General features: G+C 71.7%; 53 protein-coding genes, 4 tRNA genes, 1 pseudogene and 1 riboswitch (2 of these 59 running past the window's edge). Of the genes and pseudogenes, 39 read left to right on the plus strand and 19 right to left on the minus strand.

The window, feature by feature from the left end:
* A protein-coding gene (fahA, locus tag AY578_RS19270) for a fumarylacetoacetase (RefSeq protein WP_028960045.1) crosses the window boundary here: on the minus strand, positions 1 to 283 show its 5' end (the start). It extends 932 nt beyond the left edge of the window; the window shows 283 of its 1,215 coding nt (coding positions 1–283); it begins with the start codon at positions 281 to 283; the stop codon falls past the left edge of the window.
* Between the two features lie 263 nt (positions 284 to 546).
* Between fahA and AY578_RS19275 the strand changes: the two genes are divergently transcribed.
* Positions 547 to 1,419, plus strand: a complete 873-nt coding sequence (locus tag AY578_RS19275) for an HAD family hydrolase (protein ID WP_028960046.1) — start codon at positions 547 to 549, stop codon at positions 1,417 to 1,419.
* Here the strand turns inward: AY578_RS19275 and AY578_RS19280 are convergent.
* Positions 1,383 to 1,853: a transglycosylase SLT domain-containing protein gene (locus tag AY578_RS19280; protein ID WP_019524499.1), complete on the minus strand. Its 471-nt coding sequence runs from the start codon at positions 1,851 to 1,853 to the stop codon at positions 1,383 to 1,385. The two genes, AY578_RS19275 and AY578_RS19280, sit on opposite strands and share 37 nt — an antisense overlap.
* Before the next feature lie 3 nt (positions 1,854 to 1,856).
* Positions 1,857 to 1,985, minus strand: a riboswitch (cyclic di-AMP (ydaO/yuaA leader).
* A gap of 568 nt (positions 1,986 to 2,553) precedes the next feature.
* Here AY578_RS19280 and AY578_RS19285 point away from each other — a divergent pair.
* The 4 genes from AY578_RS19285 to AY578_RS19300 all read left to right on the plus strand — a co-directional run bounded on the left by AY578_RS19285 (position 2,554) and on the right by AY578_RS19300 (position 7,064).
* Positions 2,554 to 3,564: a polyprenyl synthetase family protein gene (locus tag AY578_RS19285; protein WP_019524500.1), complete on the plus strand. Its 1,011-nt coding sequence runs from the start codon at positions 2,554 to 2,556 to the stop codon at positions 3,562 to 3,564.
* Between the two features lie 326 nt (positions 3,565 to 3,890).
* Positions 3,891 to 5,117 carry a LolA family protein gene (locus AY578_RS19290; protein ID WP_136238155.1) on the plus strand — a complete coding sequence of 409 codons (1,227 nt, stop codon included), beginning with the start codon at positions 3,891 to 3,893 and terminating at the stop codon, positions 5,115 to 5,117.
* 41 nt (positions 5,118 to 5,158) lie between these two features.
* The gene (locus AY578_RS19295; protein ID WP_234008069.1) at positions 5,159 to 6,193 is read left to right on the plus strand and encodes an ABC transporter ATP-binding protein; all 1,035 of its coding nucleotides are present in this window, start codon (positions 5,159 to 5,161) and stop codon (positions 6,191 to 6,193) included.
* Positions 6,180 to 7,064, plus strand: a complete 885-nt coding sequence (locus AY578_RS19300) for an ABC transporter permease (protein ID WP_258903172.1) — start codon at positions 6,180 to 6,182, stop codon at positions 7,062 to 7,064. The genes AY578_RS19295 and AY578_RS19300 overlap by 14 nt, the downstream gene beginning before the upstream one ends.
* A gap of 77 nt (positions 7,065 to 7,141) precedes the next feature.
* Here the strand turns inward: AY578_RS19300 and AY578_RS19305 are convergent, their stop codons facing one another.
* A complete protein-coding gene (locus AY578_RS19305; RefSeq protein ID WP_136238157.1) occupies positions 7,142 to 8,311 on the minus strand; it encodes an amidase family protein in 1,170 nt (389 codons plus the stop codon).
* On the minus strand, positions 8,308 to 8,814 hold the full coding sequence (locus AY578_RS19310) for a DUF6668 family protein (protein ID WP_136238158.1): 507 nt from the start codon (positions 8,812 to 8,814) through the stop codon (positions 8,308 to 8,310). Before AY578_RS19310 ends, AY578_RS19305 begins: the two co-directional genes overlap by 4 nt.
* A gap of 159 nt (positions 8,815 to 8,973) precedes the next feature.
* On the opposite strand from AY578_RS19310, the gene AY578_RS19315 reads away from it, so the two are divergent.
* Positions 8,974 to 10,356, plus strand: coding sequence for a tetratricopeptide repeat protein (locus tag AY578_RS19315; protein ID WP_258903173.1), 1,383 nt, complete (start codon positions 8,974 to 8,976; stop codon positions 10,354 to 10,356).
* Between the two features lie 13 nt (positions 10,357 to 10,369).
* On the opposite strand, the gene AY578_RS19320 is transcribed toward AY578_RS19315, so the two are convergent.
* The 3 genes from AY578_RS19320 to AY578_RS19330 form a co-directional block, all read right to left on the minus strand.
* Positions 10,370 to 10,843, minus strand: coding sequence for a VOC family protein (locus tag AY578_RS19320; protein WP_168713406.1), 474 nt, complete (start codon positions 10,841 to 10,843; stop codon positions 10,370 to 10,372).
* A gap of 102 nt (positions 10,844 to 10,945) precedes the next feature.
* The gene (gene rarD / locus AY578_RS19325) at positions 10,946 to 11,932 is read right to left on the minus strand and encodes an EamA family transporter RarD (protein ID WP_420341313.1); all 987 of its coding nucleotides are present in this window, start codon (positions 11,930 to 11,932) and stop codon (positions 10,946 to 10,948) included.
* Positions 11,933 to 12,098: 166 nt separating this feature from the next.
* A complete protein-coding gene (locus AY578_RS19330) occupies positions 12,099 to 12,953 on the minus strand; it encodes an SDR family oxidoreductase (protein WP_137209027.1) in 855 nt (284 codons plus the stop codon).
* 212 nt (positions 12,954 to 13,165) lie between these two features.
* Between AY578_RS19330 and AY578_RS19335 the strand changes: the two genes are divergently transcribed.
* Positions 13,166 to 14,389 carry an FG-GAP-like repeat-containing protein gene (locus AY578_RS19335; RefSeq protein ID WP_258903174.1) on the plus strand — a complete coding sequence of 408 codons (1,224 nt, stop codon included), beginning with the start codon at positions 13,166 to 13,168 and terminating at the stop codon, positions 14,387 to 14,389.
* Positions 14,390 to 14,465: 76 nt separating this feature from the next.
* On the opposite strand, the gene AY578_RS19340 is transcribed toward AY578_RS19335, so the two are convergent.
* The 5 genes from AY578_RS19340 to AY578_RS19360 form a co-directional block, all read right to left on the minus strand.
* Positions 14,466 to 15,524, minus strand: coding sequence for a 2-oxoacid:ferredoxin oxidoreductase subunit beta (locus AY578_RS19340; protein WP_019524511.1), 1,059 nt, complete (start codon positions 15,522 to 15,524; stop codon positions 14,466 to 14,468).
* On the minus strand, positions 15,517 to 17,448 hold the full coding sequence (locus AY578_RS19345) for a 2-oxoacid:acceptor oxidoreductase subunit alpha (RefSeq protein WP_028960052.1): 1,932 nt from the start codon (positions 17,446 to 17,448) through the stop codon (positions 15,517 to 15,519). The genes AY578_RS19340 and AY578_RS19345 overlap by 8 nt, the downstream gene beginning before the upstream one ends.
* A 174-nt stretch (positions 17,449 to 17,622) precedes the next feature.
* On the minus strand, positions 17,623 to 18,282 hold the full coding sequence (locus AY578_RS19350; RefSeq protein WP_337590552.1) for a response regulator AbrC3: 660 nt from the start codon (positions 18,280 to 18,282) through the stop codon (positions 17,623 to 17,625).
* Between the two features lie 290 nt (positions 18,283 to 18,572).
* Positions 18,573 to 19,937 (minus strand): sensor histidine kinase AbrC2, encoded by a 1,365-nt coding sequence (locus AY578_RS19355; protein ID WP_258903175.1) that lies wholly within the window; start codon positions 19,935 to 19,937, stop codon positions 18,573 to 18,575.
* A gap of 110 nt (positions 19,938 to 20,047) precedes the next feature.
* A complete protein-coding gene (locus AY578_RS19360; protein ID WP_019525265.1) occupies positions 20,048 to 21,274 on the minus strand; it encodes a sensor histidine kinase AbrC1 in 1,227 nt (408 codons plus the stop codon).
* A 242-nt stretch (positions 21,275 to 21,516) separates the two neighbouring features.
* Here AY578_RS19360 and AY578_RS19365 point away from each other — a divergent pair, with 242 nt between their 5' ends.
* The 12 genes from AY578_RS19365 (at position 21,517) to AY578_RS19420 (ending at position 33,390) form a co-directional block, all read left to right on the plus strand.
* A complete protein-coding gene (locus AY578_RS19365; protein WP_019525264.1) occupies positions 21,517 to 21,909 on the plus strand; it encodes an NADH-quinone oxidoreductase subunit A in 393 nt (130 codons plus the stop codon).
* Positions 21,900 to 22,583: an NADH-quinone oxidoreductase subunit B gene (locus AY578_RS19370; protein WP_215188746.1), complete on the plus strand. Its 684-nt coding sequence runs from the start codon at positions 21,900 to 21,902 to the stop codon at positions 22,581 to 22,583. Before AY578_RS19365 ends, AY578_RS19370 begins: the two co-directional genes overlap by 10 nt.
* Positions 22,580 to 23,980, plus strand: a complete 1,401-nt coding sequence (locus tag AY578_RS19375) for an NADH-quinone oxidoreductase subunit C (protein WP_258903176.1) — start codon at positions 22,580 to 22,582, stop codon at positions 23,978 to 23,980. The genes AY578_RS19370 and AY578_RS19375 overlap by 4 nt, the downstream gene beginning before the upstream one ends.
* Positions 23,981 to 24,232: 252 nt before the next feature.
* Entirely contained in the window at positions 24,233 to 25,201 is a 969-nt protein-coding gene (locus tag AY578_RS19380) for a complex I subunit 1/NuoH family protein (RefSeq protein ID WP_028960056.1), read from the plus strand.
* Entirely contained in the window at positions 25,201 to 25,758 is a 558-nt protein-coding gene (locus tag AY578_RS19385) for a NuoI/complex I 23 kDa subunit family protein (protein WP_137209036.1), read from the plus strand. Before AY578_RS19380 ends, AY578_RS19385 begins: the two co-directional genes overlap by 1 nt.
* On the plus strand, positions 25,755 to 26,423 hold the full coding sequence (locus AY578_RS19390) for an NADH-quinone oxidoreductase subunit J family protein (protein WP_161108033.1): 669 nt from the start codon (positions 25,755 to 25,757) through the stop codon (positions 26,421 to 26,423). The genes AY578_RS19385 and AY578_RS19390 overlap by 4 nt, the downstream gene beginning before the upstream one ends.
* Positions 26,423 to 26,827, plus strand: a complete 405-nt coding sequence (gene nuoK, locus AY578_RS19395; protein ID WP_136238166.1) for an NADH-quinone oxidoreductase subunit NuoK — start codon at positions 26,423 to 26,425, stop codon at positions 26,825 to 26,827. The genes AY578_RS19390 and nuoK overlap by 1 nt, the downstream gene beginning before the upstream one ends.
* Complete coding sequence (locus AY578_RS19400) at positions 26,824 to 28,818, plus strand: NADH-quinone oxidoreductase subunit 5 family protein (protein ID WP_028960058.1); 1,995 nt, start codon at positions 26,824 to 26,826, stop codon at positions 28,816 to 28,818. Before nuoK ends, AY578_RS19400 begins: the two co-directional genes overlap by 4 nt.
* 6 nt (positions 28,819 to 28,824) lie before the next feature.
* Entirely contained in the window at positions 28,825 to 30,399 is a 1,575-nt protein-coding gene (locus AY578_RS19405) for a complex I subunit 4 family protein (protein WP_136238167.1), read from the plus strand.
* Positions 30,396 to 31,907, plus strand: coding sequence for an NADH-quinone oxidoreductase subunit N (locus AY578_RS19410; RefSeq protein WP_136238168.1), 1,512 nt, complete (start codon positions 30,396 to 30,398; stop codon positions 31,905 to 31,907). The genes AY578_RS19405 and AY578_RS19410 overlap by 4 nt, the downstream gene beginning before the upstream one ends.
* 230 nt (positions 31,908 to 32,137) lie before the next feature.
* Positions 32,138 to 32,998: a zinc metalloprotease HtpX gene (gene htpX, locus AY578_RS19415; RefSeq protein WP_019525254.1), complete on the plus strand. Its 861-nt coding sequence runs from the start codon at positions 32,138 to 32,140 to the stop codon at positions 32,996 to 32,998.
* On the plus strand, positions 32,995 to 33,390 hold the full coding sequence (locus AY578_RS19420; protein WP_019525253.1) for a YccF domain-containing protein: 396 nt from the start codon (positions 32,995 to 32,997) through the stop codon (positions 33,388 to 33,390). Before htpX ends, AY578_RS19420 begins: the two co-directional genes overlap by 4 nt.
* Before the next feature lie 149 nt (positions 33,391 to 33,539).
* Here the strand turns inward: AY578_RS19420 and AY578_RS19425 are convergent, their stop codons facing one another.
* Entirely contained in the window at positions 33,540 to 34,829 is a 1,290-nt protein-coding gene (locus AY578_RS19425) for an APC family permease (protein ID WP_136238169.1), read from the minus strand.
* Between the two features lie 92 nt (positions 34,830 to 34,921).
* Here AY578_RS19425 and AY578_RS19430 point away from each other — a divergent pair, with 92 nt between their 5' ends.
* Positions 34,922 to 35,188, plus strand: a complete 267-nt coding sequence (locus AY578_RS19430; protein ID WP_026243884.1) for a GlsB/YeaQ/YmgE family stress response membrane protein — start codon at positions 34,922 to 34,924, stop codon at positions 35,186 to 35,188.
* Between the two features lie 85 nt (positions 35,189 to 35,273).
* Here AY578_RS19430 and AY578_RS19435 read toward each other — a convergent pair whose 3' ends face one another.
* Positions 35,274 to 35,762 (minus strand): YajQ family cyclic di-GMP-binding protein, encoded by a 489-nt coding sequence (locus AY578_RS19435; protein WP_019525250.1) that lies wholly within the window; start codon positions 35,760 to 35,762, stop codon positions 35,274 to 35,276.
* 235 nt (positions 35,763 to 35,997) lie between these two features.
* Between AY578_RS19435 and AY578_RS19440 the strand changes: the two genes are divergently transcribed.
* Positions 35,998 to 36,079 (plus strand) — tRNA-Tyr (locus AY578_RS19440).
* A gap of 105 nt (positions 36,080 to 36,184) precedes the next feature.
* On the opposite strand, the gene AY578_RS19445 is transcribed toward AY578_RS19440, so the two are convergent.
* A complete protein-coding gene (locus AY578_RS19445; RefSeq protein WP_136238170.1) occupies positions 36,185 to 37,657 on the minus strand; it encodes a tetratricopeptide repeat protein in 1,473 nt (490 codons plus the stop codon).
* A gap of 204 nt (positions 37,658 to 37,861) precedes the next feature.
* Here AY578_RS19445 and AY578_RS19450 point away from each other — a divergent pair, with 204 nt between their 5' ends.
* On the plus strand, positions 37,862 to 38,074 hold the full coding sequence (locus AY578_RS19450) for a hypothetical protein (protein ID WP_078504592.1): 213 nt from the start codon (positions 37,862 to 37,864) through the stop codon (positions 38,072 to 38,074).
* Between the two features lie 34 nt (positions 38,075 to 38,108).
* Here the strand turns inward: AY578_RS19450 and AY578_RS19455 are convergent, their stop codons facing one another.
* Both AY578_RS19455 and AY578_RS19460 read right to left on the minus strand, forming a co-directional pair.
* Positions 38,109 to 38,765 (minus strand): NAD(P)H-binding protein, encoded by a 657-nt coding sequence (locus tag AY578_RS19455; RefSeq protein ID WP_028960062.1) that lies wholly within the window; start codon positions 38,763 to 38,765, stop codon positions 38,109 to 38,111.
* Between the two features lie 79 nt (positions 38,766 to 38,844).
* Positions 38,845 to 40,111, minus strand: a pseudogene (locus AY578_RS19460) (amidohydrolase family protein).
* Positions 40,112 to 40,320: 209 nt separating this feature from the next.
* Between AY578_RS19460 and AY578_RS19465 the strand changes: the two are divergent.
* From AY578_RS19465 to AY578_RS19495, 7 genes are all read left to right on the plus strand, one after another.
* Positions 40,321 to 40,393 (plus strand) — tRNA-Thr (locus AY578_RS19465).
* Positions 40,394 to 40,439: 46 nt separating this feature from the next.
* A tRNA-Met gene (locus tag AY578_RS19470) sits at positions 40,440 to 40,512 on the plus strand.
* A gap of 88 nt (positions 40,513 to 40,600) precedes the next feature.
* A complete protein-coding gene (gene rpmG / locus AY578_RS19475) occupies positions 40,601 to 40,765 on the plus strand; it encodes a 50S ribosomal protein L33 (RefSeq protein ID WP_003948671.1) in 165 nt (54 codons plus the stop codon).
* Between the two features lie 119 nt (positions 40,766 to 40,884).
* Positions 40,885 to 41,337: a MaoC family dehydratase N-terminal domain-containing protein gene (locus AY578_RS19480; RefSeq protein ID WP_028960064.1), complete on the plus strand. Its 453-nt coding sequence runs from the start codon at positions 40,885 to 40,887 to the stop codon at positions 41,335 to 41,337.
* An 8-nt stretch (positions 41,338 to 41,345) separates the two neighbouring features.
* A complete protein-coding gene (locus AY578_RS19485) occupies positions 41,346 to 41,774 on the plus strand; it encodes a MaoC family dehydratase (protein WP_028960065.1) in 429 nt (142 codons plus the stop codon).
* A 59-nt stretch (positions 41,775 to 41,833) separates the two neighbouring features.
* Complete coding sequence (locus AY578_RS19490) at positions 41,834 to 42,889, plus strand: UDP-N-acetylmuramate dehydrogenase (RefSeq protein ID WP_019525228.1); 1,056 nt, start codon at positions 41,834 to 41,836, stop codon at positions 42,887 to 42,889.
* Between the two features lie 62 nt (positions 42,890 to 42,951).
* Positions 42,952 to 43,659 (plus strand): hypothetical protein, encoded by a 708-nt coding sequence (locus AY578_RS19495; RefSeq protein ID WP_136238172.1) that lies wholly within the window; start codon positions 42,952 to 42,954, stop codon positions 43,657 to 43,659.
* Here AY578_RS19495 and AY578_RS19500 read toward each other — a convergent pair.
* Positions 43,604 to 44,644, minus strand: coding sequence for an adenosine deaminase (locus AY578_RS19500; RefSeq protein ID WP_019525226.1), 1,041 nt, complete (start codon positions 44,642 to 44,644; stop codon positions 43,604 to 43,606). The two genes, AY578_RS19495 and AY578_RS19500, sit on opposite strands and share 56 nt — an antisense overlap.
* Before the next feature lie 125 nt (positions 44,645 to 44,769).
* Positions 44,770 to 45,996, minus strand: a complete 1,227-nt coding sequence (locus tag AY578_RS19505) for a pyridoxal phosphate-dependent aminotransferase (RefSeq protein WP_019525225.1) — start codon at positions 45,994 to 45,996, stop codon at positions 44,770 to 44,772.
* 284 nt (positions 45,997 to 46,280) lie between these two features.
* Here AY578_RS19505 and AY578_RS19510 point away from each other — a divergent pair.
* The 10 genes from AY578_RS19510 to AY578_RS19555 form a co-directional block, all read left to right on the plus strand.
* Positions 46,281 to 46,353 (plus strand) — tRNA-Trp (locus AY578_RS19510).
* Positions 46,354 to 46,461: 108 nt separating this feature from the next.
* On the plus strand, positions 46,462 to 46,731 hold the full coding sequence (secE, locus tag AY578_RS19515; RefSeq protein WP_006130607.1) for a preprotein translocase subunit SecE: 270 nt from the start codon (positions 46,462 to 46,464) through the stop codon (positions 46,729 to 46,731).
* Positions 46,732 to 46,811: 80 nt separating this feature from the next.
* Complete coding sequence (nusG, locus tag AY578_RS19520; RefSeq protein WP_028960067.1) at positions 46,812 to 47,639, plus strand: transcription termination/antitermination protein NusG; 828 nt, start codon at positions 46,812 to 46,814, stop codon at positions 47,637 to 47,639.
* A gap of 177 nt (positions 47,640 to 47,816) precedes the next feature.
* The gene (gene rplK, locus AY578_RS19525) at positions 47,817 to 48,251 is read left to right on the plus strand and encodes a 50S ribosomal protein L11 (RefSeq protein ID WP_019525223.1); all 435 of its coding nucleotides are present in this window, start codon (positions 47,817 to 47,819) and stop codon (positions 48,249 to 48,251) included.
* Between the two features lie 83 nt (positions 48,252 to 48,334).
* The gene (gene rplA, locus AY578_RS19530) at positions 48,335 to 49,060 is read left to right on the plus strand and encodes a 50S ribosomal protein L1 (RefSeq protein WP_019525222.1); all 726 of its coding nucleotides are present in this window, start codon (positions 48,335 to 48,337) and stop codon (positions 49,058 to 49,060) included.
* 169 nt (positions 49,061 to 49,229) lie between these two features.
* Positions 49,230 to 50,171 carry an SCO4651 family lipoprotein gene (locus AY578_RS19535; protein WP_019525221.1) on the plus strand — a complete coding sequence of 314 codons (942 nt, stop codon included), beginning with the start codon at positions 49,230 to 49,232 and terminating at the stop codon, positions 50,169 to 50,171.
* Between the two features lie 341 nt (positions 50,172 to 50,512).
* Positions 50,513 to 51,043: a 50S ribosomal protein L10 gene (gene rplJ, locus AY578_RS19540; RefSeq protein WP_019525220.1), complete on the plus strand. Its 531-nt coding sequence runs from the start codon at positions 50,513 to 50,515 to the stop codon at positions 51,041 to 51,043.
* Between the two features lie 114 nt (positions 51,044 to 51,157).
* Entirely contained in the window at positions 51,158 to 51,547 is a 390-nt protein-coding gene (gene rplL, locus AY578_RS19545; protein WP_019525219.1) for a 50S ribosomal protein L7/L12, read from the plus strand.
* A gap of 581 nt (positions 51,548 to 52,128) precedes the next feature.
* Positions 52,129 to 55,614, plus strand: a complete 3,486-nt coding sequence (gene rpoB / locus AY578_RS19550; protein ID WP_019525218.1) for a DNA-directed RNA polymerase subunit beta — start codon at positions 52,129 to 52,131, stop codon at positions 55,612 to 55,614.
* Positions 55,615 to 55,709: 95 nt separating this feature from the next.
* Positions 55,710 to 55,935: the 5' end (the start) of a DNA-directed RNA polymerase subunit beta' gene (locus AY578_RS19555; protein WP_019525217.1), read on the plus strand. It continues 3,701 nt past the right edge of the window; the window shows 226 of its 3,927 coding nt (coding positions 1–226); the start codon lies at positions 55,710 to 55,712; its stop codon lies beyond the right edge, outside the window.

Here is a 55,935-nt window from a genome sequence, read left to right on the forward strand (position 1 = left end):
CGACGGTCTCCCGGTGCGCCGGGACCGTCACCCACGCGGTGAGCGCGCGGCGCACGTCCGACCAGGCCGTACGGCCCGCCGCCAGCAGCGGGTTGAGGGTGGGGCGGGCGAGCAGGGAGGCGTAGGGGGAGCCCAGGGCGTGTGCCGCCGCGCCGGCGTCGAGGACGTGGTCGCCCAGCCGGACGCCCACGGTGCGCTCCGCCGAACCGGGGAGCGAGAAGACGCCGTACGGCAGGTTGTGCGGGCCGAAGGGGTCGCCCTCGGGGACATCGAAGGGGGGCATCGGGTGCTGCCTCGCTTTCGTGTGCGCGGGTGGGCCACGTGTCCGTGGCCGATCACACGTTACGGGGTCGCGTCCCGGCGGTCTCCTGTTACAGGGGACGACTTCCTGAGGCCGGGTCCGGTGGAGCGCTCGGTGTTCCGGTCACACGGGGAAACAGCTCCCATCCGGTCGTGATCCGGCGGCAGAGGACAGCAAAACGCACCCAATGCGAGGGCATACGGGCGCGGTGAATCGGACGGTCCTCTTGTCCGTATTCTCTGATCATGGCCGCACCCACCGATTGTTCTCTCATCGCCACCGACCTGGACGGGACGCTGCTGCGCGGTGACGACACCCTCTCCGACCGCTCCCTCGCCGCCCTCGCCCGGGCCGCGCGGGCCGGTGCCCGGCACCTCGTGGTGACGGGCCGGCCGGCCCCCAGAGTGCGGCCGCTGCTCGACGACCTCGGCTGCACGGGGCTCGCGGTGTGCGGACAGGGCGCGCAGGTCTACGACGCCGCCGCGGGACGGATGCTGTGGTCGGTCCGGCTGGACCGGGAGCTGGCGGAGACCGCGCTCGGCAAGATCGAGGCGGAGGTGGGGGAGGTGTACGCCGCGGTCGACCAGGACGGGGTCGACGGGCTGACGCTGATCGAGCAGGGCTACCGGATGCCGCACCCGACGCTGCCGTCGGTGCGGGTGGAGCGGCGCGACGACCTGTGGGCGAAGCCGATCAGCAAGGTGCTGCTGCGCCACCCGGCGCTGTCGGACGACGCTCTGGCCGCGGCGGCCCGCTCCGTGGTCGGCTCGCTGGCCACGGTCACCATGTCGGGGCCGGGCACGGTGGAGCTCCAGCCGTGCGGGGTCACCAAGGCGACGGGTCTGGCGCTGGCCGCCGAGCACCTGGGGCTGCGCCCCGAGGACACGGTCGCCTTCGGGGACATGCCGAACGACGTCCCCATGTTCCGGTGGGCGGGCCACGGCGTCGCCATGGCCAACGCGCACCCTGAGCTCAAGGCGGTGGCCGACGAGGTCACCCTGTCGAACGAGGACGACGGCGTGGCCGTCGTCCTCGAGCGACTGTTCGGGCAGCCGGCCGGTGTCGGCCGTCAGAGGTCGGCTCAGTACGCGCCGAAGACGTTGTCGATCGAGCCGTAGCGGTCGGCGGCGTAGTTGCAGGCCGCGGCGATGTTGGCGACCGGGTCGAACGGGTCGAAGGCGGTGCCGGGCACGTGGTACGCCTGGAAGGTCGGGTCGATGACCTGCAGCAGGCCCTTCGACGGGGTGCCCTTCACGGCGTTGGAGTCCCACAGGTTGATGGCGGCCGGGTTGCCGGACGACTCCCGCATGATGTTGCGGTGGATGGAGTCGTAGGAGCCGGGGATGCCGTTCTGCGCCATGATGTCCATCGCCTCGCGGATCCAGCCGTCGAGGTTGTCCGGGTACGCGGTCGTGGAGGCGGCGGTCGTGGCCTGGGTCGAGGGGGCCGCGGAGGCGCTGGTGGCGCCGAACAGCGGCAGCGCGACCACGGCGACGCCGGTGCCGGCGACGGCGAGGGTGCGGACGAGGCGGGACGAAGCGAAAGCGGGCATGTCTGGGTTCCTCTCCTACGCCTGCGAGGTGAGCTGTCGGGTTCGGGCGGGAGAGTGCCCGGCCGTGCCCCTGCGGGCATGGCTTCACCCCGAGCCGTCCCGGCGCGGTGTCCGGTACGGCGGCTTACCTGGGTCCCCCGCTCCTGCCGTGCGTGAGTTGGTCGTCGGGTGTGATGCGGGTGGCGGCAGGACTAGGCGTCCACCCGGCAGGCCCGGAACGTATGCGAGAGCAGATGTCGGGAACAAGTGCGCCGATCACGCAACACCCCGTTTGATCTTGAGATGGGCGGTTTCGGCCGTTTGATCCTTTGCGATCGCCAAGCGTCAACTCCGTTGCGTGGAGCGGGAGGACGGGCGTGTGCGAGGGTGTCCGGGTGACCGTCGCGCGCGTGACTCACTTCACGGGACGGCGACGGCGGGCGCAATGGTGACCAAGAGGAATTCGCCCACCAATGGCGGCAAATCAGACTCCGGGGTGCGGCAGGATGGTTCGCGGGTCACTGTGTCCGGGAAGTCGAGGTATGTCCGTTGTTATCAGCCGATCAAAAACACTCCGCTTCTGATCCCGTATCGCCCTGCTTGTGACCCCGGGCCCTGGCGGTGATCGAAACCCGACCGGATACGCTGACTCGAGTGGTGGCAGCGACCTATCGACAAACCGTGTAACCGCCAGCAGACACCAGCAGACAGGAGACCCCTCGTGACCGTCGTCGGGCCGTTCGGGCTGAGCGTGCGGGACCAGGCTCTGGAAGCCGATGTCCAGGCCGGATTGACGGCTGTCGAGGAAGGGCTGCTCGAGGCCACCAAGAGCGAGGTGCCGTTCATCACGGAGGCCGCCCAGCACCTGGTGCGGGCCGGCGGGAAGCGGTTCCGCCCGCTGCTCGTCATGCTCGCCGCCCGGTTCGGCGACCCCTACGCGCCCGGCATCGTGCCGTCGGCCGTCGTGGTGGAGCTCACCCACCTGGCCACGCTGTACCACGACGACGTGATGGACGAGGCCGAGGTGCGCCGCGGGGTCGCGAGCGCGAACGCCCGCTGGGGCAACTCGGTCGCCGTGCTCACCGGTGACTTCCTCTTCGCCCGCGCCTCGCACATCCTGGCCGACCTCGGCCCGGAGGCCGTGCGGGTGCAGGCCGAGGCGTTCGAGCGGCTGGTCACCGGCCAGATCCTGGAGACCGCGGGCCCGCAGGACGGCCGCGACCCGGTCGACCACTACCTGGACGTGCTCGGGGGCAAGACCGGCTCCCTCGTCGCCGTCTCGTGCCGCTTCGGCGCGATGATGTCCGGCGCCGACGAGACCGTCGTCGACGTCCTCACCCAGTACGGCGAGCGGCTCGGCGTCGCCTTCCAGCTCGCCGACGACGTCCTCGACATCGCCTCCGACTCCCACGAGTCCGGCAAGACCCCCGGCACCGACCTGCGCGAGGGCATCGCCACCCTGCCCGTGCTGCGGCTGCGCGAGCGGGCCGCCCGGCTCGGCCTCGCCGAGGACCTCGCCCTGTGCGAGCTGCTCGACTCCGACCTCACCGACGACACCCGGCACGCCGAGGCGCTGCGCCTGCTGCGCGCCCACCCCGCACTCGGCCAGGCCCGCCGGGACACCGTGCGCTACGCCGAGGAGGCGCGCTCCGCGCTCGCCCCGCTGCCCGACGGCCCCGCCAAGTCGGCGCTGGTCGAGCTGTGCGACGCGGTGGTGCACCGGGCGGGCTGACCGGCTCCGGCCGCCCGTTCCGGTCGTCCTCCCCTGCCGTCCCCCGGCTGCCGTCCGGCCGTCCCCCGGCTGCCGCCCTGCCGTCCCCCGTACGCCTCCGGTACCCGGGTGACCCCTACGGGGCGGGTGAGGCGCCGTCGTCCCGTGTCATACCGCAGCAGTACGCGGAGTTGAGCCCGCGGTCTGACGATTCCGTCCCCCCGGTTTGGTCAGATGGACCACGACGGAGAACACCACTTCTCACCGGTTCGGGTGAGAATGGCGGCCCGGGCCGAACGGGTGCGAGAACACGGGACGGAAGCCGCCGCCGACCACGGAGGGCACACATGGCACCGAACGAGACCGACGACAGGACGACCGCGGGGGAGGCCGAGGAGCCGCGCGCCGGGCGCCGCAAGGCCGCGCGGTACGTGGTTCCCGTGACGGTGCTGGGCGTGGCGGCCGCGACGATCGGACTCGTCCCGGCGCTCGCCGACTCCGGCGACCCGGACCTGCCCGACATCACCGCCGCGCAGCTCGTCGAGAAGATCGCGCAGTCGGACGTGGAGCGCCTGTCCGGCACCGTGAAGATCACCACCGACCTGGGTCTGCCGAACCTCGGCGGGCTGGAGAGCGGCCTGCTGTCCGGCGCGGCGGGCGGCGAGGGCGGTTCCTCCGCCGACCCGTCCGGCCGGCTCACCGAGCTGGCGTCCGGCACGCACACCCTGCGCGTCGCCGCCGACGGCCCCGACCGCCAGAAGCTGTCCCTGCTGGAGAACGCCGCCGAGTACAGCCTCATCCACAATGGCAAGGACGTCTGGGGCTACGACAGCGCGTCCAACGAGGTCTACCACGCCACCGTCGACGAGGCGGACGCGAAGGAGCGGAGCCGGCAGCAGCCCCCGGCCACCCCGAAGGACTTCGCGGAGGAGGCGCTCAAGGCGGTCGACGACACCACGTCCGTGAAGGTCGACGGCACCGCCCAGGTGGCCGGCCGTGACGCCTACCGGCTGGTGGTCGAGCCCAAGCAGTCCGGATCCACCGTCGGCGCAGTCAGCATCGCCGTGGACAGCGAGACGGGCATGCCGCTGAAGTTCACGCTCACCCCGTCGAGCGGCGGCTCGGCCGTCGTGGACGTCGGCTTCACCAAGGTGAGCTTCGACCGCCCGGACGCTTCCACGTTCGACTTCACCCCGCCCAAGGGCGCCAAGGTCACCGAGGACACCGAACGGGGCCGCGGCCACGGCGACTTCGGCACGAAGCCGGAGCGCGGCCCGAAGTCCGAGGAGGACCTCGCCAAGGGCCTCGACGGACTGCGGATGCTCGGCGAGGGCTGGAACACCGTCGCCGCGTTCGACACCGGCGCCGGCGCCGGTCTGCCCACCGAGGAGGAGATCGGCGGCGACCTCGGCGGCTTCCTCGGCTCGCTCGGCGACCAGGTCAAGGGCGACTTCGGCAAGGGCACGGTGTTCAGCACCCGCCTGGTCAACGCCCTCGTCACGGAGGACGGCAAGGTCTACGTGGGTACGGTCACCAAGGACGCGCTGGTGAAGGCGGCCGAGGCGGGGAAGTAACTCCCCGAACCCACCGAGCCGCGAGGGGAACGGGGGAGCCGATGGACGGGACGTCCGCCACGGGGCAGACAGGCGGGACGTCCGCCACGGAGGTGACGCGCGGGACGTCCGCCACGGGGCAGACACGCGACGGACGGTCCGAGGGTGACGCGGTCGTCGTCACCCGGGGACTGACCAAGCGTTACCGCGGCGGACAGCTCGCCGTGGACGGCCTGCACCTGACCGTCCCGGCGGGCAGCGTCTTCGGCTTCCTCGGCCCCAACGGCTCCGGCAAGACCACCACCATCCGCATGCTGATGGGCCTGATCGAGCCGACCTCCGGGACGGCGCACGTACTGGGGCGCCCCATGCCTCGCTCCGCGCGCGCCGTCCTGCCGCACGTCGGCGCCCTCATCGAGGGCCCCGCCCTCTACGGCTTCCTCTCCGGCCGCGACAACCTCCTCCGGTACGACGCCGCGGACCCCACCGCCGACCCCCGTACCCGCACGGCCCGTGTCACCGCCGCCCTGGACCGGGTGGGTCTCACGGCCGCGTCCGGCAAGAAGGCGCGGGCGTACTCCCTCGGCATGAAGCAGCGCCTCGGTCTCGCCGCCGCCCTGCTGCGGCCCCGTCGGCTGCTGGTGCTGGACGAGCCGACCAACGGCCTCGACCCGCAGGGCATGCGGGAGATCCGCGCGCTCGTGCGCGAGCTCGCCACCGACGGCACGACCGTGTTCCTCTCCTCCCACCTCCTCGACGAGATCGAGCAGGTCTGCACCCACGTCGCCGTGATGGCGCGCGGCCGGCTGATCACCCAGGGGCCGGTCGCCGAGCTGGCCGCGGGCGCCCGGGGCCGCCTGGTGGTCACCACGCCCGACCCGGCGGACGCGGCCCGGGTGCTGAAGGAGCAGGGGCTCGCCGACGTCGTCGCGGACGGCGACCGGGTGAGCGCCGAGCCGCCCGCACGGGACCTCGCCGAGGTGAACGCGGCCCTGGTCACGGCCGGCGTGCGGGTACGCGGCTTCGCGGTCGAACGGGCGTCCCTGGAAGACGCGTTCGTGGCGCTGACGGGGGAGGGGTTCGATGTCGCGGGCTGAGACGGTGAGCGCGCCGGTCGCCGAAGCATCCGTACGGCCGTGTCCGCTGTGGACCCTCGGCCTCTTCCACGACGAACTGCGCACCACCTTCCGCCGCTGGCGCACGCTCGCCCTGCTGGGCGTGCTGGCCGCCGTGCCGGTGCTGGTCGGGATCGCCGTACGGATCGAGACCGGCGACGGCTCGGCCGGGGGCGGCGGGGGACCCGCGTTCGTCTCGCAGATCACCAGCAACGGCCTGTTCCTGGTCTTCACCGCGCTCGCCGCGCCCCTGCCGTTCTTCCTGCCCATGGCGGTCGGCGTGGTCGCGGGCGACGCCGTGGCCGGCGAGGCGGGCGCCGGCACCCTGCGCTACCTGCTGGTCGCCCCCGCGGGCCGCACCCGCCTGCTGCTCACCAAGTACGCGACGGTCATGGTGTTCTGCCTGGCCGCCACGCTGGTGGTGGCCGTCTCCGCGCTGGCGGCGGGCGCGCTGCTGTTCCCGCTGGGCGACCTGACCACCATCTCGGGCACCCGCATCACCTTCGGCGAGGGCCTGGTCCGCGCCCTGCTGATCGCCCTGGTCGTCGCCGCGTCCCTGCTCGGGGTGGCGGCGCTCGGCCTGTTCGTCTCGACCCTGACCAACAGCGGCATCGCGGCGATGGCCACCACGGTCGGGCTGCTCATCACGGTCCAGATCCTCGACCAGATCCCCCAACTGCACGCGCTGCACCCGTACCTGTTCTCCCACTACTGGCTGTCGTTCGCGGACCTCATGCGCGAGCCGGTCTACTGGGACGACCTGACGAAGAACCTGGGCCTCCAGGCCCTGTACGCGGCGGTCTTCGGCTCGGCGGCGTGGGCCAGGTTCACGACGAAGGACGTCACGGCGTAGACACCCAGGGGCGCGGGGAACTGCGCGACCAGGCCCCCACCGAGCCGCAGGCGAAGGTACCGCCGTACGCCGCACCCTCACGAAGCGGGCGCCGCAGGCGGCCGGAGGGCGTTGACGGCCCCGCGCCGTTCCGCCTCCTCCGCCACCGCGAGCAGCAGTTCCTCCCGGCCGCGAGCGGCGACGGCCTGCAGCCCCGCCGGGCACCCGTCGGCGCCGACACCGGCCGGCACGCTCGACGCCGGGTGGCCGCTCAGGTTGAACGCCCAGGTGAGCGCGGTGGAATAAGTGTCACCGGGGCCGTCGTGGCCGTGTGGTGCGGTGGGCGCCGTAGGGGTGAGCAGCAGGTCGACCCCACCGAAGAGGGCGTGGAGACGGGTGTCGTTGGCGGCTCGGACGCGGTGGGCGTCGGAGGGGTCCGCACCCGGGGTACGCAGGGCGAGCCAGGCCGGACCGGGGTCAAGGAGGAACCACGCGACCGATGGCCGCACAAGGCGCACCACCCCCGCCGAGACGAGCCGGTCGACCGCGTCCCGCGCGAGAGCGACAGGCTCCGGGTCGGGGGAGGCGTACCCCAGGTCGGGCGACCAGACCGCCGTGAGAGGGAAGCGAGGCGGTTCCGGGCGCGCGTCGCAGCCGGAGACGACCCGCCACCACAGCCCCGCATCGGCTGCCGTACGCGCAAGAATCCCCGGCGCCGCCAGCCCCGTACGGTCGCCCGACGGAAACCGTCCGCCCGTGACCTTCAACCCCAGCACCCCGCACCACGCCGCCGGGATCCGCACCGAGCCCGCCCCGTCCGCGCCCGTCGCCAGCGGGACCAGCCCGGCCGCCACGACCACCGCCGCCCCGGCCGAGGACCCGCCCGGCGTACGGTCCGCCCGCCACGGGTTGACCGTACGGCCGCGCGCCCCGAGCCCCCAGGTCTGCCAGGGCGTCCCCGGACCCGGCACCGACGTGGCGCCCACGGCGACCGCGCCGGCCGCGAGCAGCGGCTCCGCCGCCCGCAGTCCGCGCCGCCCCTTGACCGCGACCGGCACCCCGGCCAGCGGCAGGCGCTCCCCGGCGGCGACCCGCGCGTCCACCTCACCCGCCCGCCGCAGCGCCTCCTCCTCCCACACGTCGAGGAACGCACAGAGCACCGGGTCGGCGCGCTCGATCCGCGCCAGCGCCTCCGCGACCACGTCCACGGCCCGGCGCGCGCCCGCGCACACGGCGTCCGCGATCTCCAGCGCGCCGTCCTCGCTCATCGCTGGGCGCCGGTGAGACGGGCCAGCGGCTCCGTCTCGCGCGGCGGCCGGCCGCCCAGGTCGCCGAGGCGCCAGTCGGGCACCCACGGCACCCGGTACACGTCGATCAGCTGCTCGATCAGCCGCACCCGGTGCGCGAGGGGACGCGGGAGCCGGCCGGGCGCGTCCGCGACGAGGACGACGGCGTCCAGGTCGAGCCCCTGCGGCGCCTCACCGCGCCGGAACAGGTCGACGGCCGGCAGCACCGCGTCCAGCCCGGCCGCATGGGTGCGGGCGACCAGCAGCACCGAACGCGGGGCGTCGGGGCCGGGCCAGGACCGCCCGCAGTCGTGGCCGCCGTAGACCGCGGCGAGCGTGGAGACGCCCGCGCCGCCGTGCAGACCGACCCAGGAGAAGCGCCGGGCCGTCGCCCGGGCGGGCACCGCCCCCGGAGGGTCCGCCTCCGGGGGCGTCACCGGCCCCCGCAGCCAGATCTCCGGTCCCTGTCCCGTGCCTGTTCGCATGTCCCTCTCCTGCTCGGCGGCCCGATCGTCCATGCCCCGCGCCCGGTACGGAACCGGGGCCGACGGCCCTTGGGACGAGCCTGTGACAACGCGGTGACGTGCACAGCGCGCGCGAGCGGACACACTCGACGGTAGGTGTACGACCCGAATGAGGGAACGATGTCTCGACTCAGCCGCGAGAAGAAGCGGGAACAGCAGCAGGCCGCGGACGCGGCGAACCGTGCGGCGGTGCCGGTCGACGTCCGTGTCCCGTCCGACGGGTCGGACGAGCCGGGCGCCTACGTCGACGGCGTACGGGTGATCGCGGGCCCCGGCGAGGAGATCCAGCAGGCCGTGCTGAACCGCCTGCACCGCATCGCCCTCGCCACCGGCCACGCCGTGCACGCGACCGTGCGGGACGAGCGCATCGGGTACGTCGTCCCGCTCCGGGTCGCCCCGGACGGCTCCAGCGCGTTCGCGGCACAGCCGGTGCAGTTGCGCGGGGCGCGGGAAAGGGGAGGGGTGCCCTCCGAGACGCCGTCCTCCGGGATAGCCCCGGCTCCGGAGACACCGCGGGGCCCGGCACCGTCACCGGAGGGGGCGCACACGGCGCCCCCGTCCCCGCCCTTCGCACCGCGCAACGACCGCCCGACCCACCTGCTCCGCCCGGTACCGGAGTCGGAGGCACCGGAAGATCTCTGGCCGGCACCGGCGTCGGCGTCGGCGTCCGACGCCCAACACCCTGAGACCCCGGCGGCTCCGGGCGCCGTTTCGGCGTCCGGCACCTCCGGGTCCGACACCTCCGGGTCCGACACCCCCGCCCCCGGATCCGCGGCCCCCTACGACTCCCCGCCCACCTTCCGTCTCCGCAGGGTCACCCCGCCGCCCGGCACGGTCGCGCCGCCCACGGGCGTGTTCGGCCCGCCCCCGGACATGGACGCACGCCCGCACCCCGCCGAACCCGAAGCGGCTTCCGCTCCCGCCCCGGCCCCCGACCCCGACCTCGAGGCCGCGCTCGCCGTCGACCCGGACCCCCGCCCCACCCCGCCGCGCGGTTTCGACGCCGTCGCGGAGGCCGTGCTGGGCGACGAGCCCGCCGCCCCTGCGGGCAGCCCCCTCGCCGACCCGATGGAGCGGATCAACGAGGCCGTGCGCGCGGGCCGCATCGACACGGCCGCGCGCCTCGCCGACGAGACCCTGGAGCACGCCGCGCAGACCCTCGGGGCCGAGCACCCGGAGGTGCTGCGTCTGCGGGAGCTGACCGCGTACATCGCCTACCTGGCCGGCGAGCCGGTGCGCGCCTTCCGGCTCTCCCTTGACCTCGCCGTCGCCTGCCGCCGCGCGGGCGACGAGGAGGCCGCCTACGGAAACGTCCGCAGCGCCGCCACCGCGTGGCGGGGGGTGCGCGATCCCCTGCTCGGGCTCGAGCTGGGACGCGACCTGATCGCGCTGTGGACCGAGCTGGCCTCCGAGGGCGGCCCCGCCGCCGACGAGGAGGAGGAGCTGGACTCCGCCCGCGCCCGCATGGACCGCCTCACCACCCGCGCCCGCGACCTCGGGTGATCCCCGCAGGGGTCTAGTGAAGGCAGAACTCGTTCCCCTCCGGATCCGCCATCACGACCCAGCTCCCGGAGGGCTCCTCCACCCGCCGCAGCACCCGGGCGCCGAGCCCCTCCAGCCGGGCCGGTTCCTCGTCACGGCGGTCGACACCGGGGTGCAGGTCGAGGTGGAGCCGGTTCTTGACCGTCTTCTCCTCCGGCACCCGCTGGAACAGCAGCCGCCGGCCGCGCCCGGTGCCGGCTTCCTCCTCGTACGGGTCGTCGGGGTGCCGTACGGCGGCCAGGTCGCGCCAGGCGCGGCGGCCGTGCGACATGACCGTGAGCGCCTCGGGGGCGGCCCCGGCGGCGAGCAGCTTCTCGATGAGCGGGCTGTTGTCCTCGACCACGTAGTGCAGGGCGGCGGCCCAGAAGTCCGCCTGGGCGTGCGGGTCGGCCGCGTCGACGACGACCTTCCAGTGCACCGGAGTGGCCGGCGTCGGTGTCTGCGTCATGCGCCCGTTATAGGGGACGGCACCGACAACGCCGTCCCGCCGCGCGCTACGGCTTGGTCGCCGGCGCCTTCGCGGCTGCCGCCTCCGCCGCCCCGGCCTCGCTCAGCGGCGCGGTGGCCGGCACGGCCCCTCCGGCGCCCGGCCCGGCGTGACGGCGGTGTCGCCCGCGCCGGCGCGGCGGCCGGACAGTGCGCGGGCGGCACGGCGGGCGGTGCGCAGCGCGTCCCAGGTGAGCAGGATGAGCGCCAGCCACACCAGGGCGAACCCGGCCCAGCGCTCCGGCGGCATGGCCTCCTTGAAGTAGAGGATGCCGAGCAGGAACTGGAAGACCGGTGCCAGGTACTGCAGCAGCCCCAGCGTGGACAGCGGCACGCGGATCGCCGCGGCGCCGAAGCAGACCAGGGGGAGCGCGGTGACGATGCCGGTCGCCGCGAGCAGCAGCGCGTGGCCCGTGCCCTCGGCGCCGAAGGTCGACTCGCCCTGGGCGCCCAGCCACACCAGGAAGCCGAGGGCGGGCAGGAACTGGATCGCGGTCTCGGCGGCGAGCGACTCGATGCCGCCGAGGTTGACCTTCTTCTTCACCAGTCCGTAGGTCGCGAAGGAGAAGGCGAGGCACAGGGAGATCCACGGCGGCCGGCCGTAGCCGACGGTGAGGACGACGACCGCGAGGGCGCCGATGCCGACGGCGGCCCACTGGGCGGGCCGCAGGCGTTCCTTCAGCAGCAGGACGCCCATGGCGATGGTGACCAGCGGGTTGATGAAGTAGCCGAGGGACGCCTCGACGACGTGCCCGGAGTTCACCGACCAGATGTAGACGCCCCAGTTGACGGTGATGACCGCGGCGGCCACCGTGATCAGGGCCAGCTTGCGCGGCTGCCGCACCAGCTCGCCGATCCACGCCCAGCGGCGGACCACGGCCAGCGCGGCCACGACGAAGGCCAGCGACCACACCATCCGGTGGGCGAGGATCTCCACCGCGCCCGCCGGCTTGAGCAGGGGCCAGAACAGGGGGACGAGCCCCCACATCCCGTACGCCGCGAAGCCGTTCAGCAGTCCTATGCGCCGCTCTGCGGCCGGCTTCCCGGTCACGGGGCCCTCCAACGTGTTCCATCGCGTCCCGTAGTCATCCGCGGGACCGCCGACGCGCGCGCGGAACCCACCCGGACGAAGGTAACGCCGCACACCCCCACATGTCATGTCCGTACCGGCATACGGTCATGACGGGGGGGTGGGGGCAGTCAGGGCCCGACCTGGGTCAGCCCTTCAGCGCGACGGCGATCGCCTCGGCGAGCGGGGTCGTCGGGCGGCCGGCCAGCCGCGACAGGTCGCCGCTGTCGACCACCAGCTCGCCCTTCGCGATCGCCGCGTCCACGCCGGCGAACGTGGCCGCCACCGGCTCGGGCAGCCCCGCGCCGGTCAGGATGCCGGTGAGCACCTCGGGCGTGACCGGGTTGTAGACGATCTCCCGGCCGGTCTGCCGGCTCAGCTCGGCCGCGTACTCGGCGAAGCTCCACGCCTCGTCGCCGCCCAGCTCGTACGTCGTGTTCTCGTGCCCCTCGCCGGTCAGCACGGCGACGGCGGCGGCCGCGTAGTCGGCCCGGGAGGCGGAGGAGACCCGGCCCTCGCCCGCGGCGGCGACCACCGCGTTGTGCTCCAGCACCGGGGCCAGGTTCTCGGTGTAGTTCTCGTGGTACCAGCCGTTGCGCAGCAGGACGTACGGCACGCCCGAGTCGAGCAGCGCCCGCTCGGTGCCGCGGTGGTCGTCGGCGAGCGCGGCGGTCAGCGAGCCGGGGGCGCTGGTGTAGGCGAGCAGGGCGACACCGGCCGCCTTGGCCGCGTCGATCACGACGGAGTGCTGCCGCACCCGGCCCTTGTCGAACTCGTTGCCCGAGATCAGCAGGACCTTGTCGCCGGCCGCGAACAGGCCGTCGAAGGTCTCCGGCGCGTTGTAGTCGGCGACCGCGACCCGCACCCCGCGCTCCGCCAGGTCCGCGACCTTCTCCGGACTGCGCACCACCGCGGTGACCTGCCCGGCCGGGACCTTCTCCAGCAGCTGCTCCACCACATGACGGCCGAGCTTCCCGCTGGCTCCGGTGACGACGATGCTCATGATGCGACCACTCCTCGGGGTGCGTGCGTAAGCACTAACTGTACGACTGGCGCTAACTTCTGGAAAGTGTACGCGGTGGGCGCGGAGTGCCCCGCATTGCTCTACGATCACGCTCGCGCGTGTCGCCGCCGCGGGGTTCCGACTCCCGCCGCGAGCCGTCGCATCGGGGGGTGCGAGGAGCGGAACGCGCATCACTGGGAGGGGACCCATCCATGAGGAAACGTTTCAAGCAGGGTGTCGCGGCCCTTGTCGGCCTCACGCTGGCCGGCGCGGGCCTGACCGTCGCAACCGCCGCTTCGGCCGCGGCGAGTACCAGCGACTGCCCGTCCGGCTACTTCTGCGGCTGGGCGGACGCGGCCGCCAAGGGCTCGATGTACAAGACGAAGACGAACGTCGCGGACCTGGGCAGCTGGGACAACAAGATCCGCACCTTCGTCAACCGCACGAAGTCGATCGCCTGTCTGTACGACCTCAAGAACTATGCGCCCGGCAGCACCTACTGGCCTCAAGAGCCTGACGAGCCGGGGGAGTCCCGCACCAACCCGACGCCGACGATCAGCTCCATCAAGTTCGTCCGCACCGAGCGTGAGTGCAATCAGCCCGCCTACCCGAGCTGGGTCTCCGAGACCTCCCCGACGGCCGCCGGCTTCGGCGACATGAACGGCGACCGCCGGGCCGACGTCATCACCCGTGACATGGCCGGACGCCTCTGGTTCACCCCGGGCGACGACACCGGCCGGCTCATCGGTGCGGGCGGCTGGAATGCCATGAACACCCTCACCCGGCACGGCGACTTCACCGGCGACGGCCGCGAGGACCTCATCGCCCGGGAGAAGGCCACCGGCAAGCTGTGGCTCTACCCCGGCACCGGCACCGGCTCCCTCGGCGCGCGCAGGCTGCTCGGCGCGAGCGGCTGGAACGCGATGAACCACATCACCGCCTACGGCGACCTGACCGGCGACGGACGCTCCGACCTGATCGCCGTCCAGAAGTCCACGGGCAAGCTGTGGCTCTACCCGGGCGCCTCCGGCTCCAAGCTGGGCGCGCGCAAGCTGATCGGCTCCGGCGGCTGGAACGGCATGAACGCCCTGGCGGGCATGGGCGACGTGACCGGCGACGGCCGCCCCGACCTGTACGCGCGGGAGAAGGCCACCGGCAAGCTGTGGCTCTACCCGGGCACCTCCACGGCCCGGCTCGGCGCGCGCAAGCTCGTCGGCAGCGGCGGCTGGAACACGATGGAGCACCTGATCCCGGTCGGCGACTTCTCCGGCGACGGGCGTCCCGACCTGGCCACCGTGACCAACGAGAAGTACAAGATCGACGGCTTCGAGGGCCATCTGGGCTGGCTGATCACCTACCGCGGCCGGGCCGGCGGCATCCTCTACGGCCCGCAGCGCACCCACGGCGAGTGGTGGGGGCTCAGCGACTTCTGCTGACTTCATCCAGCTCACGCGAGAGGGCCCCGGCAACCTTTGTGGTGCCGGGGCCCCCTCGCGTCCCTCGCGCCGGTGCTCAGCCGACGACGGTCCAGGTGTCGCCGCCCGCGAGGAGCGCGGCGAGGTCGCCCTTGCCGTGCTGGTCGACGGCGGAGTCGAGCTGGTCGGCCATGAGGGTGTCGTAGACCGGCCGGTCGACGGAGCGGAACACACCGATCGGGGTGTGGTGCAGGGTGTCGGGGTCGGCGAGCCGGGACAGGGCGAACGCGGTCGTCGGCGACGCGTTGTGCGCGTCGTGGACGAGGATCTCCGCCTCGTTCTCCGGCGTGACGGCGACGACCTTCAGGTCACCCGTCGCCGGGTCGCGGACCACGCCCTTGGAGCCGTCGGCGCCGAAGCGGACCGGCTGCCCGTGCTCCAGCCGGATCACCGCCTCCTCGGCCTGCTGACGGTCCTTGAGGACCTCGAAGGCGCCGTCGTTGAAGATGTTGCAGTTCTGGTAGATCTCCACCAGCGCCGTGCCCGGGTGGTCGGCGGCCTGGCGCAGCACCTCGGTGAGGTGCTTGCGGTCGGAGTCGACGGTGCGGGCCACGAAGGACGCCTCCGCGCCGATCGCCAGCGACACCGGGTTGAAGGGCGCGTCCAGCGAGCCCATCGGGGTCGACTTGGTGATCTTGCCGACCTCGGAGGTGGGGCTGTACTGGCCCTTGGTGAGGCCGTAGATGCGGTTGTTGAACAGCAGGATCTTGAGGTTGACGTTGCGGCGCAGGGCGTGGATGAGGTGGTTGCCGCCGATGGACAGCGCGTCGCCGTCGCCGGTGACGACCCACACGCTCAGGTCGCGCCTGCTGGTGGCGAGACCGGTGGCGATGGCGGGGGCGCGTCCGTGGATGGAGTGCATCCCGTAGGTGTTCATGTAGTACGGGAAGCGGGAGGAGCAGCCGATGCCGGAGACGAACACGATGTTCTCCCGGGCCAGACCCAGCTCCGGCATGAAGCCCTGCACGGCGGCCAGCACCGCGTAGTCACCGCAGCCGGGGCACCAGCGCACCTCCTGGTCGGACTTGAAGTCCTTCATCGTCTGCCTGCCCTCGGCCTTGGGCACGAGCTGGAGCAGCGTGTCGGCGTCAGTCATCGATGGCCTCCTTCAGCGCCGTGGCGAGCTGCTCCGCCTTGAACGGCATGCCGTTGACCTGGTTGTACGAGCGGGCGTCGACCAGGTACTTCGCCCTGATGAGCGTGGCGAGCTGCCCGAGGTTCATCTCGGGGATCACCACCTTGTCGTATCCGCGCAAAACCTCGCCGAGGTTCTTCGGGAAGGGGTTGAGGTGGCGCAGATGGGCCTGCGCGACCGGCTGCCCGTCCCGGCGCAGCCGCCGCACCGCCGCCGTGATCGGCCCGTACGTCGATCCCCAGCCGAGCACGAGCAGGCGGGCGGTGCCGTCCGGGTCGTCGACCTCCAGGTCGGGCACGTCGATGCCGTCGACCTTGGCCTGGCGGGTGCGGACCATGAAGTCGTGGTTGGCCGGGTCGTAGGAGATGTTCCCGGTGCCGTCCTGCTTCTCGATCCCGCCGATGCGGTGCTCCAGGCCCGGCGTGCCCGGGACCGCCCAGGGGCGGGCCAGGGTGTGCGGGTCGCGCTTGTAGGGCCAGAACACCTCCGTGCCGTCGGCGGTGGTGTGGTTCGGGCCCTGCGCGAACTGCACCGTCAGATCCGGCAGCTCCTCCAGCTCCGGGATCCGCCACGGCTCGCTGCCGTTGGCCAGATACCCGTCGGAGAGCAGGAACACCGGGGTGCGGTAGGTCAGCGCGATCCGCGCCGCCTCCATGGCGGCGTCGAAACAGTCCGCCGGAGTCTTCGGCGCGACCACCGGAACCGGCGCCTCACCGTTCCGGCCGTACATCGCCTGCAGCAGGTCCGCCTGCTCCGTCTTGGTCGGCAGACCCGTCGACGGGCCGCCGCGCTGGATGTCCACCACCAGCAGCGGCAGCTCCAGCGACACCGCCAGCCCGATCGTCTCGCTCTTCAGCGCCACACCGGGGCCGGAGGTGGTGGTGACGGCGAGGGACCCGCCGAACGCGGCCCCCAGCGCCGCCCCGATGCCGGCGATCTCGTCCTCCGCCTGGAACGTCCGCACGCCGAAGTTCTTGTGCTTGCTCAGCTCGTGCAGGATGTCCGAGGCCGGGGTGATCGGGTACGAGCCCAGGAACAGCGGCAGGTCCGCCTGCCGGGAGGCGGCGATCAGGCCGTAGGACAGGGCCAGGTTGCCGGAGATGTTGCGGTAGGTGCCCGGCGGGAACGCCGTCGCCGCCGGCGCCACCTCGTAGGAGACCGCGAAGTCCTCCGTCGTCTCACCGAAGTTCCAGCCCGCCCGGAACGCCGCGATGTTCGCCGCCGCGATGTCCGGCTTCTTCGCGAACTTCGACCGCAGGAACTTCTCCGTCCCCTCCGTCGGCCGGTGGTACATCCACGACAGCAGACCGAGGGCGAACATGTTCTTGCTGCGCTCGGCCTCCTTCCGGGTGAGGCCGAACTCCTTGAGCGCCTCCACGGTGAGGGTGGTCAGCGGCACCGGGTGCAGGTGGTAGCCGTCCAGCGAGCCGTCCTCCAGCGGCGAGGCGTCGTAGCCGACCTTCTGCATCGCCCGCTTGGTGAACTCGTCGGTGTTGACGATGATCTCCGCCCCGCGCGGCAGGTCGCCGATGTTCGCCTTCAGCGCGGCCGGGTTCATCGCCACCAGCACGTTCGGCGCGTCGCCGGGGGTGAGGATGTCGTGGTCGGCGAAGTGCAGCTGGAACGACGAGACGCCGGGCAGGGTGCCGGCGGGGGCGCGGATCTCGGCGGGGAAGTTCGGCAGCGTGGAGAGGTCGTTGCCGAAGGACGCGGTCTCCGAGGTGAAACGGTCACCGGTGAGCTGCATCCCGTCACCCGAGTCCCCCGCGAACCTGATGATCACTCGGTCGAGCCGGCGGACGCCCTTCGTTCCCGCCGCTGTGCGCTGCTCTCCTACGACTGTTCCGTCGGCCTGCTCCGCTGGGCTGCTGACCTGGCTGGTCACTGAACTGGACCTCCTCGAGGCGGCTGTCCGGGACGGCCTTCCCGCAGGCCTTCCCCGCATAAACCCTACGACCGAGAGGGGTGCTTCCCCTGAAGGATTCGAGTGAACGATCCAGATGGTGGACACGGAGCCGAGACGTGCGGCTCTGGACCCTCAGGAGTTCCCGCCGTCCCCTCAGGACTTCAAGTACGTCAGCACCGCAAGCACCCGCCGGTGGTCGCCGTCGCTCGGGGACAGCCCCAGCTTCAGGAAGATGTTGCTGACGTGCTTCTCCACCGCGCCGTCGCTCACCACCAGCTGCCGCGCGATCGCCGAGTTCGTCCGCCCCTCCGCCATCAGCCCCAGCACCTCGCGCTCCCGCGGGGTGAGCCCCGCCAGTACGTCCTGCTTACGGCTGCGGCCCAGCAGCTGCGCCACGACCTCCGGGTCCAGGGCCGTGCCGCCCTGCGCCACCCGGACCACCGCGTCCACGAACTCGCGCACCTCGGCCACCCGGTCCTTCAGCAGATAGCCGACGCCCCGGCTGGAGCCGGCCAGCAGCTCGGTGGCGTACCGCTCCTCCACGTACTGCGACAGCACCAGCACCCCGACACCCGGATGGCTCTTGCGCAGTTGCACCGCGGCCCGCACGCCCTCGTCGGTGTGCGTCGGCGGCATCCGCACGTCGGCGACCACCACGTCCGGCAGCTGGTTCTGCCGCGCCAGGTCGTCCACCGTCCTGATCAGCGCGTCCCCGTCGCCGACCCCGGCCACCACCTCGTGCCCCCGGTCGGTGAGCAGCCGGGTCAGGCCCTCCCGCAGCAGCACCGAATCCTCGGCGATGACCACCCGCACCTTGTCCTCCACGTCCTCGTCCCCCCACAACACCGCTCCGGACCCGCCCTTGTGGCGGGCCCGGCCGTCGGGTCCAGCATTCCAGCATCCGGGGGAGCACGGGCCGGGGCGACGCGATCGGGGGTGTCGTCAACGCGCGCGCCGGCGGGCCCGGGTTGCCCCGGGCCCGCCCTCCGGACGTCCGGCGGGCGATCCGCCGGCTGCCGCCCGCGCCCGCCCCGCGTGTCCGTCCGCCCGGAGTCCGCACCCGTCCCGGGTCCGTCCGCCGGACGGCTCACCTCACCCCGCGGTCATCGCGCCCGCTCCACACGCCACGGCAGCTCCGCCGTCACCCGCGTCGGACCGCCCTCCGGCGAGTCCACCACGAGGATCCCGTCCACCGCGTCCAGCCGCTCCGCCAGACCCGCCAGCCCGGAACCGCGCGCCAGGTCCGCGCCGCCCACGCCGTTGTCCGTCACCTGGAGCATCAGCCGGTCCTCCGACCGCCACACCTCCACGGCCGCCCAGGTCGCCCGGCTGTGCTTGCTGACGTTCTGCAGCAGCTCCGAGACCGTGAAGTAGGCGATGCCCTCGATCGCGGGCGCCGGCCGCTCCGACAGGTCCACCTCCACCTGCACCGGAACCGTGCACCGCGAGGCGACCGAGGAGAGCGCCGCGTCCAGGCCGCGGTCGGTGAGGACCGCCGGGTGGATGCCCCGGGCCAGGTCCCGCAGCTCCTGCAGGGCCGTCTTCACCTCGCCGTGCGCCTCGTCCACCATCCGCGCCGCGGCCCGCGGGTCCTCCCGCAGCTTCTCCTTCGCCAGACCCAGGTCCATCGCCAGGTTCACCAGCCGGGCCTGGGCTCCGTCGTGCAGGTCCCGTTCGATGCGCCGCAGGTCCGCCGCCGCCGTGTCCACCACGACCCCGCGGTCCGACTCCAGCTCCACCACCCGGGTCGCCAGCCGCGACGGGCCCAGCAGCCTGTGCACCATCACCCGGTCCACCGTCGTCAGCGCCCGCACGATCCACGGCGTGGCCAGCGTGAACAGCAGACCCACACCCGCGGTCACCGCGATCTCGAACGGGTTGTCCAGGTAGATCGCGCGCTGCTCGTCGCCGTACAGCTGTATGCCGTCCTGGCCCGCGTACTGCGGAAGCACCCAGAACCACAGCGGGTACGTCAGCAGCGACCAGCCCAGCGTCCAGAAGGTGACCGTCACCGCGAAGGACAGCACCGCCCACGGCAGCTGCATCACCGAGTACAGCAGCGCCCGCCACGAGGTGCCGCTCTTCAGCACCGCCCCGGTCCAGCCCATGAACCCCTGCCGCTTCAGCCGCAGCGGCTCCGGCTCGCCCACGTCCAGGCCGAGCAGCCCGCGCGCCCGGGCCCGCTCCACCGACCCGAAGCCCCGGCACCCGGCGAGCGCCGCCGCCAGCACCGGCACCCCGAGGAACGTCACCAGCAGACCCGCGCCCAGCGACACCATCGTGACCGCGTAGGTGAACAGCAGGATGCTCATCGGCAGGCTCAGCAGCACATAGGCCAGCTCCCGCCAGGCGCGCCCCTCGACCGGCGCCCGCAGCGCCGCCGGCATCCGGTGCCGCCGTCCCCCCACGCCCCGCGCGTGTCCGGGCCCGGTGGGAAGCCCGTAGCCCTGTCCGTACTCCGTGGCCATCGGCGTCGTCCTTCTCCTCGTCCAGCGGCTGTGCTGTCGTACAACCAGAGTGCTGCGCCGCAGGTCGGCGGGGAATGAAGGCCGTCGCAGTCTTCGGAGGGGGGTTTTCCCTACCTCCGGGCGCGGGCGGACGCCCCCTTCGCCGGAGCCTTCCCGGCCGGGGTGCCGGAGCGGTCCCGCCACGGCAGCTCCGCCGTCACCGTCGTCGGACCGCCCTCGGGTGAGTCCACGACGAACAGCCCGTCCACCGCGCCCAGCCGCTCTGCCAGCCCCTTCATGCCCGTACCGCCGTCGAGGCTCGCCCCGCCCACGCCGTCGTCCCGCACCTGCAGGAACAGCCGGTTCTCCGACCGCCACACCTCCACCGACGCGGACCGCGCCCGGCTGTGCTTGCTGACGTTCTGCAGCAGCTCCGAGACCGTGAAGTAGGCGATGCCCTCGATCGCGGGCGCCGGCCGCTCCGCCAGGTCGACGGTGACCGCCACCGGCACCGTGCACCGCGCGGCCACCGACGACAGCGCCGCGTCCAGACCCCGGTCGGTGAGGACCGCCGGGTGGATGCCGCGCGCCAGGTCCCGCAGCTCCTGCAGCGCGAGCTTCACCTCGCCGTGCGCCTCCTCGACCATCGCCGCGGCCGCGTCCGGGTCCTCCAGCAGCTTCTCCTTGGCCAGGCCCAGCCCCATCGCGAGATTCACCAGCCGGGCCTGGGCCCCGTCGTGCAGGTCCCGTTCGATGCGCCGCAGGTCCGCCGCCGCCGTGTCCACCACGACCCCGCGGTCCGATTCCAGCTCGGCGATGCGCTTCTCCAACTCGTCCGACGGCGACAGCAGACCCCGCACCATCGCCCGGTCCACGTCGGCCATCGCCCGCACCACGAACGCCAGCACCGGCCACAGCACGAACAGCCCGGTCAGCGTGACCGTGAAGGTGACGACGCCCCACGGCATCCGTATCAGCGTGTAGAGGCACGTCCGCCAGCCCACCGGGTCCTTGACCGCCTGCCACAGCCCCGGCCAGAACCCTCCGGACCTCCGCCACGGCAGCGGGCTCGGCTCGTCCACCCGCACCCCGAGCATCGCCCTCGCGCGCGCCCGCTCGAACCGGCCGAGCTGCCGCACCCCCGTCAGACCGAGCGCGAGCAGCGGCAGACCGATCACCGTGACCGTCAGGCCCACACCGACGGACAGCGCGGTCACCGTGCAGACGAAGCCGACGAGCGCCACCGGGAGGTTCGTCAGGAGATGCGCGATCTCCTTCCAGGTGTGCGCGTCGTAGGCGAAGCGGGCCCGCGGCGGGCGGTCGCCCGGTCCGGCCGGCTGCGGTGTCGGTTCGGTCATGGGGCCTAGCCTGCCCGGCGCCGGGGGGCCCGCGCCATGAGGCGGACCGCCAAGCTGACCTGAGGAAAACCCCACCCCCGGATGCCGAGCCCCGACGGGCCTGCTTACCGTGCCTTTATCAGGGCCTAGACTCCCGTGCGTACAGATCGTCGGACCGTGGCGTTCGGCGTTCACCGGCACGGATCAAGGGCAGGGCACAGGCAGGAGCGCCTGGTCGCCGATCTGAGGAGTGAGGGGCGGACGTGCGGGAAACGACCGTCGTCGCGGCGGACTACTTCCAGTCCTACTCGGTCGTCGGACTGCTCGCCGTCGTCGGCCTGCTGTTCGTCGCCGTCGCCTTCGGCGCGGGCCGCCTGCTGCGGCCGGTGGTGCCCACACCGGAGAAACTGCTGACGTACGAGTGCGGCGTCGACCCCGTCGGCGAGGGCTGGGCCCACACCCAGGTCCGGTACTACGTCTACGCCTTCCTCTACGTGATCTTCGCCGTCGACTCGGTCTTCCTCTTCCCCTGGGCGACCGTCTTCGCCGCCGACGGCTACGGCGCGACCACCCTCGTGGAGATGTTCGTCTTCCTCGGCTTCCTCGCCGTGGGCCTGCTCTACGCATACAAGAAGGGCGTCCTGACATGGACGTGACCCCGGAGCCCGTACCGCTGCCCGAGCCGAAGCGGCTGGGCGCCCTGGCGCGCCTGGCGCCGGAGCCGATGAAGGTGGTCCTCAACTGGGGCCGCCGCTACTCGCTCTGGGTCTTCAACTTCGGCCTCGCCTGCTGCGCCATCGAGTTCATCGCCGCGTCGATGGCCCGGCACGACTTCATCCGCCTCGGCGTCATCCCGTTCGCCCCGGGACCCCGCCAGGCCGACCTGATGGTCGTCTCCGGCACGGTCACCGACAAGATGGCGCCCGCGGTCAAGCGCCTGTACGAGCAGATGCCCGAGCCGAAGTACGTCATCTCCTTCGGCGCGTGCAGCAACTGCGGCGGCCCCTACTGGGACTCCTACTCCGTCACCAAGGGCGTCGACCAGATCATCCCCGTCGACGTCTACGTCCCCGGCTGCCCGCCCCGGCCCGAGGCACTGCTCCAGGGCATCCTCAAGCTCCAGGAGAAGATCGCACGCGAGTCGCTGGGCGAGCGGTACGGCACCGGCTCCGCCGGGCGCCCCTCCGCGGGCCGCCCCTCGGCGGCGGCGCTGCAGAGCGGGCTGGTCGAGCCGCCCGCGGCGAAGGGCGCGACGACGGGCGCGACGAAGGGTGAGGTCCGGCCGTCCGCGCCGAAGGACGGCGCCAAGGGCGAGGGGGAGGCCGGATGACCGCCGTCGGCTGGCTCCCCGCGGACGTCGAGGACCTGTTCGGCGCGCAGGCCACGGCGGGGGAGGCGTACGACGTCCTCACCGTCGACGTGCCGTCGGACGCCTGGATCCCCGCCCTGGAAGCCGCCCGCGACCGCCTCGGCTGCACCTTCTTCGACTGGCTCAGCGCGGTCGACGAACCCGGCACCGGCCTCCGCGTCACCGTCCACGTCGCCGCGCTCGCCCCGGTACGGCGGCTGCTGCTGCGCACCACCGTGCCGCACGAGGCCCCCGTCCTGCCGTCCGCCGTGGACGTCTACGCGGGCGCGGCCTGGCACGAGCGCGAGACCCACGAGATGTTCGGCGTCGACTTCACCGGACACCCCGGCCTCGACCACCTGCTGCTGCCCGATACCTTCGAGGGCCACCCGCTGCGCAAGGACTTCGTCCTCGCGGCCCGGGTCGCCAAGGCGTGGCCCGGCGCCAAGGAGCCGGGGGAGTCGGAGCACGGCGGGCCCAAGCGGCGCCAGATGCTGCCGCCGGGCGTGCCCGACCCGAACGAGTGGGGCCCGCTCAAGGGCCAGCTCCCGCCCGCCCCGGCCCGCCCCGCCCGCCGCACGGCCACCGCGTCGGCCCGCACCCCGGGCGAACGCCCGCCCCGCCGCACCCGCTCCGTCTCCGAGGGCTCGGCGAGCCAGACGGCGGGGACGGGGGCCGGCACCGACGCGCCTGAGACGCAGCCGCCGACCGCTCCGCGCAGGGCGCGGTCGGTGTCGGAGGGGTCGGCGAGTCAGCGGGCACCACTGAGGGTGCCGCGCCTCGTCGGGCGCGGTCGGCGTCCGAGGGGTCCGCGAGCCGGCGGCCCGACGCCCCCGCGCGCCGGGCGCGCAGCGCGAGCGAGGGCTCGGCATCGCAGCGTGAGGGCGCCCGGCACGGGCGGCCCCCGCCGGGCGCGGTCCGCGTCCGAGGGATCGGCGTCGCAGCGTGGGCGCAGGACCAGGCACCGGCCGCCGACGACACGGCCGCGGCTCCCGCCGAGGAACCGCGCGACCGCAAGCCGCCCGCCGCCCCGCGCCCGGACGCCCCGTGGCACCACGCACGGCCGGCGTTCGAGGAACCGGAGCCCGCGCCGGAGCCCGCGCCGGAGTCTGCGCCCGAGCGGGAGTCGGAACCGGGGCCGGAGGCCGCGCCTCGGCCCGAGCCGACCGCCGCAGCGCGTCCCGAGCCGGAACCTGAAGCGCGCCCCGAGCCGGAGCCGGAGCCGGAGCCCGAGTCGGCGAGTCCCGCGCCCGCGCCGGAACCGGAGCCCGCGCCGGAGCCCGCGCCCGAGCCGGAACCGGGCCGGAGCCCGCGCCCCAGCCGGAGCCCGAGCCCGCGCCCGAGCGGGAGCCGGAACCGGCGCCGGAGGCCGAGCCTAGGCCCGAGCCGGACGCCGCAGCGCGCACCGAGCCGACCGCCGAAGCGCGCCTCGAGCCGGAACGTGAAGCGCGCCCCCAGCCCGAAGCCGAGTCGGCGCCCGAGCCGGAGACTGCCCCGCGTCCCGAGCCGGAGACTGCCCCACGTCCCGAGCCCGAGCCCGGGCCCGCGCCCCAGCCGGAGCCCGAGCCCGAACCGGAGAAGGGCCCGCGCCCCGACACGACCACCCCCGACGACCCCTCAGGAGGCCCGCGGTGACCGACGTTCTCGACGTCGCCCTGCGACTCCTCGTCGTGTTCGTCGTCTTCCTGACCTTCCCCCTGCTCGTGGGTCAGACCGAGCACAAGGTGATGGCGCACATGCAGGGCCGCCTCGGCCCCATGTACGCGGGCGGCTTCCACGGCTGGGCCCAGCTCATCGCCGACGGTGTGAAGTTCGCGCAGAAGGAGGACGTCGTCCCGGCCGGCGCGGACCGCCGTATCTTCCAGCTCGCCCCGGCCGTCGCGCTCCTGCCGTACCTCCTCGTGCTGCTCGCGATCCCGATCGGGCCCGGTGAGGGCGCGGTCGGCCAGGTGCTGGACGCGGGCGTGTTCTTCGTCCTGGCCGTGATGGGTGTCGGCGTCCTCGGCTCGCTCATGGCCGGCTGGGCGTCCGCCAACAAGTTCTCCCTCCTCGGCGGCCTCCGCACCGCCGCCCAGCTCCTCGCGTACGAACTGCCGATGCTGCTCACCGCCGCCTCCGTGGCGATGGCCGCCGGGACCGTCTCCCTCGTCGGCATCCTCGACGCGTTCGAGTGGTGGTGGCTGCCGTGGCAGATCACTGGCGCGCTGGTCTTCTTCATCGCGGGCCTCGCAGAGCTGCAGCGCCCGCCCTTCGACATGCCGGTCGCCGACTCGGAGATCATCTTCGGCGCGTACACCGAGTACACCGGCCTGCGCTTCGCCCTGTTCCTCCTCGCCGAGTACGCCGGGATCGTCGTGCTGTGCGGCCTGACCACCGTCCTGTTCCTCGGCGGGTGGCACGGCCCCTGGGGCGCCGACGGGCTCGGCTGGGTGTGGACCCTGCTGAAGACCGCCGTCCTCGCCTTCGTCGTCATCTGGCTGCGCGTCAGCTACCCGCGCCTGCGCGAGGACCAGCTGCAGAAGTTCGCCTGGACCCTCCTCGTCCCTCTCGCCCTCGCCCAGATCGCCCTCACCGGCGTCGTCAAGGTGGTGTTCCTGTAATGGCCCCGATCCCCGGCTCCGGCCTGGCCAAGGGCCTGGCCGTCACGCTGCGGACGATGACGCGGAAGTCCGTCACCGCCCAGTACCCGGACACGCAGCCCGAACTGCCGCCCCGCAGCCGCGGGGTGATCGGCCTGTTCGAGGAGAACTGCACGGTCTGCATGCTGTGCGCCCGCGAGTGCCCCGACTGGTGCATCTACATCGACTCGCACAAGGAGACCGTCCCGCCCGCCGCCCCCGGCGGCCGCGAGCGCAGCCGGAACGTCCTCGACCGGTTCGCCATCGACTTCTCCCTGTGCATGTACTGCGGTATCTGCATCGAGGTCTGTCCTTTCGACGCGCTGTTCTGGTCCCCGGAGTTCGAGTACGCCGAGACCGACATCCGTGACCTCACCCACGAGCGGGACAAGCTCCGCGAGTGGATGTGGACCGTCCCGGCCCCGCCCGCCCTCGACCCGGGCGCGGAGGAACCGAAGGAAGTCGCCGCCGCCCGCAAGACCGCCGACAAACTCGCGGCCGCCCAGGACGGCGAACCGGGTCAGGAGGGCCGCGCATGAGCACCGCAGCGACCGCCGGCGCGCTCGCGGCCGACACCGCGCACCGGGCGGCCGAGTCGCCCGGCTTCCTGTCCCCGTCCGGCGTGGAGATCACCTTCCTCCTCGTCGGCCTGGTCACCCTCGGGGCGGCCGTCGTCACCGTCACCACCCGGCAGCTGGTGCACGCCGCCCTGTGGCTGGTGGTGGCCCTCGGCGGACTCGCCGTCGAATACCTCCTGCTCACCGCCGAGTTCATCGCCTGGGTGCAGGTCCTCATCTACGTCGGCTCCGTCGTCGTCCTCCTCCTGTTCGGGCTGATGCTCACCCGCGCCCCCATCGGCCGCTCCCCGGACGCCGACTCCGGCAACCGCTGGGTCGCGCTCACCGTCGCCGTCGCCGCGGCGGGCGCCCTGGTCTGGGTGGTCGTCGACGCGTTCCGCACCACCTGGATCGACCTGGACGGCGCCCCCTCCGGCACCACCGAGGTGACCGGCGCGAGTCTCTTCCAGCACTGGGTCCTCCCCTTCGAGGCCCTCTCCGTCCTCCTCCTCGCCGCGCTCGTCGGCGCGATCGTCCTGTCCCGCAAGGCCAACGGCGGCTCCGCGCCCGGCGCGAAGGACGCGGCCGCGTCCGGCACGGCGGCCGGCGCGACCCGCACCCGGCGCGACCAGGAAGGGGCCCGCTGATGCACCTCGCCTATCCCGCCGTCCTCGCCGCCCTCCTCTTCTGCACCGGCCTCTACGGCGTCCTCGCCCGCCGCAACGCGATCCTGGTGCTGATGTCGGTCGAGCTGATGCTCAACGCCGTCAACCTCAACCTCGTCGCCTTCGACGCCTGGCTCAGCCGGGCCGCCGAGGACACCCTCCACTCCGGCCAGGCGCTGGCGCTGTTCACCATCGCGATCGCCGCCGCCGAGATCGGCATCGGCCTCGCGATCGTCCTCGCCGTGTACCGCAACCGCGGCACCTCGGACATCGACCGGCTCCGCGACACCGCCGAGGGCCACGACCCCGACGACCCCGACAGCGACGCCGCCGGCCGCGCGGTCCCCGCCCCGGCCGCCGGCGAGAAGGCCGAGGCCACCGCGTGACCACGACCACCCTCGCCGTCCTCGTCCCCCTCCTTCCGTTCCTCGGCGCGCTCGCCGGACTGCTGCTGGGCCGCAGCGTGCCCGGCTTCGTCCGCCCGCTCGCCGTCCTGCCGACGCTCGCCTCCCTCGTGCTCGCCGCCACCGTCGCCGCGCGCCAGGGCGGCGGCGCCCCGGTCGACGCCGCGACCGAGCTCACCCCCACCGGCTCGGTCCCCATCGAACTGGCCCTGCACATCGACGGCTTCGCCGCCCTCACCGCCCTGGTCGTCGGCACCGTCGCGACCTGCGTGCAGATCTACTCCACGGGCTATCTGCGCGACGACCCGCGCTACCCGTCGTACGCCGCTCTCGTCTCGCTGTTCACCTCCGCGATGCTCCTGGTCGTCTACACCGGCGACCTGATGGTGCTGCTGGTCGGCTGGGAAGTGATGGGCATCTGCTCCTACTTCCTCGTCGGCCACTACTGGGAGACCCCCGAGGCGCGCGCCGCCTCCCTGAAGGCCTTCCTGGTCACCAAGCTCGGCGACGTCCCGTTCCTCATCGGCCTGTTCGCGCTCGCCGCCGACGCCGGGTCCTTCCGCCTCACCCGGATCCTCGGCGCCGTCGCGCACGGCGGCATCGACCACCCGACGCTGATCGCCCTGCTGCTCCTCGCGGGCGTGGCCGGCAAGTCCGCGCAGTTCCCGCTGCACACCTGGCTGCCGGACGCGATGGCGGGCCCCACACCCGTCTCCGCGCTGATCCACGCCGCGACGATGGTCGCCGCCGGCGTCTACTTCGTCGCCCGTCTCCTTCCGCTCTTCGAGGCCTCGCAGGCCGCTATGACCGTCCTCGCCGTCATGGCCGCCGTCACGATGACCGGCTCGGCGCTGGCCGCCCTCGCCCAGGACGACATCAAGCGCGTCCTCGCCTACTCGACGATCGGCCAGCTCGGCTACATGACCGGTGCCCTCGCCGTCGCCGACCGGGGCGCCGCCGTCTTCCACCTCCTGTCTCACGGCGCCTTCAAGGCGCTGCTGTTCCTCGCCGCCGGCGTGATCATCCACGCCGCCGGCACCAACTCCCTGGCCGCCATGTCCCGCATGAGCCGTCTGCGCGACCGCGTCCCCGACGCCTACTGGACGATGACCGTGGCGCTCCTCGCGCTCGCCGCGATCCCGCCGTTCAGCGGCTTCTTCTCCAAGGAGGCCGTCCTCGGCGTCGCCGAACACGTCGTCACCGGCCACACCGAGCACGCCCCCGCCGCCGCGGGCTGGATCGTCCTCCTCGCCGGGCTGGTCACCGCCCTCCTCACCGCCGCGTACGCGACCCGGCTGTGGCTGCTGGCCTTCCGCGGCAGCGGCCCCGAGGCGCCCGACCACGGCCGGGAGCCGCTCACCATGACCACCGTGCTGTGGGTGCTCGCCGTGCCGTCGCTGGCGTTCGGCGGCTTCGCCTTCCGGGTCCTGCCCGACTGGTTCGACGGGCACGACCTCACCCCGACCCTCACCACCTCCGTGCTCGGCACGGGCGTGGCCCTGGTCGGCGGCATCGTCACCTACGCCACCTGGCGGCACACCACCGCGCACGCCGCCCGCGTCCCCCTCGGCGCCGTCGCCGCCCACCCGGAGGCAGACGCCGGACAGGTCGAGGCGGAGGCCATCGCCAGCCACGAACCGGCCTACGGGGACGTCGCGTACGCGGCCGACCCGTCGGACCCCGGGCGGCTGCTGCTCGGCCGGCTGCACCGGCACGCCGCCGTCGGCTTCCACCTGGACGCCGTGTACTCGGCGCTCTTCGTCCGCCCGGTGCGGGCCGGCGCGAGCCTCGTGCGGTTCCTCGACCGGGAGGTCGTCGAGACGTACGTACGCGGCGCGGGCACCCTGCCCCGCTGGCTCGGCGCCGCAGTACGACGCGCCCAGACCGGCAATCTGCAGACCTATGTGAGCGCGCTGCTCGCCGGCACCGTCGTCCTCGCGGTCGCCGCCGTCCTCGTCGCCACGGGAGCGTGAGCAGGCGTGATCGATATCAACGAGTCCGTGATGCAGTTCCTTCTGGCGTTCACCGTCGTCGGCCCGCTCCTCGGCGCGGCCGCCGCCCTGCTGCCCGCCCCGCCCGGACTGGAGGGGAAGTCGCCCGAGCAGGCCGTGCTCCGCCACGGCGTCACCGTCACCGGCGTGATCCTCATCGCCGCGATCGCCCTGGCGCTCGGCTTCGACCACGACCACCCGTCGACAATGCAGGCCACGACCGACATCAGCTGGATCCCCGCACTCGACGTGCGGATCCACCTCGGCATCGACGGCATCTCGCTCCCCCTCCTGGTCCTGACCGCCCTGCTGACCTTCCTCAGCGCCCTCTACTCGTACTTCAAGCCGCCCGCGGGGCCGTCCCCGAAGGCCTTCGTCGCCCTGCTGCTCGTCCTCGAGTCCGGCACCCTGGCGACCTTCGCCGTCCTCGACCTCGTCCTGTTCTTCCTCGCCTTCGAAACGGTCCTCGTCCCCATGTACTTCCTCATCGCCCGCTGGGGCGGCGAGGGCCGGGCCGAGGCCGCCTGGAAGTTCATCCTGTACACGCTCCTCGGCTCGGTGGTCATGCTGCTCGGCCTGCTCCTGATCGGGATCAAGGCGGGCACGTTCGACATGGTGGCACTCGCCACTGACAACGGCCGGTCACTCTCCGTGTCCGTGCAGGTCATCGCCGTTCTGGCGATCGGTCTCGGCCTCGCGGTGAAGACGCCGATGTGGCCGCTGCACAGCTGGCTGCCCGACGCCCACACCGCCGCCCCGACCGTCGGCTCCGTCCTGCTCGCCGGCGTCCTGCTGAAGATGGGCACGTACGGCTTCGTCCGCATCCTGCTCCCCGCCGCGCCCGACGGCTTCCGCACCTTCGCGCCGTACCTCGCCGCGTTCGCCGTCGTCGGCATCGTCTACGGGTCCCTGGCCTGCCTCGCCCTGGCCAGAAAGGGCGCGAAGGGCGACCTCAAGCGCCTGATCGCCTACTCCTCCGTCGGCCACATGGGCTTCGTCCTGCTCGGCATCGCGACGATGACCCCGACGGGCGTCAACGGCGCCCTGTTCGCCAACATTGCCCACGGCCTCATCACCGGCCTGCTGTTCTTCCTGGTCGGAGGCCTGAAGGAGCGCACCGGCAGCACCGACCTCGACGCCCTCGCCCAGGAGACCGGAGCCGCCCTCTACGGCAGGGCCCCCCGCCTCGGCGGCCTGCTCGCCTTCGCCGCCGTCGCCTCCCTCGGCCTGCCCGGCCTCGCCGGGTTCTGGGGCGAGATGCTGGCGCTGTTCGGCGCTTTCGACCCCGCCGACGGGCTGAACCGGCCGGCCTTCCTCACCTTCATGTCGATCGGCGCGTTCGGCACCCTGCTCACCGCCGCCTACCTGCTGATCGTGGTCCGCCGCGTCTGCATGGGCGCCGCACCGAAGGACACGCCGGCCTACACCGACGTGCGCTCCTACGAGTTCGCGGCCTGGACCCCGCTCGTCGTCCTCACCGTCGTCGCCGGCCTGTGGCCCAAGGCCCTCCTCGGGCTGACCGACCCGGCCGTGCAGCAGCTCCTCGCAGGAGGCACCCGATGAGCTCCCTCGTCCAGTCCGTCGACTGGCTGGCCGTCGCACCGCCCACCGTCGCGGCGGTCGTCGGACTCGTCGTCCTCGTCGCCGACCTGTTCGTCGCCGAGGCCAGGAAGCCGCTGCTCGGCTGGATCTCCGTGGCCGGACTCGCGGCCGCCGCGCTCCTGCTGCTGCCGCTCCTCGACGCCGACCGCTCCACCTTCTGCCTGGTCGGCGACACCGAGGTCTGCAGCTACACCGCGGACCGCTTCACCCTTGTCATCCAGTTCCTGGTGCTCGGCGGCGCGCTGCTCTCCGCCCTGCTGTCGGTGACCGCGCTGAAGGACTCCGGCAAGCGGCTCCCCGAGGGCGAGTACTGGTTCCTGTTCCTCTCCTCCGCCGCCGGCGCGGCCCTGCTGCCCGCCTCCCGGGACCTCGCGACCCTCGTCGTCGCCCTGGAGGTCGCCTCCCTGCCCGCGTTCGCCTTGGTCGGCCTGCGCCACGGCGACCGGCGGTCCTCCGAGGCGGCCCTGAAGTTCTTCCTGTCCTCGGTCACCGCCACCGCGGTCAGCCTGCTCGGCATCAGCTTCGTCTACGCCGCCACCGGCACCCTCCACCTCACCCGGGTCGCCGAACGCATCCAGGACGTCGACGGGCAGCTCGCCACCCTCGCCCAGACGGGCGTCGTCCTCACCCTCGTCGGCTTCGCCTTCAAGACGGCCGCCGTCCCCTTCCACTTCTGGGTCCCCGACACCTACGTGGGCGCCCCGCTGCCGATCGCCGCCTACCTGTCCGTCATCGGCAAGGCGGTCGGCTTCTCCGGCCTCATCCTCGTCACCGTCGTCGCCCTCCCCTCGTACGCCGACGCCTGGGCCCCCGCCCTGGCCGTGCTGGCCGCGCTCACCATGACCGTCGGCAATGTCGGCGCCCTGCGCCAGCAGTCCACGCGCGCGTACAGCGCGGTACGGCTTCTCGCCTGGTCGTCCGTCGGACAGGCCGGCTACCTGCTCGTGCCGATCGCCGCGGCCGGGTACTCCGACGACCCCGAGAAGTCGGTCGGCTCCACCCTCGCCTACGCCCTCATGTACGGCGCCGTGAACCTGGGCGCCTTCGCGGTCGCCGCCCTCGTCGGCCGCGCGCACCGGCTCAACCGGGTCGCCGACTACCGCGGCCTGTACGCCGCGAGCCCGCTCACCGCGCTGCTCATGGGCTTCTTCCTGCTGTGCCTCGCCGGCCTCCCGCCGGGCGTCATCGGCCTCTTCGCCAAGGTCACCGTGTTCGCGGCGGCCGTCGACGCGGGGCTGGGCTGGCTGGCCGTCGTCATGGCCGTCAACGTCGTCATCGCGCTGGTGTACTACCTGCGCTGGACGGCGCTGCTGTTCCGCGCGCCGGAGACGGCCCCCGAGGGCGAGGCAGTGGCTCACCGCCTCCCCGCCCCGCTCACCGCGGCACTCGCCCTGACCGGCGTCCTAGGCATCGCCCTGTCCGGCGCCCCGCAACTGGTGCTGCGCTTCACGGAGACCGGGCTCTTCTAGGCGCCCCGCGCTCCACGCGCGCGTGGCCGCCCGCCCTGCCCCGCGCGGCCGTTCACCCGGATGGTTGACACGCGCCACCACGCGCACAAGGGAACTAGTGCCCTTCGCCTGGCGTTGACCGTAACGGGAGGGTCCACTGGACGTGACACCACGGCACCAGTGGGCAGCGCAGGTCAGACGGAAGATCCGCTAGCAAGGGTTCCCCTGCCGCACGATTTGGAGGGCGTACCGTGCACCGCCGGCACAACGGGCTCAGGACCGCGGTCCTCCTCGGGGGACTGTCCGCGCTCATCATCGTCATCGGCAGCTTCTTCGGCCGTACGGGGCTCGTCATCGCCGTCGTCGTCGCGCTGGGCACCAACGCCTACGCGTACTGGAACAGCGACAAGCTGGCCCTGCGGGCGATGCGGGCGCGACCGGTGAGCGAGTTCGAGGCCCCCGGGCTGTACCGGATGGTCCGTGAACTGTCCACGCAGGCCCGTCAGCCCATGCCCCGCCTGTACATCTCGCCGACGGAGGCCCCCAATGCCTTCGCCACCGGCCGCAATCCGCGCAACGCGGCGGTGTGCTGCACGGAAGGCATCCTGCGCCTCCTCGACGCGCGGGAGCTGCGCGGCGTCATCGGCCACGAGCTCAGCCATGTCTACAACCGTGACATCCTGATCTCCTCGGTCGCCGGCGCCCTCGCCTCCGTGATCATGTTCCTGGTCAACTTCGCCTGGCTGATCCCGATCGGCCGCTCGGACGACGACGACGGCCCTGGCCTGCTCGGCATGCTCCTGATCCTGATCCTGGGCCCGCTGGCCGCGTCCCTCATCCAGCTGGCCATCAGCCGCTCCCGCGAGTACGAGGCGGACGCGTCCGGAGCTCAGCTCACCGGCGACCCCTTGGCCCTGGCCAGCGCCCTGCGCAAACTGGAACTGGGCACCAAGCAGCTTCCGCTGCCCCCTGAGCCGCGCATCGAGACGGCCAGCCACATGATGATCGCGAACCCGTTCCGCCCGGGGCAGGGGTTCGCGAAGATGTTCTCCACCCACCCGCCGATGGCGGAACGCATCGCCCGGCTCGAGAAGATGGCAGGCCACCTGTGAAGACCATCCTGAATCTCATCTGGCTCGTCTTCAGCGGCTTCTGGCTGTTCCTCGGCTACCTGGTGGCAGGCCTGCTGCTGTGCATCACGATCATCGGCATACCCTTCGGCGTGGCCGCGTTCCGCATCGGCGTCTACGCCCTGTGGCCCTTCGGATACACGACGGTCGAGCGCCGCGACGCCGGCGCCCCGTCCTTCATCGTCAACGTGCTGTGGCTGATCCTCGCGGGCTGGTGGCTGGCCCTCGGCCACATCGTCACGGGCTTCCTCCTGTGCGTCACGATCATCGGCATCCCGCTCGGCGTCGCCAACTTCAAGCTGATCCCGGTCTCGCTGTTCCCGCTGGGCCGCGAGATCGTCCGCACGGACCGGGCGTTCACGGACCGCTGGTGAGGTGAGGGGCGGCCCCTGCCGGGGGCGGGGCTGGACCTGCCGGGGCGGGCCTTGGACCGCAAGGGCGGGGGAGTTGTCCACAGCCGGCGGGTTGTCCACAGGCCCGCACACGTCTCGCGATCGCCGCGCATCATGAATGCACGGACGGGTCACCGCCCGCCCGGATCCGGATGATCACCCTGCCCTCGCCCCCGCACCTTCCGCACCCCGTACGCCACCACACCCGCACCGAGCACCGCCGCGCCCACGGCCACCGAGGTCCAGGGCAGGGAGAACGCCAGCGCCAGGCACCCGGCGACCCCCACCGCCGGCGCCACCCGGGCCGCCACACCCGGACGCAGTGTCCAGGCCGAGGCGTTCGCCACGGCGTAGTACGTCAGCACACCGAAGGAGGAGAACCCGACAGCACCCCGCACATCGACGGTGGCGGCCAGGACGGCGACGACACCGCCCACGGCCAGCGTCGCCCAGTGCGGTACGTGGAACCGCGGATGGACGGCGGCCAGCCGGCCCGGGAGATGCCGGTCCCGGGCCATGGCCAGCGTCGTCCGCGACACCCCGAGCAGCAGGGCGAGCAGCGACCCCAGCGCGGCGACCGCCGCACCCACCCGCACCACCGGCGCGAGCCCGGGCACCCCGGCCGCCCGCACCGCGTCGGCCAGCGGCGCGACGGACGCACCCAACGACTTGGCACCCAGCACGGAAAGGACAGCGACGGCGACACCCGCGTACGCGGCGAGTGCGATGCCCAGGGCCACCCGGACGGCCCGCGGGATCGTGCGCGCAGGATCCCGTACCTCCTCGCCGAGGGTCGCGATCCGCGCATACCCGGCGAACGCGAAGAACAGCAGACCGGCAGCCTGGAGCACCCCGCCGGCCCCGCCCGACGCGCCTTCGTCCAGCCGGCCCGGGCCGGCGTCACCGGACGTCAGGCACACGACCACCACGCAAGCGAGAACCGCCAGGACCACACCCACGATCGCCCGTGTCACCCACGCGGACTTCTGCACCCCGCCGTAGTCGACCGCCGTCACCAGCACCACGGCGGCGACGGCCACGGCGTGCGCCTGCCCCGGCCAGATGTACGCGCCGACGGTGAGCGCCATCGCCGCGCAGGACGCCGTCTTGCCGACGACGAAGGCCCACCCGGCCAGGTAGCCCCAGAACTCCCCGAGCCGCTCGCGGCCGTACACGTACGTGCCGCCCGAGGCCGGGTACAGGGCGGCGAGGCGGGCCGACGAACCGGCGTTGCAGTAGGCGACGACGGCGGCGAGGGCCAGCCCGAGGAGCAGCGCCGAACCGGCGGCCCGCGCGGCGGGCGCGAGCGCGGCGAAGATGCCCGCGCCGAGCATCGCGCCCAGGCCGACGACGACGGCGTCGCCCGTGCCGAGGGTGCGGCGCAGTCCGGAAGTGCCGGGACCGGCGGGGGCGTTCGTCATGGGCCGCACCCTACTGATCAACGGCAACCGGAAGGTGTACTCGTGACGTCCTTCATGGTGCAAAGGCCGGTGTGAAAGGGCAGGTACTCGGCATGACGATCATCAGCTGGATCATTCTCGGCCTGCTGGCCGGAGCCATCGCGAAGTTCCTGCTGCCCGGCCGCGACCCGGGCGGCCTCGTCGGCACGACCCTGATCGGCGTGGCCGGCGCGTTCATCGGCGGCTGGATCTCGTCCCGCTGGCTGGACCACCCGATCAGCAAGGACTTCTACGACGGCACCACGTGGGTGGCCGCGATCGGCGGTTCCCTGGTCCTGCTGATCGCGTACCGCATCCTGTTCGGCCACTCGCGCGACTGACGACGACGCGAGCGACGACTTACGCGACCGACGCGCAAAGGGTGGGCGCCCGAGCAGGCACCCACCCTTCCCCGTCTTCTGTTTCTCAGCGGTAGTTCACGAACTGCAGGGCGAAGTCGAAGTCCTTGCCCTTGAGCAGCGCGATGACGGCCTGGAGGTCGTCCCGGCTCTTGGAGCTGACGCGCAGCTCGTCGCCCTGCACCTGGGCCTTCACGCCCTTGGGGCCCTCGTCACGGATGATCTTCGCGACCTTCTTCGCGTTGTCCTGGGAGATGCCCTCCTGGATCGTCGCGAAGATCTTGTACTCCTTGCCCGAGAGCTGCGGCTCACCCGCGTCCAGGGCCTTCAGGGAGATGCCCCGCTTGATCAGCTTGGACTGGAAGACGTCGAGGACTGCCTTCACCCGGTCCTCGGAGTTCGCCTCCATGAGGATCTTCTCCCCGGACCATGAGATCGAGGCGCCCACGCCCTTGAAGTCGTAGCGCTGCGAGATCTCCTTGGCGGTCTGGTTGAGGGCGTTGTCGACCTCCTGCCGCTCGACCTTCGAGACGATGTCGAAACTGGAGTCGGCCATGTCCTGTGGCTCCTTGATTCGGGGTGCGTATCGGGCTGCGCACCGGTGCGTACCGGCGTACTAGGGGCGGCCACCGAGCCCGGCATCGGCCCCGGACCGCATCCGGACCAGCCTAGTCACCCCCCGGCCCCGGGGTGGCGATCAATCGGGTGGCGAAGCACCCCTGTCCATCGGGTATTGTTTACGTCGTTGCCAGCGAGCACCGCCGGAAGGCGGGGTTCAGTGCAGCAACCCCGGCGGTGTGCCCGAGCGGCCAAAGGGAGCAGACTGTAAATCTGCCGGCTCAGCCTTCCCAGGTTCGAATCCTGGCGCCGCCACACGACCGAAAGGGTCTGTGACCAGCAGCAATGCTGATCACAGACCCTTTCGTCGTTGACGGGCCCAGCGGTCCGGCGGCCCAGCCGCCGGATTCCGCCCGCCGCTCACCGGCCCCCTTCTTCGTGCAGCACCGCCTCCCGTACCGCCCGTGCGAGGTCCGCCGCGGTCTCCAGGCCCCTGCCAGAGTCGGCCGACAGGACCGTGCCGACGCTGCCCTTGTCTCCCCAGGTGCAGGCGTTGACCAGGCCGCCGCCCAGCGCCTGGTACGACAGGCACCTCATGGCGCCGCCGAGGCGGCCGGGGTCGGCGGAGACGGTCCCGTTCGTTGTCAGCCCCGTGCCGATCAGGCCCGACTCGAAGTCGCCGTGGAAGGATTCCACCGCGTCAGAGGTCATGTCGTGGAAGTCGCCGACCGCGCCGAACACCGTGACCAGGGCCAGGTTTTGGTCCTTCCGCCCGTACACGTACGCGAAGGGCCTGCCCCCGTCGCCCGCCAGGCTCTCGCCCATCAGGCTTTCCGTCAGCTGCTGGACCGGGGTGTCCTCCAGCCGCTCGTACCCCCGCAGGCGGTCCGGTGCCGCCACGGTGTAGCGCGGATAGTCGGCGTACTGCTGGTAGCCCCACACGGCCGAGCCCACCAGCGCCGCCAGGAACCCGGCGAGCACGACGCACGCCACTGCCGTTTCACGGCCTGACGGCGCCGGCACCGGCGGCAGTACGGGAAAGTCCGGGACATCACGGGGTTCAGCAGGGGGTTCAGCCCGGTGTTCGGTACCGGGCTCGGCGTGAGCGACGAACGGCCGGGTGCCGGCACGGTGACGTGCCCCGCGCAGCACACTCTGCAACAGAGTCGACGGGGCGACGGCGACGACGACCGCCATGCGCGCCCAGTCGTTCCACTGGAATGCGGGCACGGCCAGCAGTATCAGGCTGCACAGGGCCGCACGGATGACGAGCGTGTGCTGCGGGAAGCGGACCATCCAGCGCAGGGGCGCGCGGCCGGGGCCCGCGAGCGCGGCGAGGGTCTCGGCCAGCGTGGCCAGGCGGGCGTCGTCCGGTCGGCCCTCTGCGTGGGCGCGAGCCTGCGCGGCGGCCGCGGCCGGATCGCCGACGGCCGTGAGCACCAGACGTGCGTCGTGCATCTGCGTCCGCACGGGTGACGGCGGCTTCGGGCCCGACATCGTCTTGCCCGCCGCGATCTGCTCCACCCTCAGCGCCTGCGCGGAGCCGGGTGCCAGCTCACGCAGCCGCTCGGCGAGCTCGGGGCCGCGCCGAAACCTGGCCGGGCGGTCCATGTAGTCGCTGCGCAGACACAGTTCCGCGTACGCCGCGAGCAGTTCGACGTCATCGGGGAACGCCTGCAGGCCCTCCTGATAGGCGGCTTCGGCCCGATCGTCGTGATCGTCGTCGTCCTCGGCCGCGTGGGCCTGCCCCAGCACCAGGGAAAGACGAGCGTTGGGCCCGTCCGTCTTCAGCGCCTCCGTGGCCGTGCGCCGCGCCTGCGCCAACCGGCCTGCCTGCAAGTGGGCCTGTGCCGTGGCGTACGCGGACGGGATGTCGTGATCTGTGGCCTGCATGTTCCCCCCGTGCACATGCCGAACCGCCTTGAACAGTTCGGCAGGCAACTATCACCCCCGCCCCTCACTTCGTCAATCAGAAGTTGACCACGTCGGCAGGAGCAGAAGCAGGAACAGGAGCAGGGACAAGAACAGGAGCAGGGACAAGAACAGGGACAGAAGCAGAAACAGAAGCAGGCCGCACCGCACGGGCACACTGGACCCATGTCGTCCCGCCGTCGCCCCTGTCCTGAGTGCCGCCGAGAGATCGCCGTCGTCGCCGGGCGATACGCGCGGCACGATCCGCCCGGTGCTCGCGGCAGCGGGGAGCTGACCTCCTGTCCGGGGTCCCGTCGGCTCGCCCAACCGGGTCCTGAGCAGCCGTCGTTGGACGGTTACGTCGTCCCGCCGTTCCCCGGGCAGATGCCCCTGTTCTGACATCCCGGGGGCCCGAACGGGCCCCCTGCCCCGCTCAGTTCCCCGCGACCGCCCTCACCGCCACCGACACGGGTACGGAACCGCTGATCAGTTCCAGGGTCAGCCCCGCCGTCGCGGGTGTGTCGACCAGTTCCGCCAGGACGGCCGCCACGTCGTCCCGGGGGATCGAGCCGCGGCCCGTGCGGGCCTCCAGGCGGACCAGGCCCGTGCCCGGGTCGTCCGTGAGCTGACCCGGCCGCAGAATCGTCCAGTCCAGGGCGTCCTGACTCTGTACGTACGCGTCCGCCTCGCCCTTGGCGCGCAGGTAGACGTCGAAGACCTCGTCCCCCTGGTGCTCCGGGTCCGCGCCCATCGACGACACGATCACGAACCGGCGCACGCCCGCCCGCACGGCCGCGTCCGCGAACAGGATCGCCGCCGCCTTGTCCACCGTCTCCTTGCGCTCCACGCCGCTGCCAGGGCCCGCGCCCGCCGCGAACACCGCCGCGTCCGCGCCCTCCAGGGCCCGCGCGACCTCCTCCACGGAAGCCGACTCCAGGTCGAGCACGATCGGCTCCGCGCCCAGCTCCCGCAGGTCGTCCGCCTGTTCGGGTTTGCGGATGATGCCCGCCGCCTCGTCCCCGCGCGCGGCGAGCAACCGCTCCAGCCGCAGCGCGATCTGACCATGACCACCAGCGATGACAATGCGCATGCCTTCGACCGTACGTCGTCCCCGGCCCATCCGCCCTGCGACCGAGCCGCCCCTCGCAGCGCCGCGACCCATCCGGCCCCTACGCCGGCCCCCGCCCCTGCCGCGGCAGCCCGGGACCCGCGCCCGACGCCGCCGAGTCGCAGTACTCCCGCACCGCGCTCGTGCGGGCCACCACACGCCCCCCGTGCACCACGATCCGGCTGTACGCCAGGGACAGCGCGGCCGGCAGGCCGTCGCCCCGGACCGCCAGCAGGTCGGCGGGGAAACCGGCCTCCACCCGCACCTCCGGCAGCCCCATCGCCGCCCGCGCCCGCGCGCTCACCGCCGCGTACGCGTCCTCGGGGGACAGGCCCTGACAGGAGGCCAGCAGGTACGCCGCCTCCAGCGGGTCGCCCCGGCCCACCGGGTTCGACACGTCCCGCAGCGAGCCGCTGCCCGCCGCCCCCGTACGCCGCCGCGCGCAGCAGCCGTACCGGCGCCGCGTCCCGGCCGTCCGCCGCGCCGCAGCCGCCCTGGGGCAGGCACACCACCGTCACCCCGGCCGCCGCGAGCCGCTCCGCGGTACGGGCCGCTACATCGGCCGGAAGGGCGGACAGGCCCCCGCACGGCCCGAGCGTCACCCCGGGCCGCAGACCGCCCGCCATCGCCGCGAGCCGGGCCAGCCGGGCCGGGTCGGACGCGTCGGTGTGCAGATCGACCGGCAGCCCGTGCTCGGAGGCCGTCTCCAGCACCGCCTCCACATAGCCCGTGGGATCGGGGTCGAGGTCCGGGCAGCCGCCCACCACGGAGGTGCCCATCTTCACCGCGTCCCGCAGCACCGCGAGACCGTCCGCCCCGGCCAGCCCCGTCAGCACCCGGGGCATCGCCACCGTGGTCAGCTCGGCCAGCCCGCGCAGCGAACGCGCCGCCCGCAGCACGGCCCGCAGCGCGCCGAGCCCCGCCATGTCCCCCACGCGCACGTGCGCGCGCAGGGCCGTCGCCCCGTGCCCCAGCTGGAGCAGCGCCGCCTCCGTCGCCCGGCGCTGCACGTCCTGGGGGTTCTGGGAGACGGGGCCGGGGCCGTCGGCGGACAGGGCGGTGTCCGCGTGGGCGTGCGGATCGGCCGGGGCCGGCAGCAGCAGATAGCCGGTGAGGTCGAGCCGCGGGACGCACGCGCGCGTGGCGTCCGCCGTGAGGCTGCCCGCCGTGCCGACGGCCTCGATGCGCCCGCCGCCGAGCCGTACGTCCACGCTCCGGCCGTCGCTGAGGCGCGCGCCGCACAGGAGGAGCGGGGAAGGGTCGGCAGGGCCGGAACCGGAGGGCGAGGACCACGGCTGGGACGGTGGCTGCGGCCGGTTGTCGGGCATCGCGCTCCTGGGGCTCGGGCTGCGCACGAGGACGCACGTCACGCTGAGACAAGATCACGCAGAGTGAGTCGAGCCTAGGACGGCCCTCCGTCCCGCGCCGGGAGGAGCGCAATAGTCGTACCGGTGTGGCCCGTCCGCCCGGGAGGGGGACGGAGGCCGGAATCGGATTTGGGCGAACGGCGGCAGACCGTGTAATGTCTTCATCGCTCGCCCCAATAGCTCAGTCGGCAGAGCGTCTCCATGGTAAGGAGAAGGTCAACGGTTCGATTCCGTTTTGGGGCTCTGGTGTGAGAGGTTCCCGCCGCGAGGCGGGTCCCGATCGCATCAAAGCGGTGTAGCTCAGTCGGTAGAGCAAGCGGCTCATAATCGCTGTGTCACCGGTTCAAGTCCGGTCACCGCTACTGTCAGTAGCCGATTGCGGGGTCGGTCCTTCGATCGGCTACTCTTCTTGCGTTAATCAAGTCCATCCGTTCGTCAAGGAGCACTCACGTGGCTGCCACCGACGTCCGCCCGAAGATCACGCTGGCCTGCGTGGAGTGCAAGGAGCGGAACTACATCACCAAGAAGAACCGGCGTAACAACCCGGACCGTCTTGAGATGAAGAAGCACTGCCCGCGTTGCAATGCGCACACCGCGCACCGCGAGACGCGATAAAACAGGCTCGTACATGAGGCCGTCCCCCCACTCGGGGGGCGGCCTCGTGTCGTTTCCCCACCGACACCACACACCGTGAGACACGTCGGTCCTGGACCGACACAGGAGGTGCCGCGCGCATGGCGCTCGACCAGTCCTTCGTGGGGCGGACCTACCCGCCCACCGAGCCCTACGAGGTGGGCCGGGAGAAGATCCGCGAGTTCGCCGAGGCCGTGGGGGACGCCAACCCGGCGTACACGGACAGGGAGGCCGCCCAGGCGCTCGGCCACCCCGATGTGATCGCCCCGCCGACCTTCGTGTTCGCCATCACGTTCAAGGCCGCGGGCAAGGTCGTCGCCGACCCGCAGCTCGGCCTCGACTACAGCCGGGTGGTGCACGGCGACCAGAAGTTCGCCTACAACCGGCCCGTGCGCGCCGGTGACCGGCTGACCGTCACCTCCACCATCGAGACCGTCCGGACGATGGCGGGCAACGACATACTGGACATCCGCGGCGAGGTGCACGACCAGAACGGCGAGCACGTCGTGACCGCCTGGACCAAGCTGGTGGCCCGCGCGGCCGAGGAGGCGTGAACCACACCATGACGGCGAAGATCTCCTACGCCGACGTCGAGGTCGGCACCGAGCTGCCCGCGCAGACGTTCCCCGTGACGCGCGCCACCCTCGTCCGGTACGCGGGAGCCTCCGGCGACTTCAACCCCATCCACTGGAACGAGCGGTTCGCCAAGGAGGTCGGGCTGCCCGACGTCATCGCGCACGGCATGTTCACCATGGCCGAGGCGATCCGCGTCGTGACCGACTGGGCGGGCGACCCCGGCGCGGTCGTCGAGTACGGCGTCCGCTTCACCCGCCCGGTCGTCGTGCCCGACGACGACAAGGGCGCCGTCATCGAGGTCAGCGGCAAGGTCGCCGCCAAGCTCGACGACAACACCGTCCGCGTCGACCTCACCGCGACCAGCGCGGGCCAGAAGGTCCTCGGCGCCTCCCGCGCGGTCGTACGCCTCGCCTGAGCGGGAGCCGCGGCGGCGGGGGAGCGGGGGCGGCGGCGCCGTCTCGTAGTCTTGAGCCCGTGCAGGAACTCCACGACGCCCCCCTCGCTCCCCTGACCACCTTCCGGCTGGGCGGCCCCGCCACCCGGCTGGTCACCGCGACCACTGACGACGAGGTGATCGCCGCCGTCCGCGAGGCCGACGCCGCGGGCACCCCGCTGCTGGTCATCGGCGGCGGCTCCAACCTGGTCATCGGCGACAAGGGCTTCGACGGCACCGCGCTCGTCGTCGCCACCAAGGGCGTCACCCTCGACGGCACCGTCCTGGAGCTGGCCGCCGGCGAGGTGTGGACCGACGCCGTCGCCGCAGGCGTCGAGGCCGGACTCGCCGGCATCGAGTGCCTGGCCGGCATCCCCGGCTCCGCCGGCGCCACCCCCATCCAGAACGTGGGCGCGTACGGTCAGGAGGTCGCCTCGACGATCACCGAGGTCGTCGCCTACGACCGGCGCTCCGGCGAGACCGTCACCCTCTCCAACGAGGAGTGCGCGTTTTCCTACCGGCACAGCCGCTTCAAGGCCGACCCCGAGCGCTACGTCGTCCTGCGTGTCCGCTTCCGGCTGGAGGACGCCGGCGGGATGTCCGGGCCGGTCAGGTACGCCGAGACCGCCCGCGTGCTCGGCGTCGCGCCCGGCGAGCGGGTGCCGCTGGGCACCGCCCGGGACACGGTGCTGAAACTCCGCGCAGGCAAGGGCATGGTGCTGGACCCGGAGGACCACGACACCTGGTCGGCCGGCTCCTTCTTCACCAACCCGATTCTCGACGACGAGACGTTCGCCGCATTCCGTACGCGTGTGCGGGAGCGGTTGGGGGACGGCGTGGAGCCGCCCGCCTACCCCGCCGGGGAAGGGCTCACCAAGACCTCCGCGGCCTGGCTGATCGACAAGGCCGGCTTCACCAAGGGGTACGGCAGCGGGCCCGCCCGCATCTCCACCAAGCACACCCTCGCGCTCACCAACCGCGGCGAGGCCACCACGGAGGACCTGCTGACGCTGGCCCGCGAGGTCGTGACGGGCGTCCGCGAGGCGTTCGGGATCACCCTGGTGAACGAGCCGGTCATGGTGGGCGTCAGCTTGTAGCCGCAAACTCCGTTGCCGAGGGGCTCACCCGGCCGTGACCATGGGCCGGTGAGGCTCCCCGCATGCAGCTGAGACTGCTCCAGTACCGGCCCCGCACAGGGCCGCACGAACACCGTGTCGTCCAGCCGCACCGGCCGCTGCGTCACACGTCGCTGTTCGCCCCCGAGCCCATCGGCCTGCTCCTCGGCGACCACGACGGGCTGAACCGCCTCGCCGGCCTGTTCTCCTTCGCCGCGTACTCCCGCCGCACCGTCGTCCATGTGCCGCTGCGCGACACGGTGCCGCCCGACGAGGGCCAGGGGGAGCGTGTGGACCTCGTCCTGGCCCACCACTCCTACGGACTGCGCCCGAGCCGGTGGCCGCGGCTGCGCCGCGCGCTGGGACAGGGCACGTCCCTGACCGTGCGGACCGACGAGGCGCGTACGGGCCGTGACGCGTCCGCCTGGCGCGAGCGCGCCGCGCTGCCCGGCTGCCGTGACGAACTGCGGCACGCCCTGCACGCCCGCACCTTCTTCCTCTTCGGCAGCCGGGACGTCTTCGCCGAGGCGGCCATGTCCTTCGCCTACGCGGCCGGCTGGGGGCCGCGTCAGAAGGGCGTCACGCAGGGGCGGCTCGCGATGGTGTCGGCCCTTCCGGGCCTCGTCCAGCAGCCGGGCGGAGGACACCCGCACGAGATCCTGATCTGCTTCAAGCCGTATCCGCCCCTCACTCACTTCACCCCACCGGGGCGGTCAGCCAGGCGTCGACGTCCGACAGCAGCTTCTCCTTGACGTCCCCCGGCGCCGCCGAACCCCGGATGGACTGCCGGGCCAGCTCGGCGAGCTCCGCGTCCGTGAAGTCGTGGTGCTGCCGCGCGATCTCGTACTGCGCCGCCAGCCGGGAGCCGAACAGCAGTGGGTCGTCCGCGCCCAGCGCCATCGGCACGCCCGCGTCGAACAGTGTGCGCAGCGGCACGTCCTCCAGCTTGTCGTACACGCCGAGGGCGACGTTCGACGCCGGGCACACCTCGCAGGTCACGCCCCGGTCCGCGAGCCGCTTCATCAGCCGCGGGTCGTCCGCCGCCCGCACGCCGTGTCCGATGCGGTGCGCCTCCAGGTCGTCCAGGCAGTCCCGCACCGACGCGGGCCCCGCCAGCTCGCCGCCGTGCGGGGCCGACAGCAGGCCGCCGTCCCGGGCGATGGCGAACGCCCGGTCGAAGTCGCGGGCCATGCCGCGCCGCTCGTCGTTGGAGAGGCCGAAGCCGACGATCCCCCGGTCGGCGTAGCGCACGGCGAGGCGGGCCAGCGTACGGGCGTCCAGGGGGTGCTTCATCCGGTTGGCGGCCACCAGCACCCGCATCCCGAGCCCGGTCTCGCGGGACGCGGAGTCGACCGCGTCGAGAATGATCTCCAGCGCCGGGATCAGCCCGCCCAGCCGGGGCGCGTACGAGGTCGGGTCGACCTGGATCTCCAGCCAGCCGGAGCCGTCCCGGATGTCCTCCTCGGCCGCCTCCCGCACCAGGCGCTGGATGTCCTCGGGCGATCTGATGCACGAGCGTGCCGCGTCGTACAGGCGCTGGAAGCGGAACCAGCCGCGCTCGTCCGTGGCGCGCAGCCGGGGCGGTTCCCCGCCGGTCAGGGCGTCGGTCAGCGCCTCGGGGAGGCGCACCCCGTACTTGTCGGCCAGCTCCAGCAGGGTGGTGGGCCGCATCGACCCGGTGAAGTGCAGATGCAGATGGGCCTTCGGCAGCTCAGAGACATCACGTACACGCTCCATCCGCCGATCCTGCCGCACGCCAGGGCCGTCCCGGTAGCGCTTTCGCCGTTCGTGGTCTTGCTCGCACAGACGAACGGGGGCGCCCAGGACAGTCCTGGGCGCCCCCGGGGCGATGCGGAAGGACGTCAGTCCCGCGCCTCCGCCAGCAGCTTCTGGATACGGCTCACGCCCTCGACGAGGTCCTCGTCGCCCAGCGCGTAGGACAGCCGCAGGTAGCCCGGCGTGCCGAACGCCTCACCGGGGACCACCGCGACCTCGGCCTCCTCCAGGATCAGCGCGGCCAGCTCGACCGTGTTCTGCGGGCGCTTGCCGCGGATCTCCTTGCCGACCAGCGCCTTCACCGACGGGTAGGCGTAGAACGCGCCCTCCGGCTCCGGGCAGACCACGCCGTCGATCTCGTTGAGCATCCGCACGATGGTCTTGCGCCGGCGGTCGAACGCCTCACGCATCGTCGCGACCGCGTCCAGGTCCCCGGAGACGGCGGCGAGGGCGGCGGCCTGCGCGACGTTCGACACGTTCGACGTGGCGTGCGACTGCAGGTTGGTCGCGGCCTTCACGACGTCCTTCGGGCCGATGACCCACCCGACCCGCCAGCCGGTCATGGCGTACGTCTTGGCGACGCCGTTGACGACGATGCACTTGTCGGCCAGCTCCGGCACGACCACCGGCAGGGAGTGGAACTCGGCGTCCCCGTAGACCAGGTGCTCGTAGATCTCGTCCGTGAGGACCCACAGGCCCTTCTCGGCGGCCCAGCGGCCGATCTCCTCGATCTGCTCGCGGGTGTAGACGGCGCCGGTCGGGTTGGAGGGCGAGACGAACAGGAGAACCTTGGTGTTCTCCGTGCGGGCCGCCTCCAGCTGCTCCACGCCCACCCGGTAGCCGGTGGTCTCGTCGGCGACGACCTCCACCGGGACACCGCCCGCCAGCCGGATCGACTCGGGGTACGTCGTCCAGTACGGCGCCGGGACGATGACCTCGTCGCCCGGGTCGAGGATCGCGGCGAAGGCCTCGTAGATCGCCTGCTTGCCGCCGTTGGTGACCAGGATCTGGGCCGGGTCGACCTGGTAGCCGGAGTCGCGCAGCGTCTTGGCGGCGATCGCCTGCTTCAGCTCGGGCAGGCCGCCGGCCGGGGTGTACCGGTGGTACTTCGGGTTCTTGCAGGCCTCGATCGCGGCCTCGACGATGTAGTCCGGCGTCGGGAAGTCGGGTTCACCGGCGCCGAAGCCGATCACCGGTCGCCCGGCGGCCTTGAGGGCCTTGGCCTTGGCGTCCACGGCGAGGGTGGCGGACTCGGAGATCGCGCCGACTCGGGCGGAGACCCGGCGCTCGGTGGGAGGGGTTGCAGCGCTCATGGGGCCCATCGTTCCAGACACGAAACACACTCGGCACAGCGGTTTCACGGACTGAACAACACCGGGCAAAGGGTGGAACACCAGTCCGCATCACACGGTCGCGGGCGGTGTGGCCAGGACGATCACCGGCCTTTCGGTGGCCGGTGCGCCCCCTCCCAGGCACTTTCTGTTCGACGCCCGGCCCAGGAACACGTACACTCTCACCTCGTTGGCCTTCAGCGGTCCGCGCTCAGCCGGTGCACACCAAGCATCCGGCCGGATGCGGTACGTTGGGGGACGCACAAAGGGTCGTAGCTCAATTGGTAGAGCACTGGTCTCCAAAACCAGCGGTTGGGGGTTCAAGTCCCTCCGGCCCTGCTACACACACCTTCGCCAGGATGTGTGCGCATGTACGTACAGCAATGCACCGCCGTGCGGCTCAGACCGGGCGCGGCACGGCCACGACCCGGAATCAGGTGAGGACGAGTGACGGACGCCGTGGGCTCCATCGACATGCCTGATGCCCAGGAGCAGAAGCCCCGCAAGGGCGGCAAGCGTGCCAAGAAGGGCCCCCTGAAGCGTCTCGCGCTCTTCTACCGCCAGATCATCGCGGAACTCCGCAAGGTCGTCTGGCCGACGCGTAACCAGCTGACGTCGTACACGACCGCCGTCATCGTCTTCGTGGTCCTGATGATCGGCCTGGTGACCCTGATCGACTATGGCCTCAGCAACGCCGCCAAGTACGTCTTCGGCTGATCCCCGAGCGAAGAGCGCCGAGGTACCCGGCGCTCCTTTCGCATGTTCCACCCCTATGTATCCAGGAAGAAGCAGCCACCGTGTCTGACCCGAACGTGAACGACGCCGTCGAGCCTTACGGCGAAGGGGCCGAGTCCGCCGAGGACGCGCTCGCCGCCGTCGAGGGCGCGGACGTCGAGGACACCGAGGCCTCCGAGGCCGAGGCTGCCGACACCACCGACGCCGAGGCCGCGGACGACGAGTCCGCCGAGGCCTCCGAGGAAGAGGCCGAGGCCGAGCCGGAGGACGACCGCGACCCGGTCGAGAAGCTCCGCGAGGAACTGCGGTCCCTGCCCGGCGAGTGGTACGTCATCCACACCTACGCGGGCTACGAGAACCGCGTGAAGACCAACCTCGAGCAGCGCGCCGTCTCGCTCAACGTCGAGGACTACATCTTCCAGGCCGAGGTGCCGCAGGAAGAGGTCGTCCAGATCAAGAACGGCGACCGCAAGACGATCAAGCAGAACAAGCTCCCGGGCTACGTCCTGGTCCGCATGGACCTGACGAACGAGTCCTGGGGCGTCGTCCGCAACACCCCGGGTGTCACCGGCTTTGTGGGCAACGCCTACGACCCGTACCCGCTGACGCTGGACGAGATCGTCAAGATGCTCGCCCCGGAGGCCGAGGAGAAGGCCGCCCGCGAGGCCGCCGAGGCCGAGGGCAAGCCGGCTCCGCAGCGCAAGGTCGAGGTCCAGGTGCTGGACTTCGAGGTCGGCGACTCGGTCACCGTCACCGACGGCCCGTTCGCCACGCTGCAGGCGACCATCAACGAGATCAACCCCGACTCCAAGAAGGTCAAGGGTCTGGTGGAGATCTTCGGCCGCGAGACGCCGGTCGAGCTCTCCTTCGACCAGATCCAGAAGAACTAGCCTTCTGGACCGGCTGATTCACAGCTTCCGCGCAGGTCAGGCGAACGCTCGCGCGTTTGTCTGACCTGCTCGGTTTTTGGCCGCGCATCCATACCCGTTATCGTTGTGCGGTATGCCTGCGTCCTGGAGGTTTCCGGGACCCGGGCAGGACCCGAATTCGAAAGGACCCGGAGAGCCATGCCTCCCAAGAAGAAGAAGGTCACGGGGCTCATCAAGCTCCAGATCCAGGCCGGTGCCGCGAACCCGGCCCCGCCGGTCGGCCCCGCGCTGGGTCAGCACGGCGTGAACATCATGGAGTTCTGCAAGGCCTACAACGCCGCGACCGAGTCGCAGCGCGGTTGGGTCATCCCGGTGGAGATCACGGTCTACGAGGACCGTTCCTTCACCTTCATCACGAAGACCCCGCCGGCCGCGAAGATGATCCTCAAGGCCGCGGGCGTGGAGAAGGGCTCCGGCGAGCCGCACAAGACCAAGGTCGCGAAGATCACCCGCGAGCAGGTCCGTGAGATCGCCACCACCAAGATGCCCGACCTCAACGCCAACGACCTGGACGCCGCCGAGAAGATCATCGCCGGCACCGCCCGTTCCATGGGCGTGACGGTCGAGGGCTGACCTCCACCCCCCGTAAGCCAACGCAGTAGTGGCAGGGCCTGCTCGGCCCGGACCACGACTCCTCGAACGCACAGGAGCTTTCAGTGAGCAAGCGCAGCAAGTCTCTCCGCGCTGCGGACGCCAAGATCGACCGGGAGAAGCTGTACGCCCCGCTCGAGGCTGTCCGTCTCGCCAAGGAGACGTCCACGACCAAGTTCGACGGCACCGTCGAGGTCGCCTTCCGTCTGGGTGTCGACCCGCGCAAGGCCGACCAGATGGTCCGTGGCACCGTGAACCTCCCGCACGGCACCGGTAAGACCGCCCGGGTCCTGGTCTTCGCGACCGGTGACCGTGCCGAGGCCGCGCGTGCCGCGGGCGCCGACATCGTCGGCGCCGACGAGCTGATCGACGAGGTGTCGAAGGGCCGTCTGGACTTCGACGCCGTCGTCGCCACCCCGGACCTGATGGGCAAGGTCGGCCGCCTCGGCCGCGTGCTCGGTCCCCGTGGTCTGATGCCGAACCCGAAGACCGGCACCGTGACCCCGGACGTCGCCAAGGCTGTCAACGACATCAAGGGCGGCAAGATCGAGTTCCGTGTCGACAAGCACGCGAACCTGCACTTCATCATCGGCAAGACGTCGTTCGACGACACCAAGCTGGTGGAGAACTACGGAGCGGCCCTGGAGGAGATCCTCCGTCTGAAGCCGTCCGCCGCCAAGGGCCGCTACATCAAGAAGGCCGCCCTCAGCACCACGATGGGCCCGGGCATCCCGCTCGACCCGAACCGCACCCGCAACCTCCTCGTCGAGGAGGACCCGGCCGCCGTCTGAGCCGGGTGATCCGGCCGACGGGCCGGCTCCGCGCGTACGCGTCGAAGAACCCGTCCTCACGCCCCTCGGGGCGCGGGGGCGGGTTTTTTCGTACGCCTGTGTCGGTGGGGTCGGCTACGGTTCACAGGAATCACACAAGGAGCGCGAGAGACACAGGGGTGGGGATCTGATGGTCATGGCCGCATGGAAGCGCGCGGGTGTCTGTCTGACGGCCGCGGCGGTCGTCATGGGCCTCGCGGGATGCCAGGACGGCGACGGCGGGGCCGACAAGGGCGGCAAGAAGGCCGGCGCCTCCTCCGGGGCGCAGTCGCGGACCGAGGCCGCCGAGGTGCTCCAGGCCGCGTTCAAGAAGACCTCGGAGGCGAAGTCGTCCAAGATCCGGATGACCGTCGAGACCTCCGGGGCGGCCGCGGAGGCCGGCACCGTGGAGATGTCCGGGGTCCAGGGGTGGGACCCGGCGGTCATGGACGTCACGATGAAGGGCGGCGCGTTCGCCGTCGGCGGCGCCGGAGGGCCCGGGCAGATACGCATGATCATGCTCGACGGCGTCGTGTACATGGACCTGGGCGAAGAGCAGGCCGCACGCATGGACGGCAAGCGCTGGATGAAGATGGACTTCAAGGCCGTCGCCGACGCGTCCGGCGACCCGGAGGTCCGCAAGCAGGTGACCGGCGGCCTGGAGAACATGAACCAGGACCCGGCGCAGCAGCTCGCCCTGCTGCTGGAGTCGCCGAGCCTGAAGCACGTGGGCCCCGAGAAGGTCGACGGCGTGGAGGCGCAGCACTACAAGGGCACGCTCAGCTTCGAGGAGATGGTCGACGCCAACACGTCCTTCGACCTGCTCTCGAAGAAGGAGCGGGACGAGCTCGTCGCCATGGCCGAGAAGTCGGGGATGAAGGGCTACGACACCGAGATCTGGGTCAACGAGGACGACCTCCCGGTCAAGATGGTCGTCGGCATGACGATGGCCCAGGGATCGATGACGATGACCTCGCACTTCTCGGACTACGGCGCCAAGGCCGACGTCCAGGCCCCGCCGGCCGGCGACACCGTCGACTTCATGGAGCTGCTGAAGGAGCTGGAGTCGCTGGGCGCGGGCTCGGCGGCCTGACAGGTCCCGGCGAGGCTCTCCGGCACGCACCACGCGCGCGCCGGAGAGCCCCCGATCGGCCGATTTGCCTGACGGCGACGCGGTCACGTACTCTTCCGAGGAAGCCAAAGACCGCTGGTCGTTGCCGTGCGCTCGTAAGAGGGTGCGGTGGCCGAAGGATCCGCTGAACTGCGGACGACCCGCGCAGGTGACAGTGGAAGAGTTCCCGGAGGGCCGCCGCCGCGAGGCGCGGAGATCCGGTTGAGCTTCGCCCCGTGCGCCTGCGCCCGGGGCGTTTCGTTTTCCCCAGTCCTCCTTCGGGTCCGCGCGGTCCGAATCACCCGGAAGGAGGCCGAGGCTCTATGGCGAGGCCCGACAAGGCTGCCGCGGTTGCCGAGCTGACGGACAAGTTCCGCAGCTCCAACGCCGCCGTGCTGACCGAGTACCGCGGTCTCACCGTGGCGCAGCTCAAGACGCTGCGTCGTTCGCTCGGTGAGAACGCCCAGTACGCCGTGGTGAAGAACACGCTGACCAAGATTGCGGCCAACGAGGCCGGGATCACGCTGGACGACCAGCTCTTCGCTGGCCCGACGGCGGTCGCCTTCGTCACCGGTGACCCGGTGGAGTCGGCGAAGGGTCTTCGTGACTTCGCCAAGGACAACCCGAATCTCGTCATCAAGGGCGGTGTCCTTGACGGCAAGGCGATGTCCGCCGACGAGATCAAGAAGCTCGCGGACCTCGAGTCCCGCGAGGTGCTGCTCTCCAAGCTGGCCGGTGCCTTCAAGGCGAAGCAGTCCCAGGCTGCCTCCGTCTTCCAGGCGCTGCCGTCGAAGCTCGTCCGCACCGTGGACGCGCTCCGTGCCAAGCAGGACGAGCAGGGCGGTGCCGAGTAATTCGGCTCGCTTTCCGGCCCTCACCGCATGAGGTGAGGACCGATGCGGGCCCGAGTAACGCCCGCCTCACCCAGTACACCCGGCACCTGCCGATTTAGTGGAAGGACCGCCATCATGGCGAAGCTCACCCAGGACGAGCTGCTGGCCCAGTTCGAGGAGATGACCCTGATCGAGCTCTCCGAGTTCGTGAAGGCCTTCGAGGAGAAGTTCGACGTCACCGCCGCCGCGGCCGCCCCGGTCGTCGTCGCCGGTGGTGCCGGTGCCGGCGCCGCCGCCGAGCAGGCCGAGGAGAAGGACGAGTTCGACGTCGTCCTCACCGGCGCCGGCGACAAGAAGATCCAGGTCATCAAGGTCGTGCGCGAGCTGACCTCCCTGGGTCTGAAGGAGGCCAAGGACCTCGTCGACGGCACCCCGAAGCCGGTCCTCGAGAAGGTCAACAAGGAAGCCGCCGACAAGGCCAAGGAGGCCCTCGAGGGCGCCGGCGCCTCCGTCGAGGTCAAGTAAGACCTTCCGGGTCCGCAGGGATCCGTCACGCGCCTGAGAAGGCGTGTAACGCTCATGTGCCGAGGAGCGATCATCCATCCGGGTGGTCGCTCTTCGGCGTATCGGGGGGTCGGCGGTGACGGCCTTGCACCCGGGACGGCGGGGGGTATGGTGATCTTCGTTGTGCCTCCGAGGGGCCGCGGAGATGAGCCGGACGGCTGCGGTTCGGGCAAGGGGGGCCCTTGACGAACCGCACGCAGCGCGCAATTCTCAGGACGCGTCGTCACAAGGATCCAAATCCGAGGCATGGATCGACGGCAAAGAGGGCAGTATCACCGTGCGTTGAGGGCAGCGCCTTGCCGCAGGAGTTGATGACAACGAGGGCCTCCAACCGGTCTCGTACACCGCACTGGACATCAGTGTGCCAAGTGGCTACACTGACCCTTTGCGCTGCCTGTTAGCTGTCCCCTGCCCGTCACCAGGGGCATGCCCTCACTCGAGCATGGACGACCGGATCATTTCCGACCTGGAATGTCCGTCTCTGCGCCCAGTGGGGGGCCGGTACGCGCGTAGTGAGTCCGAGCCCTCGGAAGGACCCCCTCTTGGCCGCCTCGCGCAACGCCTCGACCGCGAATACGAACAACGGCGCCAGCACCGCCCCGCTGCGCATCTCCTTTGCAAAGATCAAGGAGCCCCTCGAGGTTCCGAACCTTCTCGCGCTGCAGACCGAGAGCTTTGACTGGCTGCTCGGCAACGACGCGTGGAAGGCTCGCGTCGAGGAGGCTCTCGAGAACGGGCACGACGTCCCCACCAAGTCCGGTCTGGAGGAGATCTTCGAAGAGATCTCCCCGATCGAGGACTTCTCCGGGTCGATGTCGCTGACCTTCCGCGACCACCGCTTCGAGCCGCCGAAGAACTCCATCGACGAGTGCAAGGAGCGCGACTTCACGTACGCCGCCCCGCTCTTCGTCACGGCCGAGTTCACCAACAACGAGACCGGCGAGATCAAGTCCCAGACCGTCTTCATGGGCGACTTCCCGCTCATGACGAACAAGGGCACCTTCGTCATCAACGGCACCGAGCGTGTCGTGGTGTCCCAGCTGGTGCGCTCGCCCGGCGTCTACTTCGACTCCTCCATCGACAAGACGTCCGACAAGGACATCTTCTCCGCCAAGATCATCCCGTCCCGGGGCGCCTGGCTGGAGATGGAGATCGACAAGCGCGACATGGTCGGTGTCCGCATCGACCGCAAGCGCAAGCAGTCCGTCACCGTCCTCCTGAAGGCGCTCGGCTGGACCACCGAGCAGATCCTCGAGGAGTTCGGCGAGTACGAGTCCATGCGCGCCACCCTGGAGAAGGACCACACCCAGGGCCAGGACGACGCGCTGCTCGACATCTACCGCAAGCTGCGTCCGGGCGAGCCCCCCACGCGTGAGGCCGCGCAGACGCTGCTCGAGAACCTCTACTTCAACCCCAAGCGCTACGACCTGGCCAAGGTCGGCCGCTACAAGGTGAACAAGAAGCTCGGCGGCGACCAGCCGCTCGACGCCGGCGTGCTCACCACCGACGACATCATCGCCACGATCAAGTACCTGGTGAAGCTGCACGCCGGTGAGACCGAGACGGTCGGCGAGTCGGGCCGGACGATCATCGTCGAGACCGACGACATCGACCACTTCGGCAACCGCCGCATCCGCAACGTCGGCGAGCTGATCCAGAACCAGGTCCGTACGGGTCTCGCCCGTATGGAGCGCGTCGTGCGCGAGCGCATGACGACCCAGGACGTCGAGGCGATCACGCCGCAGACCCTGATCAACATCCGGCCGGTCGTCGCCTCCATCAAGGAGTTCTTCGGCACCAGCCAGCTGTCCCAGTTCATGGACCAGAACAACCCGCTGTCGGGGCTGACGCACAAGCGTCGTCTGAACGCCCTCGGCCCGGGTGGTCTCTCCCGTGAGCGGGCCGGCTTCGAGGTCCGTGACGTGCACCCCTCGCACTACGGCCGCATGTGCCCGATCGAGACGCCCGAAGGCCCGAACATCGGTCTGATCGGTTCGCTCGCCTCCTACGGGCGGATCAACCCGTTCGGCTTCATCGAGACGCCGTACCGCAAGGTCGTCGACGGCCAGGTCACCGACGAGGTGGACTACCTGACCGCCGACGAGGAGGACCGCTTCGTCATCGCGCAGGCCAACGCGCCGCTCAACGACGAGATGCGCTTCGTCGAGAACCGCATCCTGGTCCGCCGCCGCGGCGGCGAGGTCGACTACGTCCCCGGCGACGAGGTCGACTACATGGACGTCTCGCCGCGCCAGATGGTGTCGGTCGCGACCGCCATGATCCCGTTCCTCGAGCACGACGACGCCAACCGTGCCCTCATGGGCGCGAACATGATGCGTCAGGCCGTGCCGCTGATTAAGTCCGAGGCCCCGCTCGTCGGCACCGGCATGGAGTACCGCTCCGCCGTCGACGCCGGTGACGTGGTCAAGGCGGAGAAGGCGGGTGTGGTCCAGGAGGTCTCCGCGGACTACATCACCACGGCCAACGACGACGGCACGTACATCACGTACCGCCTGGCCAAGTTCTCCCGCTCCAACCAGGGCACCTCGGTCAACCAGAAGGTCATCGTCTCCGAGGGCGACCGCGTCATCGAGGGCCAGGTCCTCGCCGACGGTCCGGCCACCGAGAACGGCGAGATGGCCCTGGGCAAGAACCTGCTCGTGGCGTTCATGCCGTGGGAGGGTCACAACTACGAGGACGCGATCATCCTGTCGCAGCGCCTCGTGCAGGACGACGTCCTCTCCTCGATCCACATCGAGGAGCACGAGGTCGACGCCCGTGACACCAAGCTCGGCCCCGAGGAGATCACCCGGGACATCCCGAACGTCTCCGAGGAGGTCCTCGCCGACCTCGACGAGCGCGGCATCATCCGCATCGGCGCCGAGGTCATCGCCGGCGACATCCTCGTCGGCAAGGTGACCCCGAAGGGTGAGACCGAGCTGACCCCCGAGGAGCGCCTGCTGCGCGCGATCTTCGGTGAGAAGGCCCGTGAGGTCCGTGACACCTCGCTGAAGGTGCCGCACGGCGAGACCGGCAAGGTCATCGGCGTCCGCGTCTTCGACCGCGAGGAGGGCGACGAGCTTCCCCCCGGTGTCAACCAGCTGGTGCGCGTCTACGTCGCGCAGAAGCGCAAGATCACCGACGGTGACAAGCTCGCCGGCCGTCACGGCAACAAGGGCGTCATCTCCAAGATCCTGCCCATCGAGGACATGCCGTTCCTCGAGGACGGGACCCCGGTCGACATCATCCTCAACCCGCTGGGTGTGCCGTCCCGAATGAACCCGGGACAGGTGCTGGAGATCCACCTCGGCTGGCTCGCCAGCCAGGGCTGGGACGTCTCCGGCCTCGCCGACGAGTGGGCGCAGCGCCTGCAGGCGATCGGCGCGGACCGCGTGGAGCCCCGTACCAACGTGGCCACCCCGGTCTTCGACGGCGCCCGCGAGGACGAGCTCGCCGGTCTGCTGGAGCACACCGTCCCGAACCGCGACGGCGACCGCATGGTCCTGCCGTCCGGCAAGGCGCGGCTGTTCGACGGCCGCTCGGGTGAGCCGTTCCCGGACCCGATCTCGGTCGGCTACATGTACATCCTGAAGCTGCACCACCTGGTCGACGACAAGCTGCACGCCCGCTCGACCGGTCCGTACTCCATGATCACCCAGCAGCCGCTGGGCGGTAAGGCTCAGTTCGGTGGCCAGCGGTTCGGCGAGATGGAGGTGTGGGCACTCGAGGCGTACGGCGCCGCCTACGCGCTCCAGGAGCTGCTGACCATCAAGTCCGACGACGTCACCGGCCGCGTGAAGGTCTACGAGGCCATCGTCAAGGGCGAGAACATCCCCGAGCCCGGCATCCCCGAGTCCTTCAAGGTGCTCATCAAGGAGATGCAGTCCCTGTGCCTGAACGTGGAGGTGCTGTCCAGCGACGGTATGTCCATCGAGATGCGCGACACCGACGAGGACGTCTTCCGCGCTGCGGAGGAGCTCGGCATCGACCTGTCCCGGCGCGAGCCGAGCAGCGTCGAAGAGGTCTGACGGGAGTGGGGCGGCCCGGTGAACCCCTGGCCGCCCGCCCCAGGACCCCCGTATCAGACCCCAAGACTTACGACCCTGAGAGGGATTGACGCATAGTGCTCGACGTCAACTTCTTCGACGAGCTCCGGATCGGCCTGGCCACCGCTGACGACATCCGTCAGTGGAGCCACGGCGAGGTCAAGAAGCCCGAGACGATCAACTACCGCACGCTCAAGCCGGAAAAGGACGGGCTCTTCTGCGAGAAGATCTTCGGTCCCACCCGGGACTGGGAGTGCTACTGCGGCAAGTACAAGCGTGTCCGCTTCAAGGGCATCATCTGCG

This window comes from Streptomyces thermocarboxydus, from assembly GCF_024760485.1.
Taxonomy (GTDB): Bacteria; Actinomycetota; Actinomycetes; order Streptomycetales; family Streptomycetaceae; genus Streptomyces; species Streptomyces cellulosae.

What these genes read in the sequence shown, in the direction of transcription:
- AY578_RS19275 (WP_028960046.1), top strand. Translation starts at nt 547, where the DNA reads ATGGCCGCACCCACCGATTGTTCTCTCATCGCCACCGACCTGGACGGG.
- AY578_RS19280 (WP_019524499.1), bottom strand. Translation starts at nt 1,853, where the DNA reads ATGCCCGCTTTCGCTTCGTCCCGCCTCGTCCGCACCCTCGCCGTCGCC.
- AY578_RS19290 (WP_136238155.1), top strand. Translation starts at nt 3,891, where the DNA reads ATGGCACCGAACGAGACCGACGACAGGACGACCGCGGGGGAGGCCGAG.
- AY578_RS19295 (WP_234008069.1), top strand. Translation starts at nt 5,159, where the DNA reads ATGGACGGGACGTCCGCCACGGGGCAGACAGGCGGGACGTCCGCCACG.
- AY578_RS19300 (WP_258903172.1), top strand. Translation starts at nt 6,180, where the DNA reads ATGTCGCGGGCTGAGACGGTGAGCGCGCCGGTCGCCGAAGCATCCGTA.
- AY578_RS19305 (WP_136238157.1), bottom strand. Translation starts at nt 8,311, where the DNA reads ATGAGCGAGGACGGCGCGCTGGAGATCGCGGACGCCGTGTGCGCGGGC.
- AY578_RS19310 (WP_136238158.1), bottom strand. Translation starts at nt 8,814, where the DNA reads ATGCGAACAGGCACGGGACAGGGACCGGAGATCTGGCTGCGGGGGCCG.
- AY578_RS19315 (WP_258903173.1), top strand. Translation starts at nt 8,974, where the DNA reads ATGTCTCGACTCAGCCGCGAGAAGAAGCGGGAACAGCAGCAGGCCGCG.
- AY578_RS19320 (WP_168713406.1), bottom strand. Translation starts at nt 10,843, where the DNA reads ATGACGCAGACACCGACGCCGGCCACTCCGGTGCACTGGAAGGTCGTC.
- AY578_RS19330 (WP_137209027.1), bottom strand. Translation starts at nt 12,953, where the DNA reads ATGAGCATCGTCGTCACCGGAGCCAGCGGGAAGCTCGGCCGTCATGTG.
- AY578_RS19335 (WP_258903174.1), top strand. Translation starts at nt 13,166, where the DNA reads ATGAGGAAACGTTTCAAGCAGGGTGTCGCGGCCCTTGTCGGCCTCACG.
- AY578_RS19340 (WP_019524511.1), bottom strand. Translation starts at nt 15,524, where the DNA reads ATGACTGACGCCGACACGCTGCTCCAGCTCGTGCCCAAGGCCGAGGGC.
- AY578_RS19355 (WP_258903175.1), bottom strand. Translation starts at nt 19,937, where the DNA reads ATGGCCACGGAGTACGGACAGGGCTACGGGCTTCCCACCGGGCCCGGA.
- AY578_RS19360 (WP_019525265.1), bottom strand. Translation starts at nt 21,274, where the DNA reads ATGACCGAACCGACACCGCAGCCGGCCGGACCGGGCGACCGCCCGCCG.
- AY578_RS19370 (WP_215188746.1), top strand. Translation starts at nt 21,900, where the DNA reads ATGGACGTGACCCCGGAGCCCGTACCGCTGCCCGAGCCGAAGCGGCTG.
- AY578_RS19375 (WP_258903176.1), top strand. Translation starts at nt 22,580, where the DNA reads ATGACCGCCGTCGGCTGGCTCCCCGCGGACGTCGAGGACCTGTTCGGC.
- AY578_RS19385 (WP_137209036.1), top strand. Translation starts at nt 25,201, where the DNA reads ATGGCCCCGATCCCCGGCTCCGGCCTGGCCAAGGGCCTGGCCGTCACG.
- AY578_RS19390 (WP_161108033.1), top strand. Translation starts at nt 25,755, where the DNA reads ATGAGCACCGCAGCGACCGCCGGCGCGCTCGCGGCCGACACCGCGCAC.
- nuoK (WP_136238166.1), top strand. Translation starts at nt 26,423, where the DNA reads ATGCACCTCGCCTATCCCGCCGTCCTCGCCGCCCTCCTCTTCTGCACC.
- AY578_RS19410 (WP_136238168.1), top strand. Translation starts at nt 30,396, where the DNA reads ATGAGCTCCCTCGTCCAGTCCGTCGACTGGCTGGCCGTCGCACCGCCC.
- AY578_RS19425 (WP_136238169.1), bottom strand. Translation starts at nt 34,829, where the DNA reads ATGACGAACGCCCCCGCCGGTCCCGGCACTTCCGGACTGCGCCGCACC.
- AY578_RS19430 (WP_026243884.1), top strand. Translation starts at nt 34,922, where the DNA reads ATGACGATCATCAGCTGGATCATTCTCGGCCTGCTGGCCGGAGCCATC.
- AY578_RS19435 (WP_019525250.1), bottom strand. Translation starts at nt 35,762, where the DNA reads ATGGCCGACTCCAGTTTCGACATCGTCTCGAAGGTCGAGCGGCAGGAG.
- AY578_RS19445 (WP_136238170.1), bottom strand. Translation starts at nt 37,657, where the DNA reads ATGCAGGCCACAGATCACGACATCCCGTCCGCGTACGCCACGGCACAG.
- AY578_RS19450 (WP_078504592.1), top strand. Translation starts at nt 37,862, where the DNA reads ATGTCGTCCCGCCGTCGCCCCTGTCCTGAGTGCCGCCGAGAGATCGCC.
- AY578_RS19455 (WP_028960062.1), bottom strand. Translation starts at nt 38,765, where the DNA reads ATGCGCATTGTCATCGCTGGTGGTCATGGTCAGATCGCGCTGCGGCTG.
- AY578_RS19480 (WP_028960064.1), top strand. Translation starts at nt 40,885, where the DNA reads ATGGCGCTCGACCAGTCCTTCGTGGGGCGGACCTACCCGCCCACCGAG.
- AY578_RS19485 (WP_028960065.1), top strand. Translation starts at nt 41,346, where the DNA reads ATGACGGCGAAGATCTCCTACGCCGACGTCGAGGTCGGCACCGAGCTG.
- AY578_RS19495 (WP_136238172.1), top strand. Translation starts at nt 42,952, where the DNA reads ATGCAGCTGAGACTGCTCCAGTACCGGCCCCGCACAGGGCCGCACGAA.
- AY578_RS19500 (WP_019525226.1), bottom strand. Translation starts at nt 44,644, where the DNA reads ATGGAGCGTGTACGTGATGTCTCTGAGCTGCCGAAGGCCCATCTGCAT.
- AY578_RS19505 (WP_019525225.1), bottom strand. Translation starts at nt 45,996, where the DNA reads ATGAGCGCTGCAACCCCTCCCACCGAGCGCCGGGTCTCCGCCCGAGTC.
- rplK (WP_019525223.1), top strand. Translation starts at nt 47,817, where the DNA reads ATGCCTCCCAAGAAGAAGAAGGTCACGGGGCTCATCAAGCTCCAGATC.
- AY578_RS19535 (WP_019525221.1), top strand. Translation starts at nt 49,230, where the DNA reads ATGGTCATGGCCGCATGGAAGCGCGCGGGTGTCTGTCTGACGGCCGCG.
- rplJ (WP_019525220.1), top strand. Translation starts at nt 50,513, where the DNA reads ATGGCGAGGCCCGACAAGGCTGCCGCGGTTGCCGAGCTGACGGACAAG.
- rplL (WP_019525219.1), top strand. Translation starts at nt 51,158, where the DNA reads ATGGCGAAGCTCACCCAGGACGAGCTGCTGGCCCAGTTCGAGGAGATG.